This is a genomic window from Klebsiella sp. (assembly GCF_027492335.1).
In the GTDB taxonomy this organism is placed as follows: domain Bacteria; phylum Pseudomonadota; class Gammaproteobacteria; order Enterobacterales; family Enterobacteriaceae; genus Klebsiella; species Klebsiella huaxiensis.
The window spans coordinates 56,587-113,706 of sequence record NZ_JAPUEW010000099.1; the positions used below are offsets into that span (position 1 = coordinate 56,587).

Below are 57,120 nucleotides of genomic sequence, written 5' to 3' on the forward strand. Positions count from 1 at the left end.
CAGCCCTGTCCGTGGATCGAGCTGGGCCGTAAACTTTGGCTACCCGCTGGCGTAGAAGGGATCTGGCGTAGTTGGGAAGTGGCCGTAGAACAAAATTGAGAGGGAAGTATGAGCCAGTTTTTTTATGTCCATCCGGAAAACCCGCAGGCGCGGTTGATAAACCAGGCGGTGGAAATTGTGCGTAAAGGCGGGGTTATCGTATATCCGACCGACTCTGGTTACGCATTAGGCTGCAAAATTGAAGATAAAGGTGCGATGGAGCGGATTTGTCGTATCCGTGATTTGCCAAACGGCCATAACTTTACCCTGATGTGCCGCGATCTATCCGAGCTGTCGACCTATTCATTCGTTGATAACGTGGCGTTCCGGCTGATTAAAAATAACACGCCGGGTAACTACACCTTCATCCTCAAAGGGACCAAAGAGGTGCCGCGTCGTTTGCTGCAGGAAAAGCGTAAAACTATCGGTATGCGCGTGCCGTCGAACCCGATTGCGCAGATGCTGCTGGAAACCCTCGGCGAGCCGATGCTCTCAACCTCACTGATGCTGCCGGGAAGCGAGTTTACCGAATCTGACCCGGAAGAGATCAAAGATCGCCTTGAGAAACAGGTGGATCTGATTATTCACGGCGGCTATCTGGGCCAGCAGCCGACCACGGTTATCGATCTTACCGAAGATGCGCCGGTGGTGGTGCGTGAAGGCGTAGGGGATGTGAAGCCGTTCTTGTAATCTCCCAATTGTTCCACGGAAGGAATAGTGATGAAATGGACATTGATGTGTCGGTTCTTTCTTTTGCTATGGCTGTTCAGTGCTCCGTTCAGCCATGCGCGTTCAGATATTTTATCCCCCTCGACAGAGGCTATTTCTCTGTTTGACGTCCAGGCCACTATGCGCCCGGATGGCGTGCTGGATGTGCAAGAAAACATTCACTTCCAGGCGCGCAACAGACAGATTAAACACGGCTTTTTTCGCGATCTTCCGCGCATGTGGGTGCGACCGGACGGCAACGCGGCCCTGCTGACATATCATGTTATCGGCGTGACCCGTGACGGCAAACCTGAACCCTGGCAGCTTCGCTGGCGCAGGGGGACCATGAGAATCGTCGTGGGGGATGAACAGACTCTTCTGCCAGAAGGTAACTATCGCTACCAGGTGCACTATCAGGTTAGCAACGCGTTTATTCGTGATGGCGATGATGACATGCTAATCTGGAACGTCACCGGCGATAGCTGGTCGTTCGAAATATACCAGGTTCGCTTCGCGCTGCAGCTGGCGGATGCTCAAGGGGATCCGTTTAAGCATATCGACTTTTTTACCGGCGATTATGGCGAAAGGTTAAAGAATGGTCACCTTCTGCCGGACGGGCGCATTGAATCCCACGAACCCTTCTACCAGCAGGATTTTACCGTACTCTATCGCTGGCCTCGGGCGCTGTTGCCTGATGCCGCAGAGCCGCAGGCGACTCATCTTCTCCCGCATCTTTTTATCCCCACACTATCGTCGTTGATCGTCTGGATCCCCTGCGGGTTGTTGGCGGGTTATTTCTTGTTTTTATGGTTACGCAGACCTCGCTTTACCCCGGTTGACGTGCCGGAGCTGACGTCAATGTCCACGGAGTTTTCACCCGGTTATCTGCGCATGGCGGCAAAGCAGACCTACGACGATAAAGGCTTTTGTGCTGATGTGACTAACCTGATTGTGAAGGGGCGGGTGGTGCTGGAGAGCATGTCGGGTGACAAAACGCAGCAATGTCTGGTGAGGGTTCACTCGGGGGCGAGCAGAAAAAGCGATATACCGACCCAGGAAGAGCAGCTATTGATGGATCTGTTGTTCCGCAAGGGTGATAAGGTGGTGCTCAAGGGGCGCTGCAATAGAACGCTGCGTAAAGCTTTTATGCGGATGGAGAAACACTATCGTCAGCAGCATAAGGACGCGGGATATCGGCCTTTGAGCTTCCTGTTGTGTGGGATTGTGGCGATATTTGCGACTCAGTTTCTCGCTAATCAGCAGAGTCTGGGTTGGACGGCCAAAACTTTAACTGCGGATTGGTTTGCGGGCCTTTTCTTCGTTATTCCGCTTCTCTTTAGCGGCGTGAGCCTGGTGGATGAGAGCGATCTCGGCAAACCGATTCGTAAGAGTTTACTGGCAACGTTGTTCTTTCCGCTTATCGGTGGTGGCCTGATTTTTCTGTTTCTATGGGCAAAAATGGGCTTTTCGCTCTTTCAATGGTACATGCCCGCCGGATACTTCAGCGCCTGGTGCCTGACCGGTTATATCACCACGCTGGGCTTTTGCTTGCTTCCACAGCTTACGCAATCAGGCCAGCAGCGCTTTGCCCAGGCTTGGGGAGTTATCCACTATCTGGAACGTCTGGAGGCCGCGACGTACAGCGGACGACGGCGCAAAGGCGAGTCCCGTTACCTGGATATTTCATTGCTTAGCTGGGCGGTGGCCGCAGGGTTGGGTAAGGAGTGGGCCAATCGCCTGGCTCCATCCCTGGCGGCGGCGATTAAGGAGCCGGAGATAGCCAGATCCGGGGTGTTATTATCCTTGCAGGCACATTTGAGCATTGGGGCCTCTAGTGTTTCCGGTTTCGGCAGCGGCGGAGGATTCTCCGGCGGCGGTGCAGGCGGTGGCGGCGGAGGCGGATGGTAATATTTTCCCTGGTACGCTGAAGCTGTCTTTTCTTACTTGAATGGAATGTGTGTATTTTTATCGACAGGTTAATAATAGAAACTATTAATTATAATAGGTGCGAGATTAAATAATATGTGTGTTTTTATGACGCAGTAGCAGAGGGTTTAAAATTAACCTGAACCGTGATTTTTTATGAAATGACAGGGGCCTTAAGCCCCTTCATGATTAAATGTATATACCCGTCATACTTCAAGTTGCATGTGTGTTGGCTGCGTCAGTTCACCCCAGTCACTTACTTCAGTAAGCTCCTGGGGATGTAATGAGGGACATCCTTGTCCCTCACCAGAGGCAGCCTTCGGCTGTTCAAATTCGTTCCTGACGAATTTGTCTCTTCCTTGCCGCGTTACTCGGCCTTCGGCCTCGCCCCTTCGGGGCCAGCGCAAGCGCTGTTCAAGGCACGAGTGCCTTGTCCTGCAATTCGAATTATTTAGGGTATAGATTGTGACTTTATTGTGATTATGTATCGTCTGAACCAGCGTGGGCTGCATCAACGCAAGGGATGACGGTATGCTGAGTCATATTGAGCAACGATTCAATTTCAGAGAGTTTGTTTCTTAGTTTTACCGGTGATGGCATATTTCTTAATGAAATAATGCAAATATCACCTTGTGCAACCACCATGTTTATGTCGGAAATTTTGATTATCATTTCATCGTTATTGCATGTTCTTATTTTGGCGTAACACACATCACGAAGTTTGAGGTGTTCAATGTTTTTCATTTTCAAAACTCATTTTTAAAATTAGACCGGGTATTTGAGCTCATTCCAGACTTTTTGTTTTTAATTGAATAATGAATCCCAAAGGGGGTAAAACGAAATGTGAATTGAGAATAATCCTAAAAATTATAAATGGCAATACAATCATTAGTGTTATTGATGAAACGGGGCCGCAACCGAGCAGGCACTGACCCGCAATGATGAACTTCAACGCCTCTATGTCCCGAAAGCCTGATGACCTGCCTTTTCGGCCACAGGAAAATCCGTCAGCATGAATCATAATTGATAAGGATTGTTTGTATCCTGGTGGAAAAGCGCGGCCACATGAAACGCAAAGAAGCATTCATCTTAAAGTTCGTGTACCATGTTCGCCCACGCGAGAAGGCATGTCTCTATTGTGGCCGTTAAAACGGCGCAGAACATGACATGCCTGGATGCAAAATATATATACAGAACATGGCGTTAGCTCATAATTTGAAAGCGTCTTGTTTTTCGAAGTATACCAGACGCCTGGGAAGGCGACACCTTAAGGATGCTCAATGAGCGAGAAATTACAAAAAGTGCTGGCCCGCGCTGGCCACGGCTCCCGCCGTGAAATTGAATCTAAAATTGAAGCTGGCCGCGTCAGCGTCGATGGCAAAATCGCCACCCTTGGCGATCGCGTTGAAATTGTCCCTGGTTTAAAAATTCGTATCGATGGTCACCTGATTTCGGTGAAAGAGTCTGCGGAACAAATCTGTCGCGTTCTGGCGTACTACAAGCCAGAAGGCGAGCTGTGTACCCGTAACGACCCGGAAGGGCGTCCGACGGTATTCGATCGTCTGCCAAAACTGCGCGGCGCGCGCTGGATTGCCGTGGGTCGTCTGGATGTAAATACCTGCGGTCTGCTGCTGTTCACCACCGACGGTGAACTGGCAAACCGCCTGATGCATCCGAGCCGTGAAGTTGAACGTGAATACGCCGTGCGCGTGTTTGGTCAGGTTGATGAAGATAAGCTTCGTCAACTGTCTCGTGGCGTACAGCTGGAAGACGGTCCGGCGGCGTTTAAAACCATCAAATTCACCGGTGGTGAAGGGATTAACCAGTGGTACAACGTGACGCTGACCGAAGGGCGTAACCGTGAAGTTCGCCGCTTGTGGGAAGCCGTTGGCGTACAGGTTAGCCGTCTGATCCGCGTTCGTTATGGCGATATTCCGCTGCCGAAAGGCCTGCCTCGCGGCGGCTATACCGAGCTGGATCTGGCGCAAACCAACTACCTGCGTGAGCTGGTGGAGTTGACGCCGGAAACCACCTCAAAAGTGGCAGTCGAGAAAGATCGTCGTCGCATGAAAGCGAACCAAATTCGCCGTGCGGTTAAGCGCCACAGCCAGGTCGGCAATAACAATAATAGCCGTCGCTCCAGCAGCCGTAATAACGGTAACGGTTAATGACTTTCGTTCCGGCGGGTAACCGCCGGAATTCTCGCTTTATTTTCTCCCGCCTGTGATATCTTTCACACTTCTGCATAAAGACAAAAAACGGGAAATTCCCGGACAAATAACGCAAAGCGCTGTGCCAGCCAACGCCATATACTGACGCCACTGATTACATAAACGGGTAGCCAAAAATGGATACAGCAGGAAAACTATCGGCAAGCTATGTGGTTATCGGCGTGAAAGAAAAAATAGGCTACGGCTTTGGTGATTTTGCCTCTAATTTATCATTCGGCTTTGTTTCACTTTTCTTATTATATTTCTATACTAACATTTACGGCATTAGCGCAGTGCAGGCGAGTTTGATTTTTGTTATTGCTCGCGTTATTGATGCCATTTTTAATATTTTGATTGGTTTTGCTATCGATAAAACGCATAGCCGCTATGGCAAATTACGTCCATGGTTATTATATGGATCAATACCGCTCGGTTTTTTAACCGTATTGTGTTTTGTGCCTTTTGGTGGCGAGGCGAAATTCTATTTTGCGTTGATCTCTTATACTATTTACTGTCTGGCATATACGGCGGTGAACACGCCATACTCAGCGTTAACAAACCGTTTGACTCAGCATGAAGCGTCCCGCTCATCGCTGTCGGTATACCGCTTTGTATTGGCGATTGTCGGCTATCTGATTGTTTCAACGACTGCAGATATGCTGATTTCACCGTTTGACGATAAGCAGTTGGGCTACGTTTTTGCGGTCTCTTGCTTCGCTCTGCTGGCGACTTTTTTGTTTCTTGCCTGCTTTGGGATGACTAAAGAACGGGTAGGTGAAGAAGAGGAGACGCCTGCGCCGACGTTAAGGGAAATGCTCCGCGCGGTGGCAGGTAACACACCGCTGATTAACTTGTCGCTGTTTACCGTCTTTTTCTATATTGCCTATACCGTATGGATGGCAATAGCGATCTACTTTATTAAATATATTATCGGTAATGAAGGGTTTACCTCAACCTTCTTTATGATTCAGTCAGCGGCCTATATCGTAGGTACCGTTATTTCGGAAAAAGTCATTGCGCTGATCGGTAAGAAGAAAATGACGCTGGTTGCGCTGCTGATTGGTATCTTCGGTGTGCTAATGCAATATTTTATTGCCGGCAACAATATCTGGCTGATCATGACCGGGGTATGCTTGTACAGTATTACGTTAGGGATGGGGTTTGTTTCCATGTGGTCAATGATTGCCGATACTGTTGAATATGCTGAGTGGCACCATGGTGTGCGGACTGAAGGCGCAATTTATGGCTTCTTTAATTTTATCACCAAAATAGCGATGGCGATTGGCGGCGGCTGCGCAGGGTGGATGCTGGATTATTATCATTATGATGCCGGCAATATTTCGAGCAGCGCAATCGATGGCATTAATATTTTGATGACGATATTTCCCGGTGCGATGTTTGCGCTAAGCGCAATATTTGTCGCCTGCTATTCGCTGGATGAAAAAACCTATCGCGATATTGTGCAAAAAATCAGCCTGCGTAAACAACAGAACGCGCTTTAACCTCAGGGAGCCAGAGAGATGAATAACGATTTTAACACGACCCTCGCCGCGATGAGCGTGGAAGACAAAGTGGCGCTGCTGACTGGTAGCGGCCTGTGGCGCACGGCTTCTCTACCACAGCATGGTATTGCAGATATCGTTATGACGGACGGTACTTACGGCGTTCGTTACAGTAGCGCGCAAATAGATGGCCGTGAAAAGTGGAGCATGGATGACTTTATCTCGGTCATCACCCAGACCGCAGACCAGGCCAGCGCTGAAGAATCCGCAGTGAAGGGGGGGAGTGAGGCGCTTTTCAGCGCCTCGCTTCCGGCAACCTGCTTTCCAAATGGCTCCAGCCTGGCCTGTAGTTGGGATGTGGGGTTGGTACATCAGATGGGGCAAGCGCTGGGGACTGAGTGTCAGCAGATGGGCGTTGGGATCCTACTTGGCCCGGGCATCAACATTCGTCGCACTCCGCTGGCGGGCCGCGGCTATGAATATTACGCTGAAGACCCGGTAGTCAGCGGCGACATTGCGGCAGCGCTGATTAACGGACTGCAACAGGAAGGTGTTGGTGCGAGTTTGAAACATTTCGCAGCGAATAACTCGGAGTACCGCCGCACGGAAATGGACTCGATTATTGAAGAGCGGGCGCTACGCGAAATCTATCTGGCGGGTTTCCAGCGCGCGATTAAGAAATCCCAGCCGTGGACGGTGATGTCCTCTTACAATCGCCTTAACGGGGTGCAGACATCCCAGGATCCGTTTTTGCTCACCCAGGTGCTGCGCGATGAGTGGGGGTATGACGGCCTGGTGATGTCCGACTGGTACGGGATTAAGGACCGTCCGGCCTCGCTGATGGCGGGCAACGACCTGGCAATGCCGGAAACCCGACGCGATAAACAAACTCTGCTGGCGGCGATTGAATCAGGAGAGGTACCGATGGAAGTCGTGGATCGGGCCTGTCAGCGAATGTTGGCGCTTCTGGATAAAGTCTGGCGTCATCGTCGCCCGCAAACGCGCGCTGATTTTCCGGCGCACCATGCGCTGGCGCAACAACTGGCAGCCGAATCTATCGTCTTGCTGAAAAATGAAGATGATCTGCTGCCGCTGCGCCCAGGGAAGACGCCACGCATCGCGGTGCTGGGTAAGCCGGCGCAGGAGCCAGTGATTCAGGGCTCCGGATGCGCAACCACCGTGCCGTATCTGCTGGATCGTCCGCTGGATGAAATTTTTGACCTTGCCGGGGATGATTTTAGCGTCTCCTGGGCGGAGGGGGCCCCGGACGATCTGCGCTGTGATGAACAGGCTTTGGCACAGGCCCGCGCCGTTGCGCAGGAGGCGGATGTGGCGGTGATCTTTGTCAGTACCGCTGTCGGTGAAGATGGCGAGAATGGCGATCGTCAGGACCTGAATATTCTGCCGGTTCATGAGCGGCTGATCCGGGAAGTGGCGGCGGTCCAGCCAAATGTGGTGGTGATACTGGCCAACAGCGATGCGGTCGTCATGCCATGGCTTGGTGAGTGTAAAGCGCTGCTGGAAACTTTCTTCGCCGGGCAGGGTATGGGCCGCGCGGTGGCGGAAATTCTCTTTGGCCAGCGCAACCCGTGCGGTAAATTAACCGTGACGGTTCCCAATTCGCTGGAAGAGACCCCCGCATGGCTGCACTATCCGGGAGAGAATCTACGCCATCACTACGGAGAAGGGCTTTTTGTCGGTTATCGTTACTACGATAAACGCCGCCTGACGCCGCTGTTTCCGTTCGGCTTTGGCTTAAGCTATACCCGATTTGTTTACGATAATGTCGCGCTCTCAGCCTCCCGATTAGAGGAAAACGAGACCCTCGTCGTTTCGTTTGATCTGACCAACTGCGGTGCATTCGCCGGTAAAGAGGTTGTTCAGCTATATGTGAGTGCGCCTGACGGTGAACTGATTCGTGAAGTGCAGGCATTGAAGGCGTTCAGTAAAGTGGAACTGGCCGCAGGGGAAACTCGTCGCGTGAGCCTGCAACTGTCTGTTGCCGAGCTGGCCTGTTACCATCCAGGCCTTGGGGACTGGGTGGTGACGCCGGGTCTCTGGAAGCTCCGCGTTGGTAGCTCATCCCGCGACCTGCCGCTTTGTGCGGAAATTACAGTGGACTGCCCGCCGCGCTATGTGCCGCTGCGCGATGATAACTCGCTCCAGCAGTTGATCCAACAGCCGGAGGCCTTTGCCCGCGTAGTGAGTCTGATCGCTGATAAAAGCCAGTTGCCGGTGGATCAGGTGCGTGAAAAATTGATTCGCCTGGCACCGGACCTATTTTGTGGTCTGCTGATCGCGTTGACTGAGTTTTTAGCGTTGGACATCGATCGCAACGAGCTGAACGCCGTGTTGGCGGGGCGTAATTAACGGCTAACGACAGGAGATTGCGCATGTTCCCTTTTTCAGTCACTCACTCTCGCGCAGTGATGCAAACCGGACGGCAGACGGTAAATAGCGGCTATGAGCTGATTGCTTTTGACGCAGAGAAGCTGAACGTGTTTGCCGCCGAGGTGCGTTACTGCGAACCTCACTGGCATCCGGCTCCGGAGCTGATTACCGTGTTGGCGGGGCGATTTACGGTCTCCGTCGGCCAGCACAGCGTGGAGCTGGCGCAGGGGGATATGCTGTATATCAACGCTGAAGAAGTGCACTCGCTTAGCGCGGAGGATACGGGAAGCCAACTGGTGACCGTACAGTTTTCTCCCGGCCTGTTTGATGAGCTACATCCTTCTCCACTGCTGAGTTGGTGCACTTCCGGGCAGGTTTATTCGTCGACTGACAACGACGTTCATCGACGCCTGGCGGCATTACTGGAGCGGTTGATTGATAACCACCCGCCTTTTCAACGCATCGCGGCGATTTATCTGTTATTGGATGCGATAGTGACAGCCGGGAAGCCGACGCAACAAGCGGAAAGTACGCTGCGTGAAGAGGCGATGATCAAGAAAGGCATTGATTTTATTAATCAGCATTTTGACCAACCGCTGACCCTGAGCGAAGTCGCCAGCCATACCGGAATGAGCTACTCATGGTTTTCGCGGCTGTTTAAAAAGGTCAGTCGGCATAATTTCAAAGAGTATCTGACGCTGGTACGGCTGAATAAAGCCCGCACCCTACTGCGCGACACCCGCACGCCAATCACCGATATCAGCCACAGTTGCGGCTTTCAGGAGCATAAATACCTGATTGCCGCATTTAATAAATACTGTGGGGTGACGCCGACCGAATATCGTAAACGCTTTGTCTCGCGACAAAACATTCTCGAAAGCGAACTGGCGATGGGGGAAGATTGCCTGTGCCTGCCGCTTAATTATGCGTTACTTGAACGGCTGACGCTTAGTAATCGATCCCTATCTGCGCCTTAATTCCGGCATCAAACGCGTGCTTAACAGGACGCAATTCGCTGACGGTATCGGCCAGTTCGGTAATTTCACGATGGCAACCGCGACCGGTAATAATGACCGTTTGATGCGCAGGGCGGTTGCGCAGAGCAGTCAGCACGTCTTCCAGCGGCAGGTAGTCATAGGCCACCATGTAGGTTAGCTCGTCCAGTAAAACGAGATCCAGGCTTTCATCGGCCAGCATTCTGCGCCCATGTTCCCAGACGGCGAGGCAGGCGGCTGTGTCGCTTTCGCGATCCTGAGTATTCCAGGTGAAGCCGGTGGCCATCACCTGAAATTCAACGCCGTGCGGTTCAAGCAGATTGCGCTCGCCGTTCGGCCAGGTGCCTTTAATAAACTGCACAACACTGGCCTTTTTGCCATGCCCGACGGCACGGGTAACGGTGCCAAAAGCGGCGGTAGTTTTGCCTTTACCGTTGCCGGTAAACACAATCACAATGCCGCGTTCTTCCTGGGCTGACGCCACGCGGGCATCGACCTTATCTTTTACCCGCTGCTGGCGTTCACGGTAGCGTTCATCACTCATTGTGCGATTCCTGGTTTGCGGCCCGGTTGGGCGTCAAAAGTCATTCCCGTCTTGCGACGGCTATCGTCGCCCATCAGCCACAGATAAACCGGCATGATATCGGCAGGCGTTTTCAATTTTTGCGGATCTTCGGTTGGGAAAGCATTGGCGCGCATTTTGGTGCGCGTGCCGCCAGGATTGATGCAGTTAACCCGCAGATGGCGGCTTTGATACTCCTCAGCCAGCACCTGCATCATGCCTTCGGTGGCAAATTTGGACGCCGCATAAGCACCCCAGTTCGCTCGTCCCTGACGACCCACGCTGGAGGAGGTGAAGACCAGAGAACCGGACTCAGATTTGAGTAATAAAGGAAGCAATGCCTGAGTGAGCATAAAGGTGCCATTTACGTTCACCTGCATCACCTGCTGCCATACGTCCGGCTTTTGTTCATCCATTGGGCAGATATCGCCCAGCAGACCTGCGTTGTGCAGTACGCCGTCAAGACGCGGGTAGTGAATAGCAATCTTCTGCGCCAACTGCTGGCACTCCTGCGGCGTGCAGGTCAACAGGTCAAGCGTGAACCAGGGGGCAGGAATACCTCCTGCTTGCTGAATCTCTTGTGCGACGCGACGCAGCTTCTCTTCATTACGGCCAACCAGGATCACGCTGGCGCTGTAGCGAGCATAGGTAAGGGCGGCTTCACGGCCAATGCCGTCGCTGGCGCCGGTAACCAGGATGATGCGGTCCTGTAACAGGTGACGTTGCGGTTGATAATGCACGGCGACTCCTCGGGCGATCTGCTGACGATCGCGCTGGCTATTCGGTATCTTACTTTTGCGCTTTATGCCTGAAAGCGCCTGCTATTGCAATCAGTGAAACGGAAAGTCTTCGCGGAATTAATATCTTGCAACGATTTCATCGTCGCTGAAAAAAACAGGAATGCGCCTCGCATGCGACGCAAAGCACAAAGACTTCTCGCAGATGGCTGATGTACACTGTGCGTCAACGTCAGTGCTTTACACAAGGTGAAAACGTGGAATTACTTGCTCAATATGGCCTGTTTTTGGCCAAAATCGCGACCATTGTTGTCGCTATTGCGGTTGTCGTCGCCATTATTGTTAACCTGACTCAGCGCAAAAGGCAGCGCGGTGAGCTCCGGGTGACCAATCTTAGCGAGCAATATAAGGAGATGAAGGAAGAGCTGGCGGTTTCGTTGCTCGACGTCCCACAGCAAAAACTGTGGCACAAAGGGCAAAAGAAAAAGCTTAAGCAGGAAGCAAAAGCGGCAAAGGCGCGCGCGAAGTTGGGCACGGCAGAGCCGGAAGGCAAGCCGCGCGTTTGGGTGCTGGATTTTAAAGGCAGTATGGATGCTCATGAAGTCAGCAGCCTGCGTGAAGAAATTACCGCGGTGCTGGCAGCGGTGAAAGCGCGGGATCAGGTCGTTATTCGCCTGGAAAGCCCCGGCGGCGTGGTGCATGGCTATGGTCTTGCCGCTTCGCAACTGCAACGCCTTCGTGATAAACAGATCCCGTTAACGGTAGCGGTAGATAAAGTAGCGGCCAGCGGTGGTTACATGATGGCCTGCGTGGCGAATAAAATCGTCTCTGCGCCGTTTGCCATTCTTGGTTCTATTGGCGTCGTGGCGCAGATCCCTAATATCAACCGCTTCCTGAAAAACAAAGATATCGACATTGAGCTGCATACGGCCGGACAGTACAAACGTACCCTGACGATGCTGGGCGAAAATACCGAAGAAGGGCGACAGAAATTCCGCGAAGACCTGAACGATACGCATCGGCTGTTCAAAGATTTTGTTCACCAGATGCGTCCCTCGTTGGATATTGAGCAGGTGGCAACTGGCGAACATTGGTACGGTACTCAGGCGCTGGAAAAAGGCCTGGTGGACGAGGTGGAAACCAGTGATGAACTGCTGCTGGGACTGATGGATAAGCACGAGGTCATCAGCGTGCGTTATCAACAACGTAAGAAGATGCTCGACCGCTTTACCGGCAGCGCGGCTGAAAGTGCCGACAAACTGCTGCTACGATGGTGGCAACGCGGACAAAAACCGCTGATGTAAACAAAACAACGCGAGGCTTAAGCCTCGCGTTGTCGTATTAGCCCGGCAGGTAATGGTTAATCTGCCAGGTGATATTTATCAGACAGCTCATGTGCGAGGTATTTGAACATATTAAATACCGCCGTACTTTTTGCCGTTGGCAGACCCTGCTCATCAAGATAAAACTCGCCGCTGAACACCAGCACGCCGTTACGCTGAACGACGTCGGTAGCCTCGATCCCGGCTAACGTATCCTCATGTTCGCGGATGAGTTTATTGGCTTTTTCAAGCAGCTTCTGGCGATCGATGGGTTGGGTTGTACCTTGCATAAATGCCTCCTGTGGTTCTTCGCCGGTAGTCTACGCCGCACCGCGGCGAGGGGCAAATTTTCCATTAATCTTGTTGGGGGAATCGCAGAGGCCTAATAAACATCAGTTTAGTGGCGGGATTTGCTTTTGCATGCTAATAAAGTTGCGTAACGAATTTTATCAGGTACAGTGTGACGCTTTCAGCGATCTGGCAGCAGATTTGCTTGACATTCGGCCAAAAATTATTCGTGCTATGTCGCCTGGCAAGATAAAGCCAGCAAACTCAGCAATCTGGTTTTATGGATGTGAAACCAATGCAAAGGGTTGATATCCATCGACAACGACGCAACATTAGGTTGTGACGTGTCGCCAGTGGATGGTGAATCAATGTGCGATGTATTCCTGGATGAATCAAATTAGGTAAAGGTGAATATGGGTAAAGCTCTCGTTATCGTTGAGTCCCCGGCAAAAGCCAAAACGATCAATAAGTATCTGGGTAATGACTACGTGGTGAAATCCAGCGTCGGTCATATCCGAGATTTGCCGACCAGTGGCTCAGCTTCCAAAAAGAGCGCCGACTCTACCGCCACCAAAGGGGCTAAAAAGCCTAAGAAGGATGAACGTGGTGCTCTGGTCAATCGTATGGGCGTGGACCCGTGGCATGACTGGGATGCGCACTATGAAATACTTCCGGGTAAAGAAAAGGTCGTCGCGGAACTCAAGCAGTTGGCAGAAAAAGCCGACCACATCTACCTCGCAACCGACCTTGACCGCGAAGGGGAAGCCATTGCATGGCACCTGCGGGAAGTTATCGGTGGTGATGAGCAGCGCTATAGTCGCGTGGTGTTCAATGAGATCACCAAAAATGCTATCCGTCAGGCTTTTGAAAAGCCGGGCGAACTGAATATTGACCGTGTTAACGCCCAGCAGGCGCGTCGTTTTATGGACCGCGTTGTGGGTTACATGGTGTCTCCACTGTTGTGGAAAAAGATTGCTCGTGGTCTGTCCGCAGGCCGCGTTCAGTCCGTTGCCGTGCGTCTGGTTGTTGAGCGCGAACGCGAAATTAAAGCGTTTGTTCCGGAAGAGTTCTGGGAAATTGACGCCAACACCACCACGCCTGGTGGCGACGCGCTGTCGTTGCAGGTAACGCATAAAGCCGATAAGCCATTCCGTCCGGTCAATCGTGACGAAACTATGGCGGCGGTCAGCCTGCTGGAAAAAGCGGGTTATAGCGTCCTTGAGCGCGAAGACAAGCCAACCAGCAGCAAGCCTGGCGCACCATTTATTACCTCCACTCTGCAGCAGGCGGCCAGCACGCGTCTGGGCTTCGGGGTGAAGAAAACCATGATGATGGCGCAGCGTTTGTATGAAGCGGGCTACATCACCTACATGCGTACTGACTCCACCAACCTGAGTCAGGATGCAGTAAATATGGTTCGTGGCTATATTGGCGATAATTTCGGCAAGAAATACCTGCCGGAAAACGCCAATCAGTACACCAGCAAAGAAAATTCGCAGGAAGCGCACGAAGCGATTCGTCCTTCCGACGTGAACGTGGTGGCGGAATCGCTGAAAGATATGGAAGCGGATGCGCAGAAACTGTATCAACTGATTTGGCGCCAGTTTGTCGCCTGTCAGATGACGCCTGCGCAATACGACTCCACCACGCTGACCGTAAAAGCGGGTGATTTTAAACTCAAGGCGCGCGGTCGTACGCTGCGCTTTGATGGCTGGACGAAAGTGATGCCAGCGTTGCGCAAAGGCGATGAAGACAGGGTTCTGCCGGTGGTTAAACAGGGCGATAGCTTAAGCCTGGTTGAACTGCTCCCGGCACAGCACTTTACCAAACCGCCTGCGCGCTTTAGTGAAGCTTCTTTGGTTAAAGAGCTGGAAAAACGCGGTATCGGCCGTCCGTCCACCTATGCGTCGATCATTTCGACCATTCAGGATCGCGGCTATGTGCGCAGTGAAAATCGTCGTTTCTACGCAGAGAAAATGGGTGAGATCGTTACCGATCGCCTGGAAGCCAACTTCCGCGAGCTGATGAACTACGATTTTACCGCGCAGATGGAAAACAGCCTTGACCAGGTGGCTAACCACGAAGCCGAGTGGAAGAAGGTGCTCGATAGCTTCTTCGGCGACTTCACCAACCAGCTGGAAAAAGCAGAAAAAGACCCTGAAGAGGGCGGTATGCAGCCGAACCAGATGGTGCTGACCAGCATCGACTGTCCGACCTGTAGCCGTCAGATGGGCATCCGTACCGCGACGACCGGCGTCTTCCTGGGTTGCTCAGGCTATGCGCTGTCGCCGAAAGAGCGCTGCAAGACCACCATCAACCTGGTGCCGGAAAACGAAGTGCTGAACGTGCTGGAAGGTGATGACGCCGAAACCAACGCGTTGCGCGCTAAACGTCGCTGCCAGAAATGCGGCACGGCGATGGACAGCTACCTCATCGATCCGAAACGTAAACTGCACGTCTGCGGTAATAACCCGACCTGCGATGGCTACGAGATCGAAGAGGGTGAGTTCCGCATCAAGGGCTATGATGGTCCGATCGTTGAGTGTGAAAAATGTGGTTCCGAAATGCACCTGAAGATGGGGCGTTTTGGTAAGTACATGGCTTGTACTAACGATGAGTGTAAAAATACGCGTAAGATCCTGCGTAACGGGGAAGTGGCACCGCCGAAAGAAGATCCGGTTCCGCTGCCAGAACTCCCGTGCGAGAAATCAGACGCTTACTTTGTGTTGCGTGATGGCGCAGCAGGTGTTTTCCTGGCTGCGAACACCTTCCCTAAATCGCGTGAAACTCGCGCGCCGTTAGTGGAGGAGCTATATCGCTTCCGCGATCGTCTGGCTGAGAAACTGCGTTATCTGGCCGATGCGCCGCAGCAGGATCCGGAAGGCAACAAAACAATGGTGCGTTTTAGCCGTAAGACTAAGCAACAGTACGTTGCTTCAGAGAAAGACGGTAAAGCGACCGGCTGGTCAGCCTTCTATATTGATGGCAAATGGACTGAAGCGAAGAAGTAAGCGCTATGACCGCTAAGAAGGGCCGCATTGCGGCCCTTTTTTAACATTACAGGTCACTGATCTACAACATTTAATCCTGTATTCTCCCCGCCTTATAACCGGCTTATTATTTTTCGTTAGTATCTATACACTGTAGATATAAATGATATAGTGGTTATAGCTAATCTCTTTTTTATTATCAAATCGTCTTATACATCATCGTTTTCAGGATACGTTGTGGCGCCAGCATGGCGAGTCGCAGGGATGGTAGGGTCTTGCTTGCCTGCCAGGAAGTCGCCTGAACGTAAAATGTATTAAGCGGGTTCATTTTACGCGTTATCGGATATCAGCCATGAAACTACAGCAGCTCCGCTACATCGTTGAGGTTGTTAACCATAATCTGAACGTCTCCTCTACTGCCGAAGGGCTGTATACCTCACAGCCAGGCATCAGCAAGCAGGTCCGCATGCTGGAAGATGAGCTGGGAATTCAGATTTTCGCCCGCAGCGGCAAACATTTAACTCAGGTGACTCCCGCCGGGCAGGAGATCATCCGCATTGCTCGTGAAGTCTTGTCAAAAGTGGATGCGATAAAGTCGGTCGCCGGTGAACACACCTGGCCTGATAAAGGTTCGCTGTACGTTGCGACCACTCATACTCAGGCTCGCTACGCGCTCCCGGGGGTGATTAAAGGGTTTATCGAACGCTATCCGCGCGTCTCATTGCACATGCATCAGGGCTCGCCAACGCAAATCGCGGAGGCAGTCTCGAAAGGTAATGCTGACTTTGCTATCGCGACCGAAGCGCTGCATCTCTATGATGATTTAGTCATGCTGCCTTGCTATCACTGGAACCGCTCCGTTGTTGTGACGCCGGAGCACCCGCTGGCTTCCCGAGGTTCGGTATCTATCGAGGAACTGGCGCAGTATCCGCTGGTGACCTACACCTTCGGGTTTACCGGTCGTTCCGAGCTGGATACTGCTTTTAACCGTGCCGGGTTGACGCCACGCATTGTCTTTACCGCAACCGATGCTGATGTAATAAAAACTTACGTGCGCCTGGGCCTTGGGGTAGGGGTTATTGCTAGCATGGCAGTAGATCCTGTCTCCGATCCGGATCTGGTCAAGCTTGATGCCAACGATATTTTCAGCCACAGCACGACTAAAATCGGCTTCCGTCGTAGTACCTTCCTGCGAAGCTATATGTATGATTTTATTCAACGTTTCGCCCCACATCTGACGCGCGATGTCGTCGATACCGCTGTGGCATTGCGTTCAAATGAAGATATTGAAGCGATGTTCAAAGATATTAAGTTACCGGAAAAATAAGCGTACAAATAATAATGGCATCCTCAAGGGGATGCCAAATCCTATGATGGCCTATAATTGAATATCTAAACCTCGTCTGAATCACAATTTTTGTTAACTCATCCTACCACATTTGCAAATATACCCGTCGCGATCAAAGTATTGATGAAATTCATCTTCCGAGGGATAAAATCACTGGATTAATACTGAATCCATAATTAAGATTTATCTGTACTTAGTTGTTATTAACGATTGGTGGTGAAAAAATGATTAGTGATATCGATTATATGAAGTATGCGATGTCACAGGAACGTGACAAGACTGAGATAGATCCGGTTTTGAGAAGTAAGGCCTGGAGTGCCGTTATCCTTGGGCTTGCGATGTTCTGGAGCGTCATTGCTCTGGTTGTCTGCAACGTGTGGTTACTTAACTAGAGCACATTTCCAGTCAAATTGATTGTGTCGTTTTTATGACAGTCTGGATTTGAGAACTATTTCCATTCGATAAAATAACAGTAATAAGGAGTATATATTTTTTGCCTTTTTGGTCTCTCTCTATAAATTTACTCTGCTGAACTAATCGTCAAAATAGTGGCGATTAGTTCTTCTTTTGTACTCGTGTACTAATACAACTCCGCAGTAATAAAACATACCTCCTTCAAACCTTCTCAATATTTTTAGCACCCATTATTCAAAATTTCTGTCTTGATGCGTTTCATCGATTTTAGCAATTTGGGTTGTTATCAAAATGTTACGTCAAAGATGTGTTATCTTTAATAATGTCCCTGAGGAGGATCAGGGCTTGCTATCCCTATGTTAAGGAGGAGCTATGTCGTCAACCCTACGAGCCGCCAGCAAGGAAACCTTACAGGTTAATGATAAGACCTGGCATTACTACAGCTTACCGCTGGCCGCCAAAGAACTGGGCGATCTCTCGCGTTTGCCCAAATCCCTCAAAGTACTACTGGAGAACCTTTTGCGCTGGCAGGACGGTGATTCGGTGACCGCCGAAGATATTCACGCCCTGGCCGGATGGCTGAAAAATGCTCATGCTGATCGAGAGATCGCCTACCGTCCGGCGCGTGTGCTGATGCAGGATTTTACCGGCGTTCCCGCCGTGGTGGATCTGGCAGCGATGCGTGAAGCGGTAAAACGCCTGGGAGGCGATACAGCCAAAGTGAATCCACTCTCTCCCGTCGATCTGGTCATTGACCACTCGGTGACGGTAGACCGCTTTGGCGATGATGATGCGTTTGAAGAGAACGTCCGTCTTGAGATGGAGCGTAACCACGAACGCTACGTATTTTTGCGCTGGGGACAGCAGGCGTTCAGCCGCTTCAGCGTGGTGCCGCCGGGCACCGGAATTTGCCACCAGGTTAACCTTGAGTATCTTGGCAAGGCGGTATGGAGTGAAGAGCAAAACGGCGAATGGGTGGCGTACCCGGATACCCTGGTCGGGACCGACTCGCATACTACGATGATCAATGGCCTCGGCGTACTGGGGTGGGGCGTTGGCGGCATCGAAGCGGAAGCCGCGATGCTGGGGCAGCCTGTTTCCATGCTGATCCCGGATGTTGTCGGTTTCAAGCTGAGCGGCAAGCTGCGTGAAGGTATCACCGCCACCGACCTGGTGCTAACCGTGACGCAAATGCTGCGCAAACACGGCGTAGTGGGTAAATTTGTCGAGTTCTATGGAGATGGACTTGATTCATTACCGCTGGCAGACCGTGCCACTATCGCTAATATGTCGCCGGAGTACGGCGCGACATGCGGTTTCTTCCCTATTGATGCTGTCACACTGAGCTATATGCGCCTGACCGGGCGCAGCGAAGAGCAGGTGGCGCTGGTGGAAGCCTATGCGAAAGCGCAGGGGATGTGGCGACAGCCTGGGGACGAACCGATCTTCACCAGCTCTCTGGCGCTGGATATGGGGACCGTAGAAGCTAGCCTGGCAGGGCCGAAGCGTCCGCAGGATCGCGTTGCTCTGGGTGATGTCCCTAAAGCTTTTGCCGCCAGCGCCGAGCTGGAAGTTAACCATGCGCAGAAAGACAAGCGGCCTATCGACTATACGCTGAACGGACAGCAATATTCGCTGCCGGATGGTGCGGTGGCGATTGCCGCGATTACCTCATGTACCAACACTTCTAACCCCAGCGTGTTGATGGCCGCCGGCCTGCTGGCAAAAAATGCTGTCGAGCGGGGATTAAAGCCGCAGCCGTGGGTGAAGGCCTCGCTGGCGCCGGGTTCGAAAGTGGTCTCCGACTATCTGGCCCACGCAAAGTTGACGCCATATCTTGATGAGCTGGGTTTTAACCTGGTGGGGTATGGTTGTACGACCTGTATCGGTAACTCCGGGCCGTTGCCGGATCCGATTGAACGCGCAATCAAACAGGGCGATTTGACCGTCGGGGCCGTGCTTTCCGGTAACCGTAACTTTGAAGGCCGAATTCATCCGCTGGTGAAAACTAACTGGCTGGCCTCGCCACCTCTGGTTGTAGCTTACGCGCTGGCGGGCAATATGAACCTCGACCTGACCCGCGAACCGTTGGGCATCGGCAAAGACGGTCAGCCAGTGTATCTGAAAGATATCTGGCCAAGTGGAGCAGAAGTAGCGCGTGCGGTTGAGCAGGTTTCGACGGAGATGTTCCATAAGGAGTACGCCGAAGTGTTTGAAGGGACGCCTGAATGGCGGTCGATAAAAGTGGATCGCTCTGATACCTACGACTGGCAGGATGACTCAACCTATATTCGCCTGTCGCCGTTCTTTGACGACATGGGCGTTGAACCCAAACCGGTAGAAGACATTCATGGCGCGCGCATTCTGGCGATGCTGGGTGACTCAGTGACAACTGACCACATTTCACCTGCGGGTAGCATCAAAGCCGATAGCCCGGCGGGTCGTTACCTGCAAAATCATGGCGTTGAACGCACCGATTTTAACTCCTACGGTTCGCGACGCGGAAACCACGAGGTGATGATGCGCGGTACGTTTGCCAATATCCGTATTCGCAACGAAATGGTGCCCGGAGTGGAAGGAGGGATGACGCGCCATCTTCCCGATAGTGAACCTATTGCGATTTATGATGCGGCCATGTTGTACAAAGATGAAGGCACGCCGCTGGCGGTGATCGCCGGGAAAGAGTATGGCTCAGGCTCCAGCCGCGACTGGGCAGCGAAAGGACCTCGTCTACTTGGCGTCAGGGTGGTTATTGCTGAATCTTTCGAGCGTATCCACCGCTCGAACCTGATTGGGATGGGGATATTGCCGTTAGAATTCCCGCAGGGTGTTACGCGTAAAACGCTGGGACTCACTGGTGCGGAGCGGATCGATATCAGCAACCTGCAATCACTGCAGCCAGGGATGACGGTTCCGATAACCCTAACCCGAGCAGACGGCAAACTGGACGTTATAGACTGCCGCTGTCGTATCGATACCGCCACTGAGCTGACGTACTACCAGAACGATGGCATTCTGCATTATGTCATTCGCAATATGCTATAGACCACGATGCTTTAAACAAAGAGGGCCAGCGTATGCTGGCCCTGAATTTTTCTGCCCGGATTATTTATTGAGCAAGTGCCCCATTTTGGCGGCTTTCGTATCCAGATAGTGCGCGTTCTTCGGGTTGCGACCCACGATCAGCGGTACGCGTTCAACAATGTTTATTCCTGCTTCGGTCAGAATTTCGACCTTCTTCGGATTGTTGGTTAACAGGCGCACTTGATCGACGTTGAGCAACTTAAACATATCGGCGCACAGCGTGAAGTCGCGCTCATCGGCGGCAAAACCGAGCTGATGGTTAGCTTCGACCGTGTCATAACCCTGATCTTGTAAAGCATAGGCGCGGATTTTGTTCAGCAGGCCAATATTGCGCCCTTCCTGACGGTGATATAGCAGGATCCCGCGACCCTCTTCGGCAATATGCGACAATGCCGCTTCTAGCTGAAACCCGCAATCACAACGCAGACTAAAAAGGGCATCGCCCGTTAAGCACTCTGAATGTACGCGAGCCAGAACGGGGATCTGCCCCGAGATATCGCCAAAAACCAGGGCAACGTGATCCTGCCCGGTTGCCAGTTCTTCAAAACCCACCATGAGAAAATCGCCCCATGGGGTTGGCAGTTTGGCTTCTGCCACACGTTTAAGCTGCATGTGATTCTCCAGATTCTATCAGCACCTGACTGTGCTTCTGTTTGCCGCTATTTTGCCACAACGGCGTGACGTTCTCCTAATTGCGCACGGCTGCTTGCGTGCAAAGCGCACAAACGAACCACTTTCCGTTATGATATCCAGGTCAATGATAAGGAGACGAGATGCTGTTGATTGCCAGACGAACCGCCGTTGGCGCGGCGCTGTTATTAGTTATGCCTGTTGTAGTCTGGATTTCCGGCTGGAAATGGCATCCGGGGTTGCCGGAAGGGGGGATGAAGCTGTTGTATTGGGTGACCGAAACGGTGACTCAGCCCTGGGGCGTTATTACCCACGTTATCCTGTGCGGCTGGTTCCTGTGGTGCCTGCGTTTTCGTCTACGGGCGGCAATCGTGCTGTTTCTGATTCTGGCGGCTGCAATTTTGATCGGGCAGGGCATGAAATCCTGGATTAAAGATCGCGTGCAGGAGCCTCGGCCCTTCGTCATTTGGCTGGAAAAGACGCAACAAGTGCCGGTGAATCAATTCTACGCATTGAAACGTAAAGATCGCGCTAAACTGGTGCATGAGCAGTTAGCGCAAGAGCAGCAAATTCCTAAATTTCTGCGTAAGCACTGGCAGAAAGAGACTGGATTCGCTTTCCCATCCGGTCACACGATGTTTGCCGCCAGTTGGGCATTACTCGGCGTTGGTTTGCTGTGGCCGCGGCGTCGTTGGGTCACTCTGGCGCTACTGCTAACATGGGCCACTGCGGTGATGGGCAGCCGCCTTGCGCTTGGTATGCACTGGCCGCTGGACTTGATCGTGGCAACCGTGATTTCCTGGCTGCTGGTTACCCTGGCGACCTGGCTTACACAACGGTTTTGTGGTCCGCTATCGCCGCCGGGGGAAGAGGCTCAGGACATTAAAAAAAGGGCTGCAGTCCCGGAGTAATGTTGATTTTACCGCCATCAGGCCGCATATCCTGTACTGGCGTTGTGCATTTCCATTTCACCGCTGCGGCGAAAATGATACTTTATAGGGCTGAACGCGGGATTTTTTCGCGCAACCCACATAACGGGAAGTAATGTGAAATATTTACTCATTTTCTTACTGGTGTTAGCGATCTTTGTCATTTCAGTGACGCTGGGTGCGCAAAATGACCAGGTAGTCACATTCAATTATTTGCTCGCGCAGGGTGAATTCCGGATTTCGACACTGCTGGCTGTCCTGTTTGCTGCTGGTTTTGCTATTGGTTGGCTGATTTGCGGTCTTTTCTGGCTGCGCGTTCGCGTCTCGCTGGCGCGTGCTGAACGTAGAATCAAGCGTCTGGAACACCAGATCGCACCAACCAGCGCTACACCTGCGCAAGCCGGTGTTCCCGCGGTGAAGGAATAATCATTTATGTTGGAGTTGTTGTTTCTGCTTTTGCCCGTTGCCGCTGCCTACGGTTGGTATATGGGGCGCAGAAGTGCACAACAGTCCAAACAGGACGATGCGAGCCGTCTGTCACGTGATTATGTGGCGGGGGTCAACTTCCTGCTGAGCAATCAGCAGGATAAAGCCGTTGATCTGTTCCTCGATATGCTGAAAGAGGATACCGGTACCGTTGAAGCCCACCTGACGCTTGGTAACCTGTTCCGCTCTCGCGGCGAGGTTGACCGGGCCATCCGCATTCATCAAAGCCTGATGGAAAGCGCTTCGTTGACGTATGACCAGCGACTGCTGGCCGTACAGCAACTCGGTCGCGACTACATGGCCGCTGGTCTGTATGACCGTGCGGAAAGCATGTTTAAACAGCTGGTGGATGAAACCGATTTTCGTCTCGGTGCCTTGCAACAGCTGCTGCAAATTTATCAGGCAACCAGCGACTGGCAGTCCGCTATTGAAATGGCAGAACGTCTGGTTAAGCTGGGCAAAGATAAACATCGCGGCGAAATTGCCAATTTTTGGTGTGAGCTTGCCTTACAGCAAATGGCGGGTAACGATCTGGATAAGGCCATGACGTTACTGAAAAAAGGTGCCGCTGCAGATCGTAATAGCGCTCGTGTCTCCATTATGATGGGCCGGGTATGGATGGAAAAGGGCGATTATGCCAAAGCGGTAGAGAGCCTGGAGCGCGTCATCGAGCAGGACAAAGAACTGGTCGGCGAAACGTTAGATATGCTGCAAACCTGTTACCAGCAGTTGGGCAAAACCGATGAGTGGGAAGCGTTTTTGCGCCGCTGCGCAGAAGAAAATACCGGGGCGACCGCTGACTTAATGCTAGCGCAAATCCTTGAACAGCGGGAAGGTATGGAGTCGGCGCAAAACTACGTCACGCGTCAGCTGGAGCGTCATCCGACGATGCGCGTGTTCCATAAGCTAATTGACTACCATATCAGCGAGGCTGAAGAGGGGCGGGCGAAAGAGAGCCTGGGTGTTTTACGCCAGATGGTCGGTGAACAGGTTCGCAGTAAGCCGCGTTACCGCTGCCAGAAATGTGGTTTTACCGCCCATACGCTGTACTGGCACTGTCCGTCCTGTCGCTCATGGGCAACAATTAAGCCAATTCGCGGCCTTGATGGGCAGTAGATTAAAAAAAATCCATATTTTAGTTACAACATACTAATGTGTTTTTATCCTTCATTTCCCTTGGCATCGGAAGTAAACCCGCCTGGCAGGGCGGGAAATACAACCTGTCATTTTTGCCTTATCGCAGGTAGAATGCTGCCCGTTTACCTTTTTGCGCCACACTGGCGCCCATCAACAATTAAGGTCCGGTCATGACGTCTACTGCTACATCTTCTTCCCGCGTTGTCACATCCTCTCCTATTGTTGTTGCTCTTGATTATGATAACCGTGATAAAGCGCTGGCATTTGTCGACCGCATCGACCCACGCGACTGCCGCCTGAAGGTTGGCAAAGAGATGTTTACTCTGTTTGGTCCACAGCTTGTTCGCGACCTGCACCAGCGTGGTTTTGAGGTTTTCCTCGACCTGAAATTTCACGATATTCCAAATACCACGGCACGTGCGGTTGCGGCAGCAGCAGAGCTCGGCGTCTGGATGGTCAACGTTCATGCCTCAGGCGGCGCGCGCATGATGACCGCCGCATGTGAAGCCTTGCTACCATTTGGTAATGATGCGCCGCTGCTGATCGCGGTGACCGTATTAACCAGTATGGAAGCCAGCGACCTGCAGGATCTGGGCATTACGCTTTCCCCGGCCGATTATGCCGCGAAGCTGGCGGCGCTGACCCAGAACTGTGGTCTGGATGGCGTTGTTTGTTCAGCGCAGGAAGCGGTGCGCTTCAAACAGGAACTAGGTCAGGCATTTAAGCTGGTGACGCCAGGCATTCGTCCGCAAGGCAGCGATGCAGGCGATCAGCGGAGGATCATGACGCCGGAACAGGCGCTGGCCGCTGGTGTGGATTATATGGTCATTGGCCGCCCGGTGACTCAGTCTGCCGATCCGGCCGCCACGCTAAGTAGTATTAATGCATCATTGAACAAGGGGGCGTGATGAGCGATTCCAACAGTCGTCTGGTGTATTCGACGGACAGCGGGCGTATCGATGAGCCTAAACAGGTACAAGAGCGGGCGAAAGGTGATGGCATTGTGCGCATTCAGCGTCAGACCAGCGGTCGCAAAGGCAAAGGCGTGTGCTTGATTACAGGTATCGATGAAAACGACGAGGCGCTGGCTAAGCTGGCTGCTGAACTGAAAAAGAAATGCGGCTGCGGCGGTTCAGTAAAGGATGGCGTGATTGAGATTCAGGGCGATAAGCGTGATTTACTCAAATCACTTCTCGAAGCGAAAGGTATGAAAGTTAAACTGGCAGGCGGCTAAGAGCCTATCCCATTAGGCTATTTTGTTCGCCAGTTTGGCACCGGGCAGTGCTCGAAATCCTCACGTACTACGTGTACGTTCCTGTTTCTGCGCGCTGTCCGGCACCAAACTGGCTTCAACAAGGGGTAGACTCTAATAATAAGGCCACGATATGCGTATCGTGGCCTTAATTTTTTTTGCTGGAGAATCAGTTAGCTAATATAAATTTTTATTTTATTTCGTGTGATATACCCTAAATAATTCTAGTTGCAGGACAAAACGGTGAACCGTTTTGAACAGCGCTCGCGCTGCCTCCGTAGGGGCGCCGAGTAACAAAGCCAATGCATATGCAACTTGAAGTATGACGGGTATAAATATTATTTACCTACCTGGTGACCAATAATACCGCCGACTGCGGCGCCGCCCAGCGTACCCAGGGTGCTACCGTCAGTTAATACTGCACCGCCGATTGCGCCAGCACCCGCCCCGATAGCGGTGTTACGATCGCGTTTAGACCAGTTAGAACAAGCGCTCAGAGACATTGCAACTGTTATTGCCAGGACCGCAGCAGCCATTTTTTTGTTCATTGAATTCATCATAATTTTCTCCTGAATAATCTATTCACGGATACAACTTCCTATAAGCATAGCTTGTTACTTCTGCTTAAGGGGTATTCCATGAAGCTAAGTTGCGCAGGTGTTACTCTAATCACGCAGGTGATAGTCACTTCCTGTTATATCGCTAACATTAATTTTACTTTCTATAAAATTTTCAGGGAGGTAAAAAGTCTTAATTCAGGTGTCAGAAAAGTCTCAGACGAAGCATGAGCCGGGTATTTACCCGGCAGAGTGAGGCGTTGTAGCGAAATAGGGAATTAAGAGTGATTAACGATATCGACGATTAACCCGCACGCAGCCAACCGATTGCGAACGGCATCGTTTAGGTTGTCGTCGGTAATAATGCGATTAAATCGTCCTACAGGGCCTAGCGGATAGGGATGAACAACGCTGAACTTCGAGCTGTCGCTTAGCACAATCGCTTCACAGCCTTTTTCCAGCACCGCGTTGACGACATCGGCGCGCATCATATCCCGGCCGGTAAACCCGGTTTCAGCCTGCCAGCCATCGATACCAATAAATGCCTTGCTGAAGTGAACTTGTTGAATGAACTGTCGCGTCAGTGGGCCAACCATACTTTCGCTGCGTTTTTGGTAAATCCCCCCCAGTAGAATGACTTCTCCGGGCGTCTCTTTAAGCAGGTGAGCGATATAGCTACTGACGGTGATGATGGTGATATCGCCACGCTCGGCAAGCGTACGGGCAAGAAGGGCGTTGCAGCTGCCGTTTTCGATAAACACCGTCTCGCCGGAAGAGACAAGCGTAGCGGCTCGCGTAGCCAGCTCTCGCTTAATAGAAAAGTTGGTCATCATGCGGGTTTCCACATCTTCGCTATCCAGAGGAACAGCGAAACCATGGGTACGTCGCAGATAGCTCTGCTTTTCCAGTAAATTCAAATCCTGGCGAATAGTGACTTCAGAGACACCGGTCATCTTCGCGAGATCGGACACGCTCATACGGCCTTTATCAATGACCATTTGCAAAATACTTTGTTGTCGGGCGTTCATAGCAACATCACAGTTAAAGGGCTATTTGAGGCTGGCAATCGGCGCTGAACGGCCGACCGCGGCGATAAAGGATTTTAGATTTCCCACGGCGCTTTAGTTTGGCCGGGTTTGGCTTCCTGTTCGTCACTGGAAAGCGCCTGCAGTTCAGCTTTTAGAATTTCCAGGTTATGAATGGCGGAGTGATAATCTCCGGCAACCAGGATATCAAGCACGGTATCAATACGTTGGGCGAGCAGGTGGGCATTCAGATCTGACATGGCGTAATCCTGGTTACAAATGTGAATAAAATCAATGATGCTAAAAACGGATGAAAAAGAGAAGCGAAAAAAACTCACAACCTAACTCATCTACTGTTATTAACGGAAAACGCGCAGGAAAACAACGGGAAGGGCCAGGATGCGGCTCCGAACGGGAGCCGCACAGGGCAGTCTATCAGGCGGCAGGACGCGCAATCACGCTGCGGGTTTCCATGCGAACTTCGGCAATCGTGACGTCAATTACGTCGGTCACTTTGTAGACGACTTCACCTTTAATCTGCACGGTACCATTTTCCTGGCTGCAAACCAGTTCATCGCGAACGGCGTGCAGGAACGGCGCTGGGATAAAGGCGACAGCACCGTTATCGACCAGACGCACGCGCATTCCACCGCGGCTAACATCAATGATTTCAGCAGCAAAACGCGTATCGGTTCCGGCTTTTGGGCTCAGATAACGGGCGTATAGCCAGTCTCCGACATCGCGCTCCGCCATGCGGTTAAGACGACGGCGGTCCGCCATCTGTATCGCAACGTCATCCTGCGGACGCGCAATGGCTTCCCCTTTGATAACCGCTTTCAGCAGACGATGGTTGATCATGTCGCCGTACTTACGGATCGGAGACGTCCAGGTCGCGTAAGCTTCAAGGCCCAGACCGAAGTGTGGTCCCGGCTCGGTACTAATTTCCGCGAACGACTGGAAGCGACGAATGCGGCTGTCGAGGAAGCCAGACGGCTGCGCGTCCAGCTCGCGACGCAGCTTGCAGAAGCCTTCGAGCGTCAGTACTTCTACCGGGTCAACGTGCACATCGTGCGTCTTCAGCAGCGCAGCCAGTTGCTCGGTGTTTGCCGGGTCAAAACCGGTGTGGACGTTATAGACACCGAAACCGAGTTTATCGCGCAGCACGCGGGCAGCGCAGATATTGGCGGCAATCATCGACTCTTCAACAATGCGGTTGGCGATACGACGTGGTTCGGCAACGATATCCAGTACTTCACCTTTCTCACCCAACACAAATCGGTAGTCCGGGCGGTCTTTAAACACTAGCGCGTGGGTTTTACGCCATTCGCTACGGCGCAAACAGACATCCTGCAGCAGTTTGATTTGCTGAGCGATGGCATCGCTCTCTGGCTGCCAACTGCCGTTATTTTCCAGCCAGTCGGAAACATCATCGTAAGCCAGTTTCGCTTTGGACATGATGGTGGCAGTGAAGAATTCGATATCGTCTTCAATGGTACCGTCATCGGCCAGAATCATACGGCAGGCCAGAACCGGACGAACTTCGTTGGCGCGCAGGGAGCACAGGTCGTCTGACAGCTCGCGCGGCAGCATTGGAATGTTGAAGCCCGGCAGATAGTTGGTAAAGGCGCGAATTTTCGCCGTGTTGTCCAGCTTGCTGCCTTCAGCAATCCAGGCTGTCGGATCGGCGATAGCAACGGTCAGGTGCAGTTTACCGTCCGCGGCAAGCTCTGCGTACAGGGCATCGTCCATATCTTCGGTGCTGGCGCTGTCGATGGTCACAAAAGTCAGAGCCGTTAGGTCGCGGCGCTCCAGACCTTCGTCGAGCATTTCAGTTGCTACGCCATCTGGCGCTTCTTTTTCCAGATTGTGGCGCGCGAGGGTAACCCACCAGGGTACAAAATGGTCATCGCCATAGGTGATGAACTGGGTCAGCTCGGCATAGAAGCCGCGATCGCCTTTCAGTGGATGACGGCGCATTTCAGCAACGGCCCAGTCACCCTCTTTAAAATCATGCTCAACGCCGCGAACGGCCCGGCAGGGAATGGCATCTTTCAGCAGCGGATGATCAGGAACGATGGAAAGACGGTCATCTTTCTTATGAACTTTACCGACAAAACGCGTCAGAAAAGGCTCAACCAGCTCTTCTGGCTCTGCGCTTTCGCGTTCTTTTTCAGTATTGACCACGGCAATAATACGGTCGCCGTGCATCACTTTTTTCATTTGCGGTGGCGGAATGAAATAGCTTTTCTGTGAGTCGACTTCCAGGAAGCCAAAGCCTTTTTCCGTCCCCTTAACGACCCCTTCAACGCGCGGAGTCTGGGAATGCAGTTGCTGTTTAAGCTGCGCTAGCAGCGGGTTGTCCTGAAACATAATTTCTTATTTTCGTGGCTAAAAGAGCGGCTGACATTTTTACGCGAATATGCCTGCCTCAGCAAGCGCTGTTTCAGCATTTTACGTCTGCTGACTCACATTCCCGAGGGCGATTTTCAGCCGATTCATCCAACCGCATAGCCCGCACCAGGCAAGAAGGTCGATAGCCGAAGTACGAGAGAGTCCGTATTCAATAAGGGGAGTTAGCTGGGCGGCGCTGAAGCGGTCTGGCGCTCGGGTCAAGAGCTGGACGGCCTGTAAAATGACGCGCTCCTGGGGATGTTGCTGCCCCCATGCCTGAGCGTCTGCCTCATGGCCACGCAACGCCTCAATAAGGTCTGGCAAATCCGAACATCGTGCGACCCAGGCGTTGAAGCAACTGGTACTACCGTTAATGCGTGCGGTTATCAGCGCCACCTGACTGACAAACTGTTGCGCGTCGCTGAGATGTGTCAGAACTTGTTCCAGCACATTAAGCGGTGACTCCTGTGTCGCCAGCAGCGGTGCCAGTTCGAACAAACCCGGATGCTTCTGCCAGTCAGCTAACAGCAATTGACGCTCATCATTGGCGTAGTGTAAATCTGAATCGTCCAGGCCCGGCTGCCAATCAATATCACTCGCGGCAAAAAGCGCTTCTGGCGCATCTTCTTGCTGTGGCATGCCGGGTATCCAGCGAACCGGATAACCTAATGCGGCCTGGAATGCGGCAATAGCGCGGGCCTGAAAGCCGACAAAGCCAACAATCTGATTGATCAGAATAATATCGCGGCTGGTCAAGCCCACCTCATCCAACTGACTGCGCGATAGCGCGTTAATGACCGAAGGCGAGCTGGCAAGCTGGCGAGCATATTGCGTGATCTGTGCCAGACGACGGTTGCTCTCTCGCGAAGAGTCCGGGCCGGGAAGCGGTGCCAGGCGGGCGGCATAGTGGTTACACAGGCGCTGTACGCCGTAAACCTGTGCCACGGTCAGCGCAGTACTTAGCCGGTCGTAGGCATTAAATGTTTGCAAGCGGCTCACAACTACCGTCGTCGGGAAGAAGGCATCGGCTAACTGACGGGCAGGCGCTATCCAACGCGCATGCGCCTGGAAAAGATCCTCGGGCAGAGTCAGGTCGAGTAGAAAGCGATCTTCGACATGGGCGGCTTCAGGGACGAGCGGCAATACATCCACCGGGCAGATTGTTGACTGGGTCTCATGATACCAGTGGTTTTTGCCGTTAACGCGGCGTTGCTCCATGGGGGATCCTTGTTCGGTATGTGGCAAACCACCGTTTCGCGGTTGCGCTATGCTGAACTATCCTGGCTTAACCCCGGAGCGGGAGAAAATATTGATACGTGCTAACAAATAGCGGATTGGAATAACAAAAGAAAAGTGCGGGGGAAAGCACCCTCCTCACGGACGCGAGGAGGGCAAAGAACTTATTTCAGTTCCAGCTCGTTCATTGCGGCGATGCTGAAACCACCGTCAACGTGAACGACTTCACCGGAGATGCCTGCAGACAGGTCGGAGCACAGGAATGCTGCACTGTTACCCACGTCTTCAGTGGTGACGGTGCGGCGGATCGGGGTGACCGCTTCGCAGTGCGCCAGCATCTTACGGAAATCTTTAATGCCGGAAGCGGCCAGAGTACGAATCGGACCGGCAGAGATAGCGTTAACGCGAACGCCTTCCGGACCCATAGCGTTCGCCATATAACGAACGTTAGCTTCGAGGGACGCTTTCGCCAGACCCATTACGTTGTAGTTCGGGATCGCGCGCTCAGCACCCAGATAGGACAGCGTCAGCAGGGCGGAGCCTGGGTTCAGCATGCCGCGGCAGGCTTTAGCCATCGCCACAAAGCTGTAGGCGCTGATATCGTGGGCGATTTTGAAGCCTTCACGAGTGACCGCGTTAACATAATCGCCGTCCAACTGATCTGCCGGAGCGAAGCCGATGGAGTGCACGAAACCGTCGAACTTAGGCCATACTTTTTCCAGCTCGGTGAACAGAGATTCAATGCTCTCATCTTCAGCCACGTCGCACGGCAGTACGATGTTGGAACCCAGTGCCGCAGCAAATTCTTCCACACGACCTTTCAGTTTTTCGTTCTGATAGGTGAACGCCAGTTCAGCCCCTTCACGGTGCATTGCTTGCGCAATACCGTAGGCGATGGACAGTTTGCTGGCAAGGCCAGTCAACAGAATGCGCTTACCGGAAAGAAAACCCATAGCTTTAATCCTTATCGTTATTGCGTATTTTTACTTTAACAATCATTTGGTTAGCGTTGTTATTTCAAAATAACTCAAATTTAGCCGGGAATTATATCCCACTGACGACCCCTTGTGTCACGATATTTTTCTGTTGTCCCTTACGCCTTATCACGTAAGGGTTACCGTGCATACAAAAGAGTATACCTTCTGCTATAACAGACATCCGTTGTTAGCGGCGTTCAATCTCGGCCAGCAAAAGCCGGGCATCCGCTGATTGCGGGAGCAGCTCTCCCGGCGACTCGCCGTGCCACCAGATCCCTGAGCCTGCTGTACAGGTCTTGCCAGCCAGCTGCCAGCGACCTTGCAGCACCCAGGCGATACCTTCCGCACCGGGCTGCTGTTGCTCTGCGACAACCGTGACCTGCGCGGCGGCGCGCGAGCGCTGAGTCATGATATTGAAATCCAGGCCGCGTCCGGAAATGCCTTCGCTGACGAGGGGCCATTCTCCGGCAAAAGCCCACGGTTGCCATAATTCAAGGCGCTGCGCGATGTTGTCGCCGTGCAGCCACAGCGGCTGCCCTTCAAGAAGGGTAATTACCCGGTCAACCTCAGGAAAGAGGGAAAACGGCCCATCATTACTCAGGGTGGCAATACTGGCGCGCCAGATAAAAGGCGCATCAGGCGAGGGGAGACTGACAATTTCGCGAGTTTCGCCGCCGCCGTTTTTCCACGGCGTCACGGGTAAAGAGGAAAACTGAACCGGAATAATCATCGTAATGTGCGCCTCGGATTATTTGCCGTCTTTACGCCAGGCGTCGGCCGTGAGCGCCTCGCCAAAATGCCCGGCGATAAGACGTTTGGTCAGGTCATGTAGCGGTGAGGCCAGTACATCGGCGGTGCTGCCACGTTCGACCACTTCCCCCTGATGCATCACTAAAACCTGATCGCTGATATGTTTCATCATCCCCAGATGCTGGGTGACGTAGATATAGGAGATACCCTGTTTCTCCTGTAACTCCAGCATCAGATTGATTAACTGTGAACGCATCGACATATCCAACGACGCCAGCGCCTCATCGCAAATAATCACCTTCGGGCGCAGAATCAGCGCCCGCGCCAAACCGAGGCGCTGTTTTTGCCCTGGCGCCAGCATATGCGGATAGTAACTCACATGGTCTGGCAGTAACCCGACCATACGGAGCGTTTCGATAATCTGCTTTTGCCGCGCTTCAGGCTCGAGGTCAGTATTCAGACGCAGCGGAAAATCGAGAATTTGAGAAATTCGCTGCCGTGGGTTGAGCGAAGTCGACGGATCCTGAAAGATCATACGAATCTGTTGGCTACGATAAGAGTAATCGCCGAACTCCAGCTGATGGTCATCAATCAGCAGTTCGCCGGTGCTGGGTTCGACCATACCGGCAAGCATTTTCGCCAGCGTTGATTTCCCTGAGCCATTCTCGCCAATAATTGCCAGAGTCTGGCGTTCACGCAGGGTAAAGCTCAGCGGCTTGACCGCGTCCACGGTTTGTCGATGAAACCATCCGGTACGATAGCGAAAGGTCTTACTCAGATTGCGCACTTCAAGCAATGTTTCGACCATTTCACTCTTTCTCCATGTTCAGCGGGAAATGACAGGCGTAGAGATGGTTACGCACGCCCACCAGCCGGGGCGTTTCGATGCATTCGCGCTGGGCATAGGGGCAACGTGGGCCGAGGCGGCAGCCGATCGGTAATTGTTCAAGCAATGGGATCGCCCCCGGCATGGTGTTGAGCCTGCTCTTATGCGGCAAGGCGCTACCGAAATCCGGGATTGCGCGAATCAGCGCCTGGGTATACGGGTGATGAGGGATGGTCACCAGCTCTTCGCTGGGAGCGCTCTCTACCGTCTGCCCGCAGTACATGACGTTAATTTTGTCCGCCCATTTACTGAGCATCTGCATATCGTGACTGATCAGCAAAATGGTGGTGTTGTTGTTCTGGTTGAGCCGCGTCAGCAGGCGGATGATTTGCGCCTGGGTCGTCGGTTCCATGGCGTTGGTTGGCTCATCGGCAATCAGCAACCGCGGCTGGTTTGCCAGCGCGATAGCAATCATCACCTTCTGGCACTCGCCGTCAGTGAGTTCGTAGGGAAAGCTGCGCATGGTGTCTTTATGATCTTTAATCCCCACGCGGTGTAACAGCTCGATGACGCGACGTTTTCGCCAGCCCAGGCGTTGCCACCAGCGACCTTTAAAGGTCCAGCCGGGGATATTTTGCTTCAACTGCTGGCCGATACGTTCGGAAGGATCAAGACAGGATTGCGGCTCCTGAAAAATCATCGATACGTTGTGGCCCACCAGCTTACGGCGTTCACGGTTCGAGAGGCGCAGCAGGTCGATATCATCGAAGCGCATACGGTCAGCGGTCACGCGCCAGTTATCTTTGGTGACGCCGCAAATAGCTTTGGCGATTAAGCTTTTTCCCGACCCAGATTCTCCGACCAGGCCGCGGATTTCGCCCTCAGCGAGAGTCAGGCTGACGCGATCGACGGCTTTAACCCAGCCTTCGTTAGTCTTGAATTCGATGGTTAAATTGCGGATATCGAGTAACGGCATTATTCCACCCCCGCGATAATTGCACGGCGGATCCCGTCGCCCAGCAGGTTAACCAGCAGGACGCTTAGCATAATTGCTCCGCCTGGCAGCATTACCGTCCACGGCGCGACGTAAATCAGCTCCAGCGCGTCGCCGAGCATCGCTCCCCACTCCGGAGAGGGGAGTTGAGCACCGAGGTCAAGGAATCCCAGCGCGGCAATATCCAGAATCGCCATCGACAGCGCCCGGGTGATCTCGGTGACCAGGCCGGAGGTAATATTCGGCAGCACTGCAAACCATAAAATATTCAGCGTCGATGCTCCGTCGAGGCGCGCGGCAATGACGTACTCTTTTTCCAGCTCGTCATGTACCATGCTGTAAACCGAACGTACCATACGCGGCAGCAGCGCCAGCCAGACGGCGAACATGGCGTGGCTGAGGTGCGGCCCGGCAAAGGCGACGACGATAATCGCCAACAGCAGGGATGGGATCGACAGCAGAGTGTCGAGGATATGGTTCATGATGGCTGAGCGCAGGCCATGGGTAGAGCCAGCAATCACGCCCAGCACCAGACCCAGCAGGGTTGCGCCAAGGGTCACCACAAACGCGCCACCTACCGTTGGTGCCGCCCCGCTTAGCAGTCGGCTGAGGACGTCACGGCCAAGATCGTCCGTGCCAAGGAAGAATGAGACTTCGCCGTAGCGCGACCACGACGGCGGCAATAGCTGATAGCCAAGAAATTGCTGGTCAATGCCATACGGAGCGAACCAACTGCCGAAAACGCATAACAGCACTAACGCCGAGCAGCCGTACAGACCCACCATCGCGGTCGTATCGCCATAAAATTTTCGCCATACGGTGCGCAGCGCGCCGGGCGGGCGCTTTTCCAGATAAACGCTATCGTAGGGCATACCATTCCTTATGTTTCAGTGGGTTAGCCATAGCACCCAAAATATCGGATATCACGTTCACAATGATCACTAGCGCGCCAATGACCATCACTCCCGCCGAAATCGCCGCGTAATCCTGTTGACGAATGGCGTTGATCAGCCAGCGGCCAAGACCTGGCCAGCTAAAGACCATTTCGGTAATCATCGCCAGCGTCAGCATGGTGGAAAACTGTAATCCCAGACGCGGGATCACTGGCGGCAGGGCGTTGTGTAGCACGTGACGGTGCAAAATGGTGCGCCGTGAAACGCCGCGAGTCGCAGCGGCTTTGACATAGTTTGTGTCGTAAACTTCGCTGGTGCTGATACGCATCAGGCGGATCACTTCGGTAGTCGGCGCTACCGCCAGGGTGAGCACTGGCAGCACCATATGACGCGCGGCACTGACGATCATTTCATGACGCCACGGCGAATCAGAAAGCCAGGCGTCAATCAGCGCAAAACCGGTGACTGTCTTGACTTCATATAGCAGATCGAAGCGCCCTGAAACCGGGAACCAGCCTAACGTCAGGGAGAAGAACAGGGTCAGCAGCAGCGCCAGCCAGAAGACAGGAATAGAAAAGCCCATCAGCGCCAGGGCGCTAATCAGGGTGTCCGGCCATTTGTTACGCATAATCCCTGCCAGCATACCGACGGGAATGCCGACCAACAGCGCGAAGCCGAAGGCGAGGATGCACAACTCCATGGTGGCCGGGAAAACCTCTTTGAGCTGCTCGGAGATCAGTTGACCGTTGATGCTGGAGACGCCGAAATCCCAGTGCAGTACCCCTTCAAACCAGAACAACCAGGCGTTCCACAGCGAAGCGCCCTGTAGCGGGGCGTGCGGCGTGAAATAGCTCAGACTAAAGCCGACGAAGGTTAGCAGAAAGAGCGTAATCAGCAGCAGCAGGAAGCGGCGCAGGGTAAAAATAATCATGGTTTTTTCACCTCGTCTTCTTTCTCGCGCGAGACGCCCGCAAAGGAAGCATTGCCAAACGGGCTCAGCACCAGGCCTCTCATATCGTAACGGTAAGCCTGTAAACGCAGCGAAGAAGCCAACGGCAGTACTGGCAGTTCGTTGGCGAGAATGTGCTGCGCCTCTTTATAGGCTTCAATACGCGATGCCAGCTGCTGCGAGGTCAGCGCTTTTTGCAGCACTTCATCGAACTCGCGGTTACACCAGTGAGCGTAGTTGGTTTGCGAGGTAATCGCCGCACAGCTCAGCAGCGGGCGGAAAAAACTGTCCGGATCGTTGCTGTCCGTTGCCCAGCCAGAGAGCGTTAGATCGTGGTTCATATCCATCAATCTTGCCTCCTGGAAGCGACCTTCAACCGGCACGATAATCACTTTTACACCAATCTGCGCCATATCCGCCTGAATAAGCTCGGCGGTTTTCAGCGGGCTGGGGTTCCAGGCTTGCGAACTGGTTGGCACCCACAGTTTAAGGGTTAGCTTTTCCAGCCCCAGCGCTTTCAGTTGGGCGCGCGCTTTCGCTGGATTGTATTCGGTAATCTTGGCGTCATTATCGTAGGCCCAGGAGGCGCGTGGCAGCATCGACGCCGCGGTTTCCGCCGTGCCGTAGTAGATCGATTGCATCAGACGCTGGTTATTAATCGCCAGCGCCAGTGCATGACGAACTTCCGGGTTATCGAGCGGTGGTTTCGCAGTATTAAACGCCAGCCAGGCGATATTCATCCCTGGACGCAGGGTCAAACGCAGTCGCGGATCGTCACGCAAAATTGAGAGCTGGCTGGCCGCGGGCCAGGCCAGCACGTCGCACTCGCCGGTGAGCAATTTCGACAGGCGACCTGTCCCGCCAGAACCGAGGTCGACGACAACCTGCGGCATCAACGGCGTGCCGCGCCAGTAGGCTGAATGGCGCTGTAGCCGGATGTACTGGCCACTTCGATACTCTTCCAACTGGAACGGACCGGTGCCGACCGGCTGGCGGTCAATCAGCTCCTGACGATCGCCCTGCGCCAGCTTCGCGGCATATTCCGCCGACATGACTGAGGCGTAGTGGGTCGCCAGGTGCCAAAGGAACGAGGCGTCCGGGCGTTTCAAGCGAAACTCGACGGTCTGGTTATCCAGCTTACGTACGCTTTCAACGCTGTCAGCGAACTGCAGGCTGTCGAAATAGGGGAAGCTGCTGCCGTTAACGTTGTGCCACGGATGGTCGCGGTTAAAAATGCGCCCAAAGGTGAAAATAACGTCATCGGCATTAAAGTTGCGGGTCGGCTTGAACCAGGCGGTCGTCTGGAATGGTACGTTGTTGCGCAGATGGAAACGGTAGGTCGCGCCGTTATCCAGTACTTCCCAGCTTTCCGCTAGCTCAGGCACCAGACGGTAAGTATAAGGGTCGACATCAAGCAGGCGGTCGTAGAGCTGGGCGGCCAGCGTGTCGACAATCAGTCCGCTGCTGACCTTTTGCGGATTAAAAGTATTGACCTGACCGCTGACGCAATAAACAAAGCCGCTATCACGGATATCAGCGTGAGCAGGCAGCGCTGGCGCGGCAAAGGCCTGTCCGCACAGCATGGAGACGGCTGCCAGGAGAGATGACAATTTCAGGCGCATAGTATCTTTTTGATTACAGAGCAAGGCTCTATCTTATTAATATTAAATAACATTTACCACCACCTTAATTGCTCATGGAGATAATGTAAGCGATGGTTGCGTTGGTTATTTGGCCAACTAATTCAAATTTAAACCGCTTATTAACTTCGAGTATACCTCTTAAATCACCCTGCGTTTGGCGTCAGGCGAGCGAAGGTATTATGAAAAGAGATTCATATGTCCCACGGGGCGCGGGCACCCTGATTTTTGCCACATGGTATCTTTTTATTAGCGGTTTCTCCAGTTAGCCGTGTTTCCACAGCGGCTGGACAAGGAGGGCTACAGCGGAAGGAGTTGGTTATATCGCGCGATATAATCTTTGGGGGTAATTTCCAACTCACCGCCGTCGTGATGGGTGGCAACATAGGTTCGCAGTACCAGACCACTTTTTTTCTGCGTAATTTCCCAGCCTTGCAGGCGATAGGAATCCTCGGTTGAACGGATACACAGGTCTGAAAAGATCATCATTACCGACAGCGCAGGAGCTTTATGACCCTTCATGGTATGGATCAAGCTGACGTGCGCGGCATAGCGGCTAAGCGTCGAGGAGTTAACCGGAATCATCTGTATTTTCAGTCTGTTGAATAATGATGGCGCAGATGATAATTCACATTGAATTATCTTGCTAGTTACAAATAATTAACCATTGATTCATCAATAATTTAGAGCCTATCCCAGTAGGCGTAATCGTTGCAGGCAGTTTGGACACGGACAGCGCGCAAGAACCGGAGCGTACACGTAGTACGTGAGGATGATTCGCTACGCTCACCCTTCGGGCCGCCCTGAAGGGCGTTCAAAACTTTGTGAGTATTGTCTGAGCACTGCCCAGGGCCAAACTGGCAAATAAGATAGCCCTAATGGGACAGGTTATTGGTGACGGCGTCACTTATTTTTCTAATCCTGCGTTCGGTTTAGAGCTGGTGCTTCTTAAGCAACGCCCGCAGCTGGTGGTAGGTGAGACCGAGCAATTCCGCTGCCTGTTTCTGATTGTACTTTGCCTGCTCCAGGCTCATCTCCAGCAGACTCTTTTCTTGCTCGTGCTGGAAGCTACGCAAATCGAGCGGCAGCGCAGGCCCGGCGTTATTTTTTTCTGTGACGACCGGTGAGGTTTGCCGTTGGTGAAAGGGGTTAATGATGATGTTATCCAGCTCGCTGTCGCTGCTGCCATGGCGGTAGACCGAGCGCTCAACCACGTTTTTCAATTCGCGAATATTTCCCGGCCAGCGGTAGTTTTGCAGCGTTTCCGTCGCCCGATCGCTAAAGCCGGGAAACAGCGGCAGCCCGAGCTCGCGGCACATCTGGATAGCAAACTGCCTGGCGAGCAGCATGATATCGCTGTGCCGCTCGCGCAGAGGCGGCAGTTGCACCACATCAAAGGCCAGCCTGTCGAGAAGGTCGGCGCGAAACAGTCCTTCTTCTACCATCAGCGGCAGGTCGGCATTGGTTGCGCACACCAGGCGAACGTTAACCTGTAGCGGCTGGCTGCCGCCAACGCGCTCCAGCTCGCCATATTCAATTACCCGCAGCAGTTTTTCCTGCACCAACATCGGCGCGGTTGCCAGTTCATCAAGAAACAGGGTGCCGCCATCGGCACGTTCAAAACGCCCCGGATGGCGCTTGCTGGCGCCGGTAAACGCCCCGGCCTCGTGGCCGAACAGCTCGGAGTCGAGTAGATTTTCATTGAGCGCGGCGCAATTAAGCGAAATAAACGGCCCCTGCCAGCGGGAAGAGAGAAAGTGCAGGCGGCTGGCGATAAGCTCTTTACCTGTACCGCGTTCGCCAATCACCAGCACTGGTTTATCCAGAGGTGCCAGCCGTGAGACCTGCTCCAGCACCTCAAGAAAGCTGTTGGCTTCGCCGAGCAGGTTGTCCTTGTATTCCGCCATGATGAATTTCGCCATTTAGTAGTGTGATTCACCAAATCACTTTAGCAATCCACTGCACAGATAACAACCTCATCTTTTAAAATCAATGAGATAAAAAGTTGGCACGCCATTTGTATTAATCATTGCACAGGCCAATGCCTGACACCAAGAACTATGAGGATTGAAATTATGGGTATTTTTTCTCGTTTTGCCGACATCGTGAATGCCAACATCAACTCCCTGCTGGAGAAAGCGGAAGACCCGCAGAAGCTGGTTCGACTGATGATTCAGGAGATGGAGGACACGCTGGTTGAAGTCCGTTCGACCTCGGCGCGCGCGCTGGCTGAAAAGAAACAGCTGAGCCGTCGTATTGAGCAGGCCGTTGCTCAACAGGCGGAATGGCAGGACAAAGCTGAACTGGCGTTACGTAAAGAGAAAGACGACCTGGCCCGCGCAGCACTGATCGAAAAACAGAAGCTGACCGATCTTATCGGTAGTCTGGAGCACGAAGCGCAATTGGTTGATGAAACCCTGTCGCGGATGAAAAAAGAGATTGGCGAGCTGGAAAACAAACTCAGCGAAACCCGTGCTCGTCAGCAGGCGCTGATGCTGCGTCATCAGGCAGCAAGCTCTTCCCGCGACGTTCGCCGTCAGCTGGATAGCGGCAAAATTGATGAGGCGATGGCGCGTTTTGAATCGTTCGAGCGCCGTATTGACCATATGGAAGCAGAAGCGGAGAGCCACCGTTTCGGTAAAGATAAATCGTTGGATCAGCAGTTCGCCGACCTGAAAGCGGACGATGAAATCAGCGAGCAGCTGGCGGCGTTAAAAGCCAAAATGAATCAAAATAACCAGTAATTGTATTCGGGCGGCACCGAGACGTGCCGCCGCCATCTGCAAGGAGTTGATATGAGCATGCTTTTTCTCGCCATCCCTTTAACGTTGTTTGTGCTGTTTGTTTTGCCGGTCTGGCTCTGGCTGCATTACAACAACCGTACCGCCAACGGTAGCTTATCGCAGAACGAACAGCAGCGTCTGCTGCAGCTGACCGATGACGCTAAGCGGATGCGCGAGCGTATTCAGGCGCTGGAAGCCATCCTTGATGCTGAGCACCCGAACTGGAGAGAGAAATAATGGGCGGACTGGATCTGAGTAAAAAACTGTGGCGCATTCCGCAGCAGGGCATGGTGAAAGGCGTTTGCGCTGGTATTGCGGAGTATCTGGACGTGCCGGTGAAGCTGGTGCGCCTGATTACCGTACTGGCAATGATTTTTGGCCTGTTTCTGTTTGTGGTCGTGGCCTACATTATTCTCTCATTCGTGTTGGATCCGATGCCGGAAAGCGAACTGAATGGTGAAAAAATGCCGAGCAGTGGAGAGCTGTTGGCTGCCGCAGATAAGGAACTGGCGGCGGGAGAGCGTCGTTTGCGTGAAATGGAACGTTACGTCACCTCCGATACCTTTTCGCTGCGCAGTCGTTTTCGCCAGCTGTAACTGAACGTGAGGTTAATGATGAACATGAAATGGCAACAGGCAGGACAAAAAGTGAAGCCAGGCCTGAAATTCGCGGGCAAGCTGGTTCTGCTGACCGTGCTGCGTTATGGTCCGGCCGGCGTTGCTGGTTGGGCGGTTAAATCTGTCGCCCGTCGGCCGCTGAAAATGCTGCTGATGCTTGTTCTGGAACCGATGCTTAGCCGGGCAGCGCTGCGGTTTTCTAAACGTCGCGGATGGCGTATGTTATGAGTGCCTAAAAACTCAACATATCAGGATGATAAAATGCTACGAAAACTACTTCTGGGTTTAGCTCTGGCTGTCGCCTTACCAGTGTCTGCGGCGGAGCATTGGATAGATGTTCGCGTTCCGCAGCAGTATCAAAAAGAACACGTCGAAGGGGCGATTAACATCCCGCTGGCTGATATAAAAACGCGGATTGCGAGCGAAGTTCCGGATAAAAACGATACCATTAAAGTTTATTGCAACGTTGGGCGACAATCGGGTCAGGCCCAGCAGCTGCTGACCGAGATGGGCTACACTCAGGTGGTTAATGCGGGTGGCCTTAATCAGATAGATATGCCAAAAAGCATCAGCAAGTAATCTTCAGCCCCGTTGCTGCGGGGCTATTGCATTCCATTGATAATTAGCAAGTTAGCCCTCATGTTTAGAGTCTTTCCCATTAGGACTATTTCATTTGCCATTTTGGACCTGGGCAGTGCTCGAAATCCTCACGTACTACGTGTACGCTCCGGTTTCTCCGCGCTGTCCGTGCCCAAACTGGCTGCGCCAATAACGCCTACTGGGATAGGCTCTTATTTCCCCCGTTCTTCAGGCACAACAGGATGGCGATGAAGCGACTCAAAACTGAATTTAATGCGCTGGTTAATCGTGGGGTTGACCGGCATCTCCGTCTGGCCGTTACCGGCCTTAGCCGCAGCGGCAAGACCGCCTTTATCACCGCGCTGGTCAATCAGCTCCTGAACATTCACGCCGGGGCGCGATTACCGTTGCTCAGCGCGGCGAGAGAAGAACGCCTGCTGGGCGTCAAGCGCGTACCGCAGCGGGATTTTGGTATTCCGCGCTTTACCTATGACGAAGGGCTGGCTCAGCTATATGGTCAGCCGCCGGTCTGGCCAACGCCCACCCGCGGCGTCAGCGAAATCCGCCTGGCGCTGCGCTATCGCTCTAACGATTCGTTGCTACGCCATTTTAAAGATACGTCGACCCTGTATCTGGAGATTGTTGATTATCCCGGTGAGTGGCTGCTGGATCTACCGATGCTGGCTCAGGACTATCTCACCTGGTCACGACAGATGACCGGGCTATTGCAAGGGCAGAGGGCAGAATGGTCGACGCGTTGGCGGCAGCTTTGTGACGGGCTGGATCCGCTGGCTCCGGCCGATGAAACTCGCCTGGCGGAGATTGCCAGCGCATGGACCGATTATCTGCACACCTGTAAACGCGAAGGGATGCACTTTATTCAGCCCGGGCGCTTTGTGCTGCCCGGCGAAATGGCCGGCGCGCCTGCGCTGCAATTTTTCCCCTGGCCGGATGTTGATGCTATCGGGGAGGCCAGGCTCGCCCAGGCGGACAAACACACCAATGCCGGAATGTTGCGCGAGCGTTTTAAATACTACTGCGAGAAAGTCGTCAAAGGTTTCTATAAAGACCATTTTCTGCGCTTCGATCGGCAAATTGTGCTGGTGGACTGCCTGCAACCGCTCAATAGCGGGCCACAGGCGTTCAACGATATGCGCCTGGCGCTGACGCAGCTGATGCAAAGTTTTCACTATGGTCAGCGCACGCTGTTCCGCCGCTTGTTCTCGCCAGTTATCGATAAGCTGCTGTTTGCGGCCACCAAAGCCGATCACGTGACCGTCGATCAGCACAGCAATATGGTGTCGCTGCTGCAACAGCTGATTCAGGACGCGTGGCAAAACGCGGCGTTCGAGGGAATCAGTATGGATTGCCTGGGGCTGGCGTCTATTCAGGCGACCCAGAGCGGGCTTATTGAGGTGAACGGCGAAAAGATCCCCGCGCTGCGGGGTAACCGGTTGAGCGATGGCCAGCCGCTGACCGTCTATCCTGGCGAAGTGCCCGCACGTCTGCCGGGCCAGGCATTCTGGGAACAGCAGGGCTTCCAGTTTGAAAACTTCCGTCCGCAGGTGATGGATGTTGATAAGCCGCTGCCGCATATTCGCCTCGATGCGGCGCTGGAATTTTTAATTGGAGATAAGTTGCGATGACCGAACCGTTAAAACCGCGTATCGATTTCGACGGCCCGCTGGAAGCGGAAAAGGCGCAAATTCTCAAATCTGCCCGCGCTTTTGATGACGTGGATGCCGGGAAGTTTGCTCCGGCGCGCCTTGATGTCGTGGAAGAAGAAGAGGGAGCGGCGGAGGCGGTTGTTGAATCGGTTCTGCGGCCCAAACGTAGCCTGTGGCGGAAAATGGTCAGCGCCGGGTTGACTATTTTCGGCGTGAGCGTGGTCGCGCAGGGCGTGCAGTGGACAATGACCGCCTGGCAGACGCAGGACTGGATCGCGCTTGGCGGCTGCGCTGCCGGGGCGCTGATTATTGGCGCTGGCGTCGGTTCAGTCGCGACCGAATGGCGGCGTCTACGACGGCTGCGTCAACGTGCACATGAGCGCGATGAGGCGCGGGATTTGATGCACAGCCATGCAGTTGGCAAAGGGCGTGCGTTTTGTGAAAAACTCGCGCAGCAGGCGGGGCTGGATCAATCGCATCCGGCGCTACAGCGCTGGTATGCGGCGATCCACGAGACGCAGAACGATCGCGAAGTGGTCAGCCTGTATGCGCAGATCGTGCAACCGGTGCTTGATGCTCAGGCACGGCGCGAAATCAGCCGCTCGGCGGCGGAGTCGACGCTGATGATTGCCGTCAGTCCGCTGGCGCTGGTGGATATGGCGTTTATCGCCTGGCGTAACTTACGCCTGATCAACCGCATCGCCACGCTGTACGGCATTGAACTGGGTTACTACAGCCGTCTGCGCCTGTTCCGTCTGGTGCTGTTGAATATCGCTTTTGCCGGGGCCAGCGAGCTGGTGCGGGAAGTGGGTATGGACTGGATGTCGCAGGATCTGGCGGCCAGGCTGTCGGCGCGCGCGGCCCAGGGCATTGGTGCCGGACTGCTGACCGCGCGGCTGGGGATTAAGGCCATGGAGTTGTGCCGCCCGCTGCCGTGGATCGCTGATGATAAGCCGCGGCTGGGGGATTTTCGCCGTGAACTGATTGGTCAGTTAAAAGAGACATTGCAGAAGAGTAAAAATAGTCCGGAGAAATAGCAGTTTTTGCGGGCTTCCCGGCCCGCAGACGGCTGCTTTCCCGGAGGCGGCGCTTGACGCGCCTGTCCGGGCTACCGGCCCGCAGACGGCTGTTGACTTGTAGCCCGGTCAGCGCAGCGCCACCGGGTATTGATCCTGACCACACTCCTTCTTAACCACTCGCTAAAGGCAAGAGCAGGTTCTCACTCATCAGCCGCTCTTGATACAGATCGGGATACTGGGTCGCGCCGTAGTAAATAGCCAGGTCCACACGCTCTTCGTTAAAGTCCGTCACTCCGGCCCGCACGTGAAACTGTGAATTCAACCCCGGCCACTGTGCCTGAAAACGCGACAGGCGCGGCATCAACCACACATTTTACTTAAGCGGCGCGCTGAGATGCCGGTTAAGGCGCTGCGGCTAGTCGATATTGAAGAGCGCATCTCGTTAAGATATGGCCTGATTGGCCAGTAGACCAACGGGCTGGGCGGTTTTGCCAATGCCTGCCGGACAATCCCGATTGCTCTGGAGGTTGCGGCAGATATGGAACGCCTGTGCCCGGACGACTGTGCGGTTGAAGTGAGTTCGTTAATTACCGCTTCCGGCCCGCAGCCGCTGAACGTGGCATCATTCCCGGAAGATACGCTGCGCCTGCTACAACTGATGAAGTCTTTCGAACGCCTGACCATCGAAGTGGCGATAACCGGTAACCGGCATACCGCCTGGCGCGCGCTGGTGCTGAACCCGCTGATCGCCAGCGGTGAGAAGCTTGAACAGGCGCTGGATGAGGTTATCGAACATAACCGGAAGCTGATGTCCACTTTTCACCCACAGTAATTCTGAGGGGGCGATGATGCCCCCAAACTGCTCATTGTAATCCCTTAACGAAGCGTCTATTGTGCGGAAATGTTAAACAAGGACATGATGACAACCACACGTTATGGAAAAACGTAATCCTCCCTGGCTGCGATTCACTCCGGGAAGAGCGTTGCCGCGCTGGTATCGCTTTATCGCCAGGCTATTGAGCCATTTCTACTACGCTTCGATCGACTTTATTGACGAACGTGGCCACCGTGTTTTACCGCTGGACGACGCTATTCCCACGATTTTGCTTGCCAGCCACCGTAACGGGGCGACTGACGGGTGGGTGGTTAGCCCACTGTTGCCGCATGGCCAGTTTCTTGTCTCCGTTCAACTGCTGCGAGCGCGTTTTTTGCGCCTGTTATTTACCGGCATTCCGGTTGTGCGCGACAAGGATCGTGTTCGCTACGGTTTTAGCCGGACGCAGGCGGGAAACCCGGTGCTGCACGCTATTGTCCATATAAAGCAGGGCGGCAGTCTGGTTATCTTTCCGGAAGGCACCAGCGAATGGAGCTATGCACCACAGCCTTATCAGCCGGGAACCGTGAAAATCATTCGCCGACTGTTGCAGGAAGGCCAGCGCTTTCGGGTGATCCCGGTAGGGAGTTTCTACCAGGTTCCTGATCGCTTTGGGTCGCGGGTCGAGCTGCTGGTTGGCGAAGCGCTGGTATTTCCTGCGCGGGAAGATAAGTCCCAGGAAGCCTGGGAAACGGAAATCAGTGAATGTGTGAATAATGCGTTGAATCAGGTTTCGGTCAACTGCGTCAGCGAGGCGACCATGGCGGACGCCGAAGGCTATGCCCACCAGCAGCATAGCGAACCCTGGGCATTGGCTTTTAAACGAGCGGCAAGCGGAATACATGCTGAAAAACCATCTGATAAGCGGCATCGGCAAAGAAACATTTGGGCCTGCGCGCTGCAACTACCGTTTGTGCTGGTGCTTTTTCCGGTACTGCTTTGCGCCTGGTGGGTTGGCAGACAGGCCGACGGACGCAATACGGTGGCGTTTTTTCGTCTGGCGAGCGGTTTTGCCGCCTCGCTGCTGTGGCTGCCCTGTTTGATTGTGCTGGGTATTCTCTTTCCCTGGCTGTGGCTGCTTTATACAGCGGCTTACCTGGGGTGGCGGCAACGTTCTGTTTGGGTGGAGGAAAACGTTTGAGCTTGATAAAGAACACCCATTTTGTCGGTTTGGCTTCCCGGAACCGTCCGGGGTATGGGATCTATTTAGCCCTGATCGCCTTGATTTCCGGGTTGGGGATTTTTTCCGCCTGGCAGCTGCGTGACCCCCAATTTATTGCGCCGGTAATCGCCAGCGTGGTGGTTTGGCTGCTGTTGCTGCAATCGATGTGTTCGTCGTCGTCGCGCTGGCGCAGCTGGATTGGCGTACTGCAGTTTGCCGCCAGTTGGCTGGTTTTCCCTCTGTTTAAGGCGATTCAGCTGGCAATGCCGCGCTCAATGGACGCCAGGCTGCTGGCGGGCGATCGTTGGCTATTCGGCAGCGGATTGACTGAACGGCTGCTGGGCTGGGAAAGGATCTGGTTAAGTGAGGTAATGAGCCTGTGCTACCTCTCATTCTATTTCATTATTCTGCTGCCGGTGCTGTTTTGCGCTTTCCGTCGCCATGAACTTGCCAGCCGTGGCTTCTTCTATGGTCTGATGCTGATGTATCTCTTTGGATTTATCGGCTATCTGCTGGTGCCTGCCGCCGGGCCTTATCTTGCCTTTCCGGACGTTTTTTCCTACCCGCCGCAAGGCGGCACGCTGACCACGCTGCTGGTTTCGCTGGTGGCGAGTGGAGGAACGGGTATGGACGTTTTTCCCAGCCTGCACTGCGGCATTAGCCTCTATGTGTTTGGTTATCTGCTTTTACAGCGTCGCTATCTTTGCGCGCTGTTGCTGTCGCCGCTGGTGGCGGGGTTGATTCTGGCGACGCTCTATCTGCGCTATCACTACGGTATCGATCTGATTTTTGGTGCTCTGCTGGCGTTTTTGGTGCTGGTATGGCTGCGCCGCTGCGGCTTCTCCAGCCGTAACAACATGATAAGGAAAGCATAATGCGAACGGAAGACTCGATGATTTTTACCTTTCACGATCCGCACGCCAGCGAAGTGACGCTGAGCGGGGGGAAGGGCGCCAACCTCGCGCGTCTGACCGCAGGGGGCCTGCCGGTGCCGCCCGGTCTGATTGTGTCGGCTTCTGCTTACCAGCTGTTTCTGGCGCCGCTAAGAGAGCAAATCCAGACTCTACTGCAACAATATGACGATTTCGGCATATGCAGCCGCGAAATTCAGACGCTTATTCGTCGACAAGCTTTGCCGGAAACGCTACGCACGGCGGTAACGCAACGGCTGGATGAACTTGGGGCGAAGGACTGGAACGTTGCCGTGCGCTCTTCAGCGACGTTTGAAGATTTGCCCGGCGCGGCTTTCGCCGGACAGCACGATACCTTGCTCAATATGCGCGGCGCTGATGCGATCCTCAACGCGGTGCGTGAATGCTACGCTTCATTATGGCATGAACACGCTATGCGTTATCGCGCGCATCTACAACTCGCTCACCTCGACGCCGCGATGGCGGTGGTGATCCAGCAGATGGTGGAGATGACGGAAAGCGATGCGGCCGGTGTGGCCTTTTCCATCGATCCGGTACGCGGCGAGCTGGAGCAAGTGTTGATTAACGCTTGCTTTGGATTAGGCGAGAGCGTCGTTGGCGGCGAGCGGGAGGTGGATGAATACCGTGTTGCCATGCCGCAGGGAGAAGTCACGGAACGTAGTATCGGACAAAAAACAACGATTTTGCTGAAAAATAGCCAGGGCGTACATGATGTGGTCCTGCCCGTATCCCGGCAATCGCAGAGTTCGCTTAGCGATGAACAGTGTCTGACGGTGGCGAGCGTCGCCCGGCAGGCGCAGGCGTTTTTTGGTTTTCCCCAGGATATTGAATGGGCATTTTCCGGCGCTTCGTTCTATCTGCTGCAATCCCGTCCGGTCACGTTCGTGCCGGAACGCTGGACGCGCGATGAATCCGCTGAACGCTTCCCTAACGCGGTAACGCCGTTGACCTGGGATCTGGTAGAGGAAGGTTTCCATGAATCGCTCAACTTCTCTTTTTCCCTGATGGGCCTGCCTGGTTTTGGGGGTAAATGGTTCGCGGTAAAAGAGTGCTATGTCTATGGCAACCAGAATGCGGTGGAGCTGTATGCTGGCAGAATGCCCGGCGGCATCAGTTCGCTGGAGCAGCTGCGAGCGGCTCTGCCGACGCTGGCAAAGCGCTATGCCTGGGTGCAGGAGTTGCCGATCCGCTGGATGCGCGATCTGGATACCTATCTGCTGGAAATCGGCGCGTTGATGCGCGAGCCGTTGGCTAGCTACACGCTGGCGCAGTGCTGGGATTATCTGTTGCGGGTACGCGATGCGGGTAAACGTTATTTCCTGCCTAATATTGCTATTTCCCTGACCCAGCGCACCTTGTATGCCGTGCTCTACCAGATCCTGCAAATGTCGATGCCTGCGGCAGAGGCCAAATCGATGTTCGATCTGTTGCTGTCGGTCGCCGAGACTAAAACCGGGCAAGTTAACGCTGAACTGTGGGCGCTATCGCGGCAGGTTCGTAACGAGCCTGAGCTGCTGCGGGAGTTCGCCGACACCCCGTCGCTGGCGCTTGTTTCGCGTCTTAGCGCGTATCCTGCGTTTGATACCGACTTCAACCAGTTCCTGCAACGCCACGGCCATCGTGAGCTGGATTTCGACGCTTATTATCCGACCTGGCTTGAAGCGCCGCATATTGTATTGGATCAGCTGAAAATGCTGGTGGAGCTGCCGGACGATGATTTGGCGGTGCAGGCGCTTAACGGCAAGCTGGCGGCTTCAGCGGCGCAGCACGCCTGGTTGGCTCAGGTGCCGGAAGATCTGCGCTACTTTGTTGAAGAGGTGACTCGCCTGGCGCGCGTTTATACCTGGCTGGACGACCTTGAGCATTATCAGACCACGCGTCTGACGCTGCCGTTCCGCAGCGGCGTGCGCGAGATGGGGGAGCGGCTGACGGCGGCGGGTATTCTGCAAGAAGCGGATGATCTCTATTTCGCGTCATTCGCCGATCTTGACGCTGCGGTGGCACAGAACGCTTTCGAAGATCTGACCGCGCAGGTGCACGCCAATAAGTCTGCCTGGCAGGCGGCGAAACAGCGCAGTCCGTCATGGAATCTTGGCGAAGATGATGCGATCCCCGAGTTGCCGCAGGGTGAGGGATTACAGGGGATGGCTGGCAGCCCTGGCGAGGTGGAAGGTGAGGTCTTTTTGGTTCATGGGCCGGAGGAGTTTGCCGCGTTTCCCAAAGGCGCGATTCTGGTGGCTCGTACGACTAATCCTGCATGGACCTCGCTGTTTTACCGCGCGAGCGGAGTGATCACCGAAAGCGGCGGACCGTTGTCACATGGAGCGGTCACCGCGCGGGAGTTGCAGCTTCCGGCAGTGATGAGCGTGCGCGGGGTCATGACGCTGCTGGAGAATGGGATGCGGGTCAGGGTGAACGGAAGAACGGGAGTGGTCGATATTTTGCGTTAACGGAGCGGCTCGATGATGCTGCCCTCAAACCAGCATAAGGTACCTTGCCGGTTTGAGGGCGGTGACTCGCCTGAACTATTTTGGTCGTGTGCCCGCTCTGAACGTATAACTTTACGGCGGAAAGGCCATTTTTCCGCCATACTGTCAATAATTGTTGACAGCTATCTTCACGCCAGCAAATAACTGTCCTATTATTCATCCGTCATTGGCCTTTTTAGGGTGAAAACTCCTATGCGTCTTGAAGTCTTTTGTGAAGACCGTCTTGGTCTGACCCGTGAATTACTCGATTTATTGGTGCTGCGGGGTATCGATCTGCGCGGTATCGATATCGACCCTATTGGCCGAATTTACCTTAATTTCGCCGAACTGGAGTTTGCCAACTTCAGCAGCCTGATGGCGGAAATTCGCCGTATTGCTGGAGTGACCGACGTGCGTACCGTGCCGTGGATGCCATCAGAACGTGAACATCTCGCACTTAGCGCACTGCTGGTGGCGATGCCGGAACCGGTGCTGTCTCTGGACACCAGGGGGAAAGTTGAACTGGCTAACCCGGCCAGCTGTCAGCTGTTTGCCCAGAGCCAGGACAAGCTACGCAGCCATCCGGTCGCCCAGCTCATTACCGATTTTAACGTGCAGCGCTGGCTGGAAAATAGCCCGCAGGAATCGCATGCTGAGCATGTTGTGGTTAACGGACAGAATTTCCTGCTGGAAATCACCCCGGTCTATCTGGAAGGTGAGCACGGCGAACGAGTGCTCACCGGTGCGGTGGCAATGCTGCGTTCGACGGTCCGCATGGGCCGACAGCTGCAAACCATGACCATTCAGGATACCAGCGCCTTTAGTCAGATCCTCGCCGTGGGTCCAAAAATGCGCCATGTCGTGGAGCAGGCCCGCAAGCTGGCAATGCTTAGCGCGCCGCTGCTGATCGTTGGCGATACCGGTACCGGCAAAGATCTGCTGGCTCAAGCCTGTCATCTGGCCAGCCCGCGAGCAGGAAAACCCTATCTGGCGCTGAACTGCGGCTCTATTCCGGAAGACGCGGTGGAAAGCGAGCTGTTTGGCGATGCGATTCAGGGTAAAAAAGGCTTCTTCGAGCAGGCGACCGGCGGCTCGGTGCTGCTGGATGAGATCGGTGAGATGTCGCCGAGAATGCAGACTAAATTGCTGCGTTTCCTCAACGATGGTACCTTCCGCCGCGTTGGTGAAGATCATGAGGTTCACGTCGACGTACGCGTGATCTGCGCCACCCAGAAAAACCTGGTGGAGCTGGTGCAGAAAGGACTTTTCCGTGAAGATCTCTATTATCGTCTCAACGTTCTGACCCTGTATCTGCCGCCGCTGCGCGACTGCCCGCAGGATATCATGCCGTTGACCGAACTGTTCGTGGCGCGCTTTGCCGATGAGCAGGGGATCCCGCGTCCTAAACTCTCTGCGGATTTGAATAGCGTATTGACGCGTTATAGCTGGCCGGGCAACGTGCGCCAGCTCAAGAACGCGGTTTATCGCGCGCTGACGCAGCTGGATGGGTTTGAACTGCGTCCGCAGGATATCCTGTTACCGGATCACGATGTGGCCTCCTTGCCTGTGGGCGAAGAAGCGATGGAAGGTTCGCTGGATGACATCACTCGCCGCTTTGAGCGCTCTGTGCTCACCCAGCTTTATCGCAACTTCCCCAGCACGCGTAAACTGGCTAAACGCCTTGGCGTCTCGCATACCGCGATAGCGAATAAGCTACGCGAATATGGTTTAAGCCAGAAAAAAGGCGACGAGTAATCTTTACCACCGGCTGCCCGTGCAGCCGGTTTTTTTTGCTACGGGAGGATTCATTCCCGAATATGATCTTGTATATACTCCGCTTTTACTCTTTTTCTCTCAGGAATACGCATGTGGATTTCGCGTAGTCACTTCTTTCAGTGGATGAAATTGCTGGCGCTCTCCGGTGCGCTCTCCTTTGTTCTGTTCTGGTTTCATCTCCCCGCAGCGCTGCTGCTGGGGCCGATGATTGCCGGGATTACTCTTAGCCTTCGCGGCGCAGAAATTCGCGTACCCCGCCCGTTTTTTATTGCTGCCCAGGCGATTATTGGCTGCATGATTGCCCGCAGCCTCACGCCCTCGATCTTCGGCGTTCTGTTGGCAAACTGGGCTCTGGTGCTGCTGATTCTTTTTTCCACGCTCGCCATTAGCGCGCTGGCGGGATGGTTGCTGGTGCGTTATAGCGCGTTACCTGGTGCCACCGGTGCGTGGGGAAGTTCGCCGGGCGGCGCGTCGGCTATGGTGGTTATGGCTCAGGATTACGGTGCCGATGTTCGGCTGGTGGCGTTAATGCAGTACCTGCGGGTGCTGTTCGTCGCCGGAGCCGCGGCGCTGGTCGTTCGCGTCGCCCTTGGTGGCGATGCCCAGGGGATGACTCAACAGGTTATCTGGTTCCCTTCGATAAGCTGGCAGCTTCCGCTCACGCTATTATTGACCGCGGCGGCAGGGTGGTTGGGTCTGCGGTTGCGATTTCCGTCGGGGGCGATGCTCTGTCCGATGTTGCTCGGCGCGCTGGTGCAGGGAGAGGGCTGGTTAGTACTCGAACTCCCTGAATGGCTGTTGGCGTTGGCCTATGCCGCCATTGGCTGGAGTGTTGGTCTAAAGTTTAATAAACAGATTTTCTTGCTGGCGCTGAAAACCTTACCGCAGATCCTGGCGTCGATTATTGGCTTGATTCTGTTGTGTGCGCTGATGGCTTTTGGGTTAACGCAGGTTCTGCCGCTGGATTTTATGACTGCTTATCTGGCAACCAGTCCCGGCGGGCTGGATACGGTGGCGATTATTGCTGCAGGTACGCGGGCGGATATGTCTTTTATTATGGCGATGCAGACGCTGCGTCTGTTCACCATCTTGCTGACCGGTCCGGCGATTGCGCGTTTTATCTCTCGTTATGCTGAGCGGGAATAAAAAAGCCCCCGATAACCGAGGGCTTACGTAGCTTAGCGGCGAGATTACGCTTTCAGCGCGGCCAGAGCGGCGTCGTAGTCCGGCTCTTCGGTGATTTCATTCACCAGTTGGCTGTAAACAACCTGGTCGTTTTCATCAATGACGACTACAGCGCGCGCCGCCAGACCGGCCAGCGGGCCTGCGGAGATAGCCACACCGTAGTCGGCCAGGAACTGCGCGCCGCGCAGGGTGGACAGCGTGACAACGTTGTTCAGGCCTTCAGCGCCGCAGAAGCGAGATTGGGCGAACGGCAGGTCGGCGGAAATGCACAGCACCACGGTGTTGTCCAGTTCAGACGCCAGTTGGTTAAATTTACGTACCGATGCCGCGCAAACGCCGGTATCGATGCTCGGGAAAATGTTCAGCACTTTACGTTTGCCAGCGAACTGGCTTAGCGCGACGTCAGAGAGATCTTTGGCGACCAGCGTAAACGGCTGCGCTTTAGCGCCTGCCTGCGGAATGGCGCCTTGAACAGAAACGGGGTTGCCCTGGAAATGCACGGTTTGTGACATGGTTATCTTCCTGTTTACATATAGTTAACGTCACGGCTAGTGTATGACATCAGTCATCAGCACGGCAAATCCTTTTAATACTTACCTGCGAGGTTCAGGGAATGCGAAATCTGCGAGTCTATGAAGAAGCCTGGCCGTTACATACTCCTTTTGTGATCGCCCGCGGCAGCCGCAGCGAGGCCAAAGTGGTGGTGGTGGAGATCGAAGAAAATGGCGTGAAAGGCGTGGGGGAATGCACGCCTTACCCCCGCTACGGTGAGAGCATCGCCTCGGTGATGGCGCAGATTATGACGATTGGCGAACAGATTGAACGCGGCATCTCGCGTGAACAGATCCAAAATCTGCTCCCCCCGGGAGCCGCGCGTAATGCCGTCGATTGTGCGCTCTGGGATTGGCAAGCGCGCAGTGCGGGGAAGAGCATTGCTCAGCAGTCAGGCGTCATGCTGCCTAACCGGGTGGTCACCGCGCAAACGGTGGTCATTGGTACGCCTGAGCAGATGGCAGCCAGCGCGGCGGCGCTGTGGGAGAAAGGGGCCACGTTGCTGAAAGTGAAGCTTGATGATCATCTGATTAGCGAACGGCTAATCGCGATTCGCGAAGCGGTGCCGCAGGCGACGTTAATTGTTGATGCTAACGAGGCATGGCGTAGCGATGGTCTGGCTGAGCGTTGTCAGCTTTTGGCGGATATCGGCGTGGCGATGCTGGAGCAGCCGCTTCCGGCGGGGGACGATGCGGCGCTGGAGAATTTTATTCATCCGTTGCCTGTTTGTGCTGATGAAAGCTGCCATACCCGCGACAGCCTCGCGGCGTTACGTGGTCGCTACGAAATGGTCAATATTAAACTCGATAAGACCGGCGGCCTGACCGAAGCGTTGCTGTTGGCGGAGGAGGCGGAGCGACAGGGATTTGCACGGATGCTGGGCTGTATGTTGTGTACCTCGCGAGCCATTAGCGCCGCGTTGCCGCTGGTGCCGATGGCCCGTTTTGCCGATCTTGATGGCCCAACCTGGCTGGCGGTCGATGTTGAGCCGGCGCTGCATTTCAGCACCGGCGTACTTCATCTTTGAGGATGCCAGTGCAGCAGGTTAATCATTGCCGACAGGTATTTATCCGTGGCCTCGTCGGCGGATATCGGCGGAAATTCGGCGGTAATGCACGGCAGGCCGATATCGGCGCACCAGCTGCCAAAGGAGCCGGGCGTTTCATAGCCTACGCTGCCCACCAGCGGCAAAGTAAAGGCATCGGCGAGCCAGCGTCCCAGCTCGCTGTGGCCGGGATCTTCAATGCAGGCCAGCGGATCGTGAAATGAAACGACCCAGGCGGGATGGGTCTGGTGGATCAGTTCGCACAGCGCCTGGGTTTCTGGCTCTGAACCGGGTTTTTCGCCAGTGAGCAGAACCACATCACGCTGCTCTGCCGCGCTGTTCCAGCGGTAAACCGTTTCGCCTTCCTTCCAGTTCGCCGCCGGAAAATTTCGGTTCAGGTCGATACCACGTGCGTTGGCGCGTAATCCTAGCTGACAGCCGTCGGGATTCACCGCCAGCACCACGTGATGACGGCGCAACTCCGGTTTGAGCGTGCGTAACGCGCAGGAGAGGGTGACGATTGATGAGTTTTCATCGCCGTGGGTGCCGGCAAGAATTAAACCGCTGCGGCTATCGGCCAGCGGTGCAGGGAACCACAGCAGCGGTGCGCCGAGATGAGACTGGCCGTAGCGCTGGGTTCCCGGCGGAAAAGCGCCGCGTTGAGGGCGAGGACGAGAAACGGGCATAGGGCATCCTGTTATCAGGTTATTTTGAGCAGTGTTGTGTAAAACCGTCCCGGAATCAAACAGTTTCCTGCGATCGAGAAATCAGCATATATGTCAATTTTCTACCACAAGCTGTTTGCAATTTCAGGTGATGAAACAAATAATTATCGCACTGCCAGCTCTGGTTTTTTTATTTTAAAGGGGATCTTATGAAGTATCCTGTCACATTGACATGCGGCGCGCTGTGGTTAGCCAGCGTTTCCTCTCTTTCCTGGGCGGCTGATGTCCCGCCTGGCACCGTATTAGCCGAAAAACAGGTGCTGGTGCGGCACATTAAAGATGAGCCTGCCACATTAGATCCCGCTAAAGCCGTTGGCCTGCCCGAAATTCAGGTGATCCGCGATCTCTTTGAAGGTTTAGTCAATCAGGACGCGAAAGGCAACCTGATTCCTGGCGTGGCGACTCGCTGGCAGAGCAATGATAACCGCGTCTGGACCTTCACCCTGCGTGACAACGCCCGCTGGTCCGACGGCACGCCGGTGACGGCAGAGGATTTTGTCTATAGCTGGCGGCGGCTGGTGGACCCAAAAACGACTTCGCCGTTCGCCTGGTTTGCCGCACTGGCGGGCATCAGCAACGCGCAAAATATTATTGATGGTAAAGCCGCGCCGGATAGCCTCGGCGTCACCGCGGTGGATGCGCGGACCCTGCGCGTGCAACTGGATAAACCGCTGCCGTGGTTCAGCAATCTGACGGCCAGTTTCGCCTTTTATCCTGTGCAGAAAGCCAATGTGGAAAGCGGTGATAACTGGACGCGCCCGGGTAATCTGGTCGGTAACGGCGCGTATGTTTTAAAAGATCGCGTGGTGAATGAAAAGCTGGTGGTGGTTCCCAATACGCACTATTGGGATAACGCCAAAACGGTTATTCAGCAGGTTACGTTTGTGCCGATCAACCAGGAGTCGGCGGCGACCAAGCGCTATCTGGCGGGCGATATTGATATCACCGAGTCATTCCCAAAAAACCTGTATCAAAAGCTGTTGAAGGATATTCCGGGACAGGTCTATACCCCGCCGCAGCTTGGCACTTATTACTATGCGTTTAACACGCAGAAAGGGCCAACTGCCGATGAGCGTGTGCGCCTGGCGCTGAGTATGACGATTGACCGTCGTCTGATGGCAGAGAAAATTCTGGGAACCGGCGAGAAACCGGCCTGGCGCTTTACCCCGGATGTCACCGCAGGCTTCACTCCGCAGCCGGTGCAAATTGAGAGCATGAGTCAGGCCGAGCTGAATGCTCAGGCGAAAGCGCTGCTGCAGGCGGCGGGCTACGGCCCAAACCGCCCGCTGAAGCTGACTCTGCTGTATAACACCTCGGAAAATCATCAGAAAATCGCTATTGCGGTGGCGTCGATGTGGAAGAAAAATCTTGGCGTTGACGTGAAGCTGCAAAATCAGGAGTGGAAGACCTATATCGACAGTCGAAATACCGGCAATTTCGATGTGATCCGCGCCTCGTGGGTAGGGGATTACAATGAACCATCGACATTCTTGTCGCTACTGACCTCAACCCATAGCGGCAATATTTCGCGCTTTAACGATCCGGCCTATGACAAGATCCTGACCCAGGCAGCGTTGGAAAACTCAGAAAAAGCGCGCAACGATGATTACAACGCAGCGGAAAAAATCATTATGGCGAAAGCGCCTATCGCGCCGATTTATCAATACACCAACGGGCGTCTGATTAAACCGTGGCTGAAAGGATATCCGATAACCAATCCGGAAGACGTGGCATACAGCCGCACGATGTATATCGAGAAGCACTGATGACAAACCAGGTTTAAAGATTGTGCTCGCGTTTCTGCCGGGCGTCGGCTGACGCCTTGCCCGGCCTACAAAACCCACAATATCAATAAATTGTGCATTTTTCGTAGGCCCGGTAAGGCGCTAGCCGCCACTGGGCAATTCCAGCCAGCTGCACTTTGTCAGCAATCTGAAGCACTGATAAGTGCACCACCGTAAAACCCGCAACTGGCGCTGTTTTCAGCGCCAGCCCGCCTTTTCTGATTATCTCTTGTCGTCACCTGGCCATGTTCGTTTTATTCATCAGGAGGGCTGTAGCGTTACTGCTGCAATAATTCGGCAAATTTCGCCAGCCATTGCGGGTGCGCTGGCCAGGCTGGGGCGGTGACCAAATTGCCATCGACGTGCGCCTGATCGATGCCGATGTCGGCATAATGACCTCCACTGAGCCGTACTTCCGGTGCACAGGCCGGATAGGCGCTGCAGGTGCGTCCTTTTAGGATCCCTGCGGCAGCCAGCAGTTGGGGACCGTGGCAAACTGCGGCAATCGGTTTACGTGCAGCGTCAAATGCCTGTACCAGTTTGAGTACTTCATCATTCAATCGCAGGTATTCAGGCGCGCGTCCACCGGGGATCAGCAGAGCGTCATAATCCTGCTCCTTCGCTGCGCTGAAATTGGCGTTGAGAATAAAACGATGACCAGGCTTCTCGCTATAAGTCTGGGCACCGTCAAAATCATGGATTGCGGTCATAATGTAGTCGCCTGTGATTTTGTCAGGGCAGACTGCATCAACCTGATGGCCAAT

The 57,120-nt window shown here is 53.9% G+C and carries 53 protein-coding genes and 2 pseudogenes (2 of these 55 cut by a window edge); 32 read left to right on the forward strand and 23 right to left on the reverse strand.

The genetic code is table 11. The annotated features are described in order from the left end of the window. The 3 genes in view from rnm to QVF11_RS27560 are tightly spaced (at most 30 nt apart) and all read left to right on the forward strand, a layout consistent with a single transcriptional unit that may run on beyond the window. Positions 1-99: the 3' end of an RNase RNM gene (gene rnm / locus QVF11_RS27550; protein WP_287860948.1), read on the forward strand. 771 nt of this gene lie to the left of the window's left edge; only the last 99 of its 870 coding nucleotides appear in the window; the start codon falls outside the window, past its left edge; the stop codon is at positions 97-99. Between the two features lie 9 nt (positions 100-108). Continuing rightward, positions 109-729 carry an L-threonylcarbamoyladenylate synthase gene (locus QVF11_RS27555; protein ID WP_110273510.1) on the forward strand — a complete coding sequence of 207 codons (621 nt, stop codon included), beginning with the start codon at positions 109-111 and terminating at the stop codon, positions 727-729. A gap of 30 nt (positions 730-759) precedes the next feature. Then, positions 760-2,655, forward strand: a complete 1,896-nt coding sequence (locus QVF11_RS27560; protein ID WP_287860951.1) for a DUF2207 domain-containing protein — start codon at positions 760-762, stop codon at positions 2,653-2,655. Between the two features lie 498 nt (positions 2,656-3,153). On the opposite strand, the gene QVF11_RS27565 is transcribed toward QVF11_RS27560, so the two are convergent. After that, positions 3,154-3,417: a hypothetical protein gene (locus tag QVF11_RS27565; RefSeq protein ID WP_112216474.1), complete on the reverse strand. Its 264-nt coding sequence runs from the start codon at positions 3,415-3,417 to the stop codon at positions 3,154-3,156. A 536-nt stretch (positions 3,418-3,953) separates the two neighbouring features. Between QVF11_RS27565 and rluB the strand changes: the two genes are divergently transcribed. The 4 genes from rluB to QVF11_RS27585 all read left to right on the forward strand — a co-directional run bounded on the left by rluB (position 3,954) and on the right by QVF11_RS27585 (position 9,753). Next, a complete protein-coding gene (rluB, locus tag QVF11_RS27570) occupies positions 3,954-4,841 on the forward strand; it encodes a 23S rRNA pseudouridine(2605) synthase RluB (RefSeq protein ID WP_110273507.1) in 888 nt (295 codons plus the stop codon). 179 nt (positions 4,842-5,020) lie between these two features. Then, positions 5,021-6,385: an MFS transporter gene (locus QVF11_RS27575; protein ID WP_287860954.1), complete on the forward strand. Its 1,365-nt coding sequence runs from the start codon at positions 5,021-5,023 to the stop codon at positions 6,383-6,385. Between the two features lie 18 nt (positions 6,386-6,403). Beyond that, entirely contained in the window at positions 6,404-8,755 is a 2,352-nt protein-coding gene (locus QVF11_RS27580; RefSeq protein ID WP_287860956.1) for a beta-glucosidase family protein, read from the forward strand. 23 nt (positions 8,756-8,778) lie between these two features. Then, positions 8,779-9,753 (forward strand): helix-turn-helix transcriptional regulator, encoded by a 975-nt coding sequence (locus QVF11_RS27585; protein WP_112216477.1) that lies wholly within the window; start codon positions 8,779-8,781, stop codon positions 9,751-9,753. On the opposite strand, the gene cobO is transcribed toward QVF11_RS27585, so the two are convergent. Both cobO and QVF11_RS27595 read right to left on the reverse strand, forming a co-directional pair. Further along, complete coding sequence (gene cobO / locus QVF11_RS27590) at positions 9,725-10,315, reverse strand: cob(I)yrinic acid a,c-diamide adenosyltransferase (RefSeq protein WP_112216478.1); 591 nt, start codon at positions 10,313-10,315, stop codon at positions 9,725-9,727. The genes QVF11_RS27585 and cobO overlap by 29 nt on opposite strands. Next, the gene (locus QVF11_RS27595; protein ID WP_110273503.1) at positions 10,312-11,073 is read right to left on the reverse strand and encodes a YciK family oxidoreductase; all 762 of its coding nucleotides are present in this window, start codon (positions 11,071-11,073) and stop codon (positions 10,312-10,314) included. Before QVF11_RS27595 ends, cobO begins: the two co-directional genes overlap by 4 nt. Before the next feature lie 254 nt (positions 11,074-11,327). Here QVF11_RS27595 and sohB point away from each other — a divergent pair, with 254 nt between their 5' ends. After that, positions 11,328-12,374, forward strand: coding sequence for a protease SohB (gene sohB, locus QVF11_RS27600; RefSeq protein WP_142514236.1), 1,047 nt, complete (start codon positions 11,328-11,330; stop codon positions 12,372-12,374). Positions 12,375-12,430: 56 nt separating this feature from the next. Here the strand turns inward: sohB and QVF11_RS27605 are convergent, their stop codons facing one another. Next, complete coding sequence (locus QVF11_RS27605) at positions 12,431-12,682, reverse strand: YciN family protein (protein ID WP_112216481.1); 252 nt, start codon at positions 12,680-12,682, stop codon at positions 12,431-12,433. 411 nt (positions 12,683-13,093) lie between these two features. Here QVF11_RS27605 and topA point away from each other — a divergent pair, with 411 nt between their 5' ends. From topA to acnA, 4 genes are all read left to right on the forward strand, one after another. After that, positions 13,094-15,691, forward strand: a complete 2,598-nt coding sequence (topA, locus tag QVF11_RS27610) for a type I DNA topoisomerase (RefSeq protein WP_142514237.1) — start codon at positions 13,094-13,096, stop codon at positions 15,689-15,691. 331 nt (positions 15,692-16,022) lie between these two features. Continuing rightward, a complete protein-coding gene (gene cysB, locus QVF11_RS27615) occupies positions 16,023-16,997 on the forward strand; it encodes an HTH-type transcriptional regulator CysB (RefSeq protein ID WP_110273501.1) in 975 nt (324 codons plus the stop codon). A 245-nt stretch (positions 16,998-17,242) separates the two neighbouring features. Then, positions 17,243-17,410: a YmiA family putative membrane protein gene (locus tag QVF11_RS27620; protein ID WP_110273500.1), complete on the forward strand. Its 168-nt coding sequence runs from the start codon at positions 17,243-17,245 to the stop codon at positions 17,408-17,410. A gap of 394 nt (positions 17,411-17,804) precedes the next feature. Further along, positions 17,805-20,477 (forward strand): aconitate hydratase AcnA, encoded by a 2,673-nt coding sequence (gene acnA, locus QVF11_RS27625; RefSeq protein WP_112216483.1) that lies wholly within the window; start codon positions 17,805-17,807, stop codon positions 20,475-20,477. Between the two features lie 60 nt (positions 20,478-20,537). On the opposite strand, the gene ribA is transcribed toward acnA, so the two are convergent. Further along, positions 20,538-21,128, reverse strand: a complete 591-nt coding sequence (ribA, locus tag QVF11_RS27630; RefSeq protein ID WP_110273498.1) for a GTP cyclohydrolase II — start codon at positions 21,126-21,128, stop codon at positions 20,538-20,540. Between the two features lie 161 nt (positions 21,129-21,289). On the opposite strand from ribA, the gene pgpB reads away from it, so the two are divergent. The 5 genes from pgpB to yciH all read left to right on the forward strand — a co-directional run bounded on the left by pgpB (position 21,290) and on the right by yciH (position 24,932). Next, positions 21,290-22,057 (forward strand): phosphatidylglycerophosphatase B, encoded by a 768-nt coding sequence (pgpB, locus tag QVF11_RS27635; RefSeq protein WP_287860964.1) that lies wholly within the window; start codon positions 21,290-21,292, stop codon positions 22,055-22,057. A 135-nt stretch (positions 22,058-22,192) separates the two neighbouring features. Next, positions 22,193-22,501, forward strand: coding sequence for a LapA family protein (locus QVF11_RS27640; RefSeq protein WP_110273496.1), 309 nt, complete (start codon positions 22,193-22,195; stop codon positions 22,499-22,501). A gap of 6 nt (positions 22,502-22,507) precedes the next feature. Beyond that, positions 22,508-23,677 carry a lipopolysaccharide assembly protein LapB gene (gene lapB / locus QVF11_RS27645; RefSeq protein ID WP_287860966.1) on the forward strand — a complete coding sequence of 390 codons (1,170 nt, stop codon included), beginning with the start codon at positions 22,508-22,510 and terminating at the stop codon, positions 23,675-23,677. A 191-nt stretch (positions 23,678-23,868) separates the two neighbouring features. Further along, positions 23,869-24,606 carry an orotidine-5'-phosphate decarboxylase gene (gene pyrF, locus QVF11_RS27650; protein ID WP_287860968.1) on the forward strand — a complete coding sequence of 246 codons (738 nt, stop codon included), beginning with the start codon at positions 23,869-23,871 and terminating at the stop codon, positions 24,604-24,606. Then, complete coding sequence (gene yciH / locus QVF11_RS27655) at positions 24,606-24,932, forward strand: stress response translation initiation inhibitor YciH (protein WP_110273493.1); 327 nt, start codon at positions 24,606-24,608, stop codon at positions 24,930-24,932. Before pyrF ends, yciH begins: the two co-directional genes overlap by 1 nt. Positions 24,933-25,288: 356 nt before the next feature. On the opposite strand, the gene osmB is transcribed toward yciH, so the two are convergent. The 14 genes from osmB to pspF all read right to left on the reverse strand — a co-directional run bounded on the left by osmB (position 25,289) and on the right by pspF (position 39,110). After that, positions 25,289-25,507, reverse strand: a complete 219-nt coding sequence (gene osmB / locus QVF11_RS27660) for an osmotically-inducible lipoprotein OsmB (RefSeq protein ID WP_287861081.1) — start codon at positions 25,505-25,507, stop codon at positions 25,289-25,291. Between the two features lie 278 nt (positions 25,508-25,785). Beyond that, positions 25,786-26,535 carry a DNA-binding transcriptional regulator YciT gene (gene yciT, locus QVF11_RS27665; protein WP_287860971.1) on the reverse strand — a complete coding sequence of 250 codons (750 nt, stop codon included), beginning with the start codon at positions 26,533-26,535 and terminating at the stop codon, positions 25,786-25,788. 74 nt (positions 26,536-26,609) lie between these two features. Then, a complete protein-coding gene (locus QVF11_RS27670; protein ID WP_112216488.1) occupies positions 26,610-26,792 on the reverse strand; it encodes a YciZ family protein in 183 nt (60 codons plus the stop codon). A 175-nt stretch (positions 26,793-26,967) separates the two neighbouring features. After that, positions 26,968-28,902 carry an exoribonuclease II gene (locus tag QVF11_RS27675; protein WP_112216489.1) on the reverse strand — a complete coding sequence of 645 codons (1,935 nt, stop codon included), beginning with the start codon at positions 28,900-28,902 and terminating at the stop codon, positions 26,968-26,970. Positions 28,903-28,983: 81 nt separating this feature from the next. Continuing rightward, on the reverse strand, positions 28,984-30,141 hold the full coding sequence (locus QVF11_RS27680; RefSeq protein ID WP_287860974.1) for a carboxymuconolactone decarboxylase family protein: 1,158 nt from the start codon (positions 30,139-30,141) through the stop codon (positions 28,984-28,986). A 182-nt stretch (positions 30,142-30,323) separates the two neighbouring features. Then, the gene (gene fabI / locus QVF11_RS27685; RefSeq protein ID WP_112216491.1) at positions 30,324-31,112 is read right to left on the reverse strand and encodes an enoyl-ACP reductase FabI; all 789 of its coding nucleotides are present in this window, start codon (positions 31,110-31,112) and stop codon (positions 30,324-30,326) included. Positions 31,113-31,323: 211 nt separating this feature from the next. Further along, entirely contained in the window at positions 31,324-31,866 is a 543-nt protein-coding gene (locus QVF11_RS27690) for a HutD/Ves family protein (protein ID WP_112216492.1), read from the reverse strand. Positions 31,867-31,884: 18 nt separating this feature from the next. After that, positions 31,885-32,694, reverse strand: coding sequence for a putrescine export ABC transporter ATP-binding protein SapF (gene sapF, locus QVF11_RS27695; protein ID WP_110273484.1), 810 nt, complete (start codon positions 32,692-32,694; stop codon positions 31,885-31,887). A 1-nt stretch (position 32,695) separates the two neighbouring features. Then, positions 32,696-33,688, reverse strand: a complete 993-nt coding sequence (sapD, locus tag QVF11_RS27700) for a putrescine export ABC transporter ATP-binding protein SapD (protein WP_110273483.1) — start codon at positions 33,686-33,688, stop codon at positions 32,696-32,698. Then, on the reverse strand, positions 33,688-34,578 hold the full coding sequence (gene sapC / locus QVF11_RS27705) for a putrescine export ABC transporter permease SapC (protein WP_287860978.1): 891 nt from the start codon (positions 34,576-34,578) through the stop codon (positions 33,688-33,690). Before sapC ends, sapD begins: the two co-directional genes overlap by 1 nt. Then, on the reverse strand, positions 34,565-35,530 hold the full coding sequence (gene sapB / locus QVF11_RS27710) for a putrescine export ABC transporter permease SapB (RefSeq protein WP_112216495.1): 966 nt from the start codon (positions 35,528-35,530) through the stop codon (positions 34,565-34,567). Before sapB ends, sapC begins: the two co-directional genes overlap by 14 nt. Next, positions 35,527-37,170, reverse strand: a complete 1,644-nt coding sequence (gene sapA / locus QVF11_RS27715) for an ABC transporter substrate-binding protein SapA (RefSeq protein WP_287860980.1) — start codon at positions 37,168-37,170, stop codon at positions 35,527-35,529. The genes sapB and sapA overlap by 4 nt, the downstream gene beginning before the upstream one ends. A gap of 318 nt (positions 37,171-37,488) precedes the next feature. After that, a complete protein-coding gene (locus QVF11_RS27720; protein WP_287860982.1) occupies positions 37,489-37,773 on the reverse strand; it encodes a hypothetical protein in 285 nt (94 codons plus the stop codon). 347 nt (positions 37,774-38,120) lie between these two features. Then, complete coding sequence (gene pspF, locus QVF11_RS27725) at positions 38,121-39,110, reverse strand: phage shock protein operon transcriptional activator (RefSeq protein ID WP_287860984.1); 990 nt, start codon at positions 39,108-39,110, stop codon at positions 38,121-38,123. A 153-nt stretch (positions 39,111-39,263) separates the two neighbouring features. Here pspF and pspA point away from each other — a divergent pair, with 153 nt between their 5' ends. The 7 genes from pspA to QVF11_RS27760 all read left to right on the forward strand — a co-directional run bounded on the left by pspA (position 39,264) and on the right by QVF11_RS27760 (position 43,871). Next, positions 39,264-39,932, forward strand: a complete 669-nt coding sequence (pspA, locus tag QVF11_RS27730; RefSeq protein ID WP_287860986.1) for a phage shock protein PspA — start codon at positions 39,264-39,266, stop codon at positions 39,930-39,932. Between the two features lie 51 nt (positions 39,933-39,983). Beyond that, complete coding sequence (gene pspB / locus QVF11_RS27735; RefSeq protein WP_139538003.1) at positions 39,984-40,208, forward strand: envelope stress response membrane protein PspB; 225 nt, start codon at positions 39,984-39,986, stop codon at positions 40,206-40,208. Beyond that, positions 40,208-40,567: an envelope stress response membrane protein PspC gene (gene pspC / locus QVF11_RS27740; RefSeq protein ID WP_287860989.1), complete on the forward strand. Its 360-nt coding sequence runs from the start codon at positions 40,208-40,210 to the stop codon at positions 40,565-40,567. The genes pspB and pspC overlap by 1 nt, the downstream gene beginning before the upstream one ends. 18 nt (positions 40,568-40,585) lie before the next feature. Beyond that, a complete protein-coding gene (gene pspD / locus QVF11_RS27745; RefSeq protein WP_142514318.1) occupies positions 40,586-40,816 on the forward strand; it encodes a phage shock protein PspD in 231 nt (76 codons plus the stop codon). Positions 40,817-40,849: 33 nt separating this feature from the next. Beyond that, a complete protein-coding gene (pspE, locus tag QVF11_RS27750; RefSeq protein WP_287860991.1) occupies positions 40,850-41,167 on the forward strand; it encodes a thiosulfate sulfurtransferase PspE in 318 nt (105 codons plus the stop codon). A gap of 248 nt (positions 41,168-41,415) precedes the next feature. Then, positions 41,416-42,813 (forward strand): YcjX family GTP-binding protein, encoded by a 1,398-nt coding sequence (locus tag QVF11_RS27755; protein ID WP_142514249.1) that lies wholly within the window; start codon positions 41,416-41,418, stop codon positions 42,811-42,813. Further along, entirely contained in the window at positions 42,810-43,871 is a 1,062-nt protein-coding gene (locus QVF11_RS27760) for a YcjF family protein (protein ID WP_142514250.1), read from the forward strand. Before QVF11_RS27755 ends, QVF11_RS27760 begins: the two co-directional genes overlap by 4 nt. A gap of 172 nt (positions 43,872-44,043) precedes the next feature. Here QVF11_RS27760 and QVF11_RS27765 read toward each other — a convergent pair. Further along, positions 44,044-44,226 (reverse strand): annotated as a pseudogene (locus QVF11_RS27765) (LysR substrate-binding domain-containing protein); the annotation flags it as partial. Between the two features lie 180 nt (positions 44,227-44,406). On the opposite strand from QVF11_RS27765, the pseudogene QVF11_RS27770 reads away from it, so the two are divergent. From QVF11_RS27770 to QVF11_RS27795, 6 genes and pseudogenes are all read left to right on the forward strand, one after another. Further along, a pseudogene (locus QVF11_RS27770) lies at positions 44,407-44,685 on the forward strand (family 4 glycosyl hydrolase); the annotation flags it as partial. 103 nt (positions 44,686-44,788) lie between these two features. Continuing rightward, positions 44,789-45,868, forward strand: coding sequence for a lysophospholipid acyltransferase family protein (locus QVF11_RS27775; RefSeq protein ID WP_287860994.1), 1,080 nt, complete (start codon positions 44,789-44,791; stop codon positions 45,866-45,868). After that, positions 45,865-46,764: a phosphatase PAP2 family protein gene (locus QVF11_RS27780; protein WP_287860996.1), complete on the forward strand. Its 900-nt coding sequence runs from the start codon at positions 45,865-45,867 to the stop codon at positions 46,762-46,764. The genes QVF11_RS27775 and QVF11_RS27780 overlap by 4 nt, the downstream gene beginning before the upstream one ends. Next, positions 46,764-49,271, forward strand: coding sequence for a PEP/pyruvate-binding domain-containing protein (locus QVF11_RS27785; RefSeq protein WP_287860998.1), 2,508 nt, complete (start codon positions 46,764-46,766; stop codon positions 49,269-49,271). Before QVF11_RS27780 ends, QVF11_RS27785 begins: the two co-directional genes overlap by 1 nt. Positions 49,272-49,502: 231 nt before the next feature. Continuing rightward, positions 49,503-51,044 (forward strand): transcriptional regulator TyrR, encoded by a 1,542-nt coding sequence (gene tyrR, locus QVF11_RS27790; protein ID WP_110273470.1) that lies wholly within the window; start codon positions 49,503-49,505, stop codon positions 51,042-51,044. Positions 51,045-51,155: 111 nt separating this feature from the next. Beyond that, the gene (locus QVF11_RS27795; RefSeq protein ID WP_167492779.1) at positions 51,156-52,211 is read left to right on the forward strand and encodes an AbrB family transcriptional regulator; all 1,056 of its coding nucleotides are present in this window, start codon (positions 51,156-51,158) and stop codon (positions 52,209-52,211) included. Positions 52,212-52,255: 44 nt separating this feature from the next. On the opposite strand, the gene tpx is transcribed toward QVF11_RS27795, so the two are convergent. Beyond that, positions 52,256-52,762, reverse strand: a complete 507-nt coding sequence (gene tpx / locus QVF11_RS27800) for a thiol peroxidase (RefSeq protein WP_287861001.1) — start codon at positions 52,760-52,762, stop codon at positions 52,256-52,258. A gap of 101 nt (positions 52,763-52,863) precedes the next feature. Between tpx and ycjG the strand changes: the two genes are divergently transcribed. After that, positions 52,864-53,829: an L-Ala-D/L-Glu epimerase gene (gene ycjG / locus QVF11_RS27805; protein WP_142514256.1), complete on the forward strand. Its 966-nt coding sequence runs from the start codon at positions 52,864-52,866 to the stop codon at positions 53,827-53,829. Here the strand turns inward: ycjG and mpaA are convergent. Continuing rightward, positions 53,820-54,533 carry a murein tripeptide amidase MpaA gene (gene mpaA, locus QVF11_RS27810; protein WP_110273467.1) on the reverse strand — a complete coding sequence of 238 codons (714 nt, stop codon included), beginning with the start codon at positions 54,531-54,533 and terminating at the stop codon, positions 53,820-53,822. The genes ycjG and mpaA overlap by 10 nt on opposite strands. A gap of 188 nt (positions 54,534-54,721) precedes the next feature. Between mpaA and QVF11_RS27820 the strand changes: the two genes are divergently transcribed. Continuing rightward, positions 54,722-56,338, forward strand: a complete 1,617-nt coding sequence (locus QVF11_RS27820; RefSeq protein ID WP_112216506.1) for a peptide ABC transporter substrate-binding protein — start codon at positions 54,722-54,724, stop codon at positions 56,336-56,338. A gap of 296 nt (positions 56,339-56,634) precedes the next feature. Here QVF11_RS27820 and QVF11_RS27825 read toward each other — a convergent pair whose 3' ends face one another. Continuing rightward, on the reverse strand, positions 56,635-57,120 hold the 3' portion of the coding sequence (locus QVF11_RS27825; protein WP_142514320.1) for a DJ-1/PfpI family protein. It continues 81 nt past the right edge of the window; the window shows 486 of its 567 coding nt (coding positions 82-567); its start codon lies off the right edge, out of view; it ends in the stop codon at positions 56,635-56,637.

What these genes read in the sequence shown, in the direction of transcription:
- osmB (WP_287861081.1), bottom strand. Translation starts at nt 25,507, where the DNA reads ATGAATTCAATGAACAAAAAAATGGCTGCTGCGGTCCTGGCAATAACA.
- rluB (WP_110273507.1), top strand. Translation starts at nt 3,954, where the DNA reads ATGAGCGAGAAATTACAAAAAGTGCTGGCCCGCGCTGGCCACGGCTCC.
- QVF11_RS27775 (WP_287860994.1), top strand. Translation starts at nt 44,789, where the DNA reads ATGGAAAAACGTAATCCTCCCTGGCTGCGATTCACTCCGGGAAGAGCG.
- sapB (WP_112216495.1), bottom strand. Translation starts at nt 35,530, where the DNA reads ATGATTATTTTTACCCTGCGCCGCTTCCTGCTGCTGCTGATTACGCTC.
- mpaA (WP_110273467.1), bottom strand. Translation starts at nt 54,533, where the DNA reads ATGCCCGTTTCTCGTCCTCGCCCTCAACGCGGCGCTTTTCCGCCGGGA.
- fabI (WP_112216491.1), bottom strand. Translation starts at nt 31,112, where the DNA reads ATGGGTTTTCTTTCCGGTAAGCGCATTCTGTTGACTGGCCTTGCCAGC.
- ribA (WP_110273498.1), bottom strand. Translation starts at nt 21,128, where the DNA reads ATGCAGCTTAAACGTGTGGCAGAAGCCAAACTGCCAACCCCATGGGGC.
- acnA (WP_112216483.1), top strand. Translation starts at nt 17,805, where the DNA reads ATGTCGTCAACCCTACGAGCCGCCAGCAAGGAAACCTTACAGGTTAAT.
- QVF11_RS27560 (WP_287860951.1), top strand. Translation starts at nt 760, where the DNA reads ATGAAATGGACATTGATGTGTCGGTTCTTTCTTTTGCTATGGCTGTTC.
- QVF11_RS27670 (WP_112216488.1), bottom strand. Translation starts at nt 26,792, where the DNA reads ATGTCAGATCTGAATGCCCACCTGCTCGCCCAACGTATTGATACCGTG.
- tpx (WP_287861001.1), bottom strand. Translation starts at nt 52,762, where the DNA reads ATGTCACAAACCGTGCATTTCCAGGGCAACCCCGTTTCTGTTCAAGGC.
- cobO (WP_112216478.1), bottom strand. Translation starts at nt 10,315, where the DNA reads ATGAGTGATGAACGCTACCGTGAACGCCAGCAGCGGGTAAAAGATAAG.
- QVF11_RS27785 (WP_287860998.1), top strand. Translation starts at nt 46,764, where the DNA reads ATGCGAACGGAAGACTCGATGATTTTTACCTTTCACGATCCGCACGCC.
- pyrF (WP_287860968.1), top strand. Translation starts at nt 23,869, where the DNA reads ATGACGTCTACTGCTACATCTTCTTCCCGCGTTGTCACATCCTCTCCT.
- QVF11_RS27605 (WP_112216481.1), bottom strand. Translation starts at nt 12,682, where the DNA reads ATGCAAGGTACAACCCAACCCATCGATCGCCAGAAGCTGCTTGAAAAA.
- tyrR (WP_110273470.1), top strand. Translation starts at nt 49,503, where the DNA reads ATGCGTCTTGAAGTCTTTTGTGAAGACCGTCTTGGTCTGACCCGTGAA.
- QVF11_RS27580 (WP_287860956.1), top strand. Translation starts at nt 6,404, where the DNA reads ATGAATAACGATTTTAACACGACCCTCGCCGCGATGAGCGTGGAAGAC.
- QVF11_RS27675 (WP_112216489.1), bottom strand. Translation starts at nt 28,902, where the DNA reads ATGTTTCAGGACAACCCGCTGCTAGCGCAGCTTAAACAGCAACTGCAT.
- QVF11_RS27565 (WP_112216474.1), bottom strand. Translation starts at nt 3,417, where the DNA reads ATGAAAAACATTGAACACCTCAAACTTCGTGATGTGTGTTACGCCAAA.
- QVF11_RS27575 (WP_287860954.1), top strand. Translation starts at nt 5,021, where the DNA reads ATGGATACAGCAGGAAAACTATCGGCAAGCTATGTGGTTATCGGCGTG.
- QVF11_RS27585 (WP_112216477.1), top strand. Translation starts at nt 8,779, where the DNA reads ATGTTCCCTTTTTCAGTCACTCACTCTCGCGCAGTGATGCAAACCGGA.
- pspE (WP_287860991.1), top strand. Translation starts at nt 40,850, where the DNA reads ATGCTACGAAAACTACTTCTGGGTTTAGCTCTGGCTGTCGCCTTACCA.
- pspB (WP_139538003.1), top strand. Translation starts at nt 39,984, where the DNA reads ATGAGCATGCTTTTTCTCGCCATCCCTTTAACGTTGTTTGTGCTGTTT.
- ycjG (WP_142514256.1), top strand. Translation starts at nt 52,864, where the DNA reads ATGCGAAATCTGCGAGTCTATGAAGAAGCCTGGCCGTTACATACTCCT.
- sapA (WP_287860980.1), bottom strand. Translation starts at nt 37,170, where the DNA reads ATGCGCCTGAAATTGTCATCTCTCCTGGCAGCCGTCTCCATGCTGTGC.
- cysB (WP_110273501.1), top strand. Translation starts at nt 16,023, where the DNA reads ATGAAACTACAGCAGCTCCGCTACATCGTTGAGGTTGTTAACCATAAT.
- pgpB (WP_287860964.1), top strand. Translation starts at nt 21,290, where the DNA reads ATGCTGTTGATTGCCAGACGAACCGCCGTTGGCGCGGCGCTGTTATTA.
- pspA (WP_287860986.1), top strand. Translation starts at nt 39,264, where the DNA reads ATGGGTATTTTTTCTCGTTTTGCCGACATCGTGAATGCCAACATCAAC.
- topA (WP_142514237.1), top strand. Translation starts at nt 13,094, where the DNA reads ATGGGTAAAGCTCTCGTTATCGTTGAGTCCCCGGCAAAAGCCAAAACG.
- QVF11_RS27820 (WP_112216506.1), top strand. Translation starts at nt 54,722, where the DNA reads ATGAAGTATCCTGTCACATTGACATGCGGCGCGCTGTGGTTAGCCAGC.
- lapB (WP_287860966.1), top strand. Translation starts at nt 22,508, where the DNA reads ATGTTGGAGTTGTTGTTTCTGCTTTTGCCCGTTGCCGCTGCCTACGGT.
- sapC (WP_287860978.1), bottom strand. Translation starts at nt 34,578, where the DNA reads ATGCCCTACGATAGCGTTTATCTGGAAAAGCGCCCGCCCGGCGCGCTG.
- pspC (WP_287860989.1), top strand. Translation starts at nt 40,208, where the DNA reads ATGGGCGGACTGGATCTGAGTAAAAAACTGTGGCGCATTCCGCAGCAG.
- yciT (WP_287860971.1), bottom strand. Translation starts at nt 26,535, where the DNA reads ATGAACGCCCGACAACAAAGTATTTTGCAAATGGTCATTGATAAAGGC.
- sapF (WP_110273484.1), bottom strand. Translation starts at nt 32,694, where the DNA reads ATGGTCGAAACATTGCTTGAAGTGCGCAATCTGAGTAAGACCTTTCGC.
- QVF11_RS27795 (WP_167492779.1), top strand. Translation starts at nt 51,156, where the DNA reads ATGTGGATTTCGCGTAGTCACTTCTTTCAGTGGATGAAATTGCTGGCG.
- pspF (WP_287860984.1), bottom strand. Translation starts at nt 39,110, where the DNA reads ATGGCGAAATTCATCATGGCGGAATACAAGGACAACCTGCTCGGCGAA.
- pspD (WP_142514318.1), top strand. Translation starts at nt 40,586, where the DNA reads ATGAACATGAAATGGCAACAGGCAGGACAAAAAGTGAAGCCAGGCCTG.
- QVF11_RS27680 (WP_287860974.1), bottom strand. Translation starts at nt 30,141, where the DNA reads ATGGAGCAACGCCGCGTTAACGGCAAAAACCACTGGTATCATGAGACC.
- QVF11_RS27555 (WP_110273510.1), top strand. Translation starts at nt 109, where the DNA reads ATGAGCCAGTTTTTTTATGTCCATCCGGAAAACCCGCAGGCGCGGTTG.
- QVF11_RS27690 (WP_112216492.1), bottom strand. Translation starts at nt 31,866, where the DNA reads ATGATTATTCCGGTTCAGTTTTCCTCTTTACCCGTGACGCCGTGGAAA.
- sapD (WP_110273483.1), bottom strand. Translation starts at nt 33,688, where the DNA reads ATGCCGTTACTCGATATCCGCAATTTAACCATCGAATTCAAGACTAAC.
- QVF11_RS27755 (WP_142514249.1), top strand. Translation starts at nt 41,416, where the DNA reads ATGAAGCGACTCAAAACTGAATTTAATGCGCTGGTTAATCGTGGGGTT.
- QVF11_RS27620 (WP_110273500.1), top strand. Translation starts at nt 17,243, where the DNA reads ATGATTAGTGATATCGATTATATGAAGTATGCGATGTCACAGGAACGT.
- yciH (WP_110273493.1), top strand. Translation starts at nt 24,606, where the DNA reads ATGAGCGATTCCAACAGTCGTCTGGTGTATTCGACGGACAGCGGGCGT.
- QVF11_RS27720 (WP_287860982.1), bottom strand. Translation starts at nt 37,773, where the DNA reads ATGATTCCGGTTAACTCCTCGACGCTTAGCCGCTATGCCGCGCACGTC.
- QVF11_RS27760 (WP_142514250.1), top strand. Translation starts at nt 42,810, where the DNA reads ATGACCGAACCGTTAAAACCGCGTATCGATTTCGACGGCCCGCTGGAA.